The sequence below is a fragment of the Streptomyces sp. NPDC002867 genome (assembly GCF_053591895.1).
The window spans coordinates 57,672-114,790 of record NZ_JBSFUR010000022.1 but is presented as its reverse complement, the minus strand read 5'-3'; the positions used below and the strand labels follow the sequence as shown (position 1 = coordinate 114,790).

Below are 57,119 nucleotides of genomic sequence, written 5' to 3'. Positions count from 1 at the left end.
CTTCCCGGCCACGGTGGAACTCAGCATCGCCGCGATCCTCATCGCGGTCGCCGTCGGCATCCCGCTCGGCTACCTGGCCGCCAAGCGCCGCGGAGGCTGGCTCGACGTCGCCTCGGTGTCGGGATCGCTGATCGGCATCTGTATCCCGGTGTTCTTCCTCGCCCTGCTCCTCAAGGGCATTTTCGCCGTCGAGCTGGGCATCTTCCCGAGCTACGGGCGGCTGTCGACCGGTCTGAACGCCACGGACGTCACCGGATTCGCGGTGCTGGACGGTCTGCTGACCGGCGAACTCGACGCCAGCTGGGACGCGATCATGCACCTGGTGCTCCCCGCCGTCGCGCTCGCCTCCATCCCGCTCGCGGTCATCGTGCGCATGACCCGTGCCAGCGTTCTCGAGGTCCTCGGCGAGGACTACATCCGCACCGCCGAGTCCAAGGGTCTGGACAAGCGCGTCGTGCGAGGCCGGCACGTCCTGCGCAACGCGATGCTGCCGGTGGTCACCGCCGTCGGTCTGCTGACCGGCAGCCTGCTGTCGGGTGCGGTGCTGACCGAGTCGGTGTTCTCCTTCGGCGGCATCGGCTCCTTCATCCGCACCTCGATCGACGCCCGGGACTACCCGGTGCTCGTCGGGTTCATCCTCTTCATCGCGATGGTGTACGTCCTGATCAACCTGCTGGTCGACCTCGCGTACAGCATCATCGACCCGAGAGTGCGGGTGCACTGACGTGACGACCATGACCAAGAAAGCCGACAGGATCGACCGGCTCGCCGAGTTGATGCAGCAGACCGAGGTGACCTCGGGCGCCAGTCTGTGGCGCGAGGCGATGCGGCGCCTGAAGTCCAGCAAGATGGCCGTCATCGGCGTGGTCATCATCGCCGCGTTCGTCGTCCTTGCGGTCATCGGCCCCTGGATCGCCCCGCACACCCCCACCGCACAGACCTGGCGCGACGAAGTCCTGGCCAACCAGGGCAAGTTCGTCGGCATGCGCGGCGAGAACTGGTTCGGCCTGGACCACCTCGGCCGTGACATGTTCTCCCGCATGCTCGTCGGAGCCCGGCAGACCCTGCTCGTCGGCGTCGTCTCGATGCTCATCGGCCTGGTCGTCGGCGCGGTCGTGGGTGTGGTGTCCGGCGCCGCCGCCACCCTCGGCGGCCGGCCCGGCCAGCGGGTCGACACGGTGATCATGCGGATCACCGACATCATGCTGTCGCTGCCGTCGCTGCTGCTCGCGGTCTCCATCGCCGCGGTGATGGGCCAGTCCCTGACGACCGTGATGATCGCCGTGGGTGTCGTCCAGATCCCCATCTTCGCCCGTCTGCTGCGCGGTTCGATGCTCGCCCAGGGCGGCGCCGACTACGTACTGGCGGCGAAGGCGCTCGGCGTACGCCGGAAGCGGATCGTTCTCACCCAGATCCTGCCGAACTCGCTGAGTCCGGTCATCGTCCAGGCGACGCTCAGCCTCGCCACCGCGATCATCGAGGCGGCCGCCCTGTCCTACCTGGGCCTCGGCAACCCCGACCCGGCGATCCCGGAGTGGGGCGTCATGCTCTCGCAGGCACAGCGGTTCTTCGACAACGAGCCGATGATGGCGGTCTATCCGGCGGTCGGCATCATCATCACCGCCCTTGGCTTCACCCTGCTCGGCGAGGCCATGCGCGAAGCCCTCGACCCGAAGCTGCGAGGCTGAAGTCCCATGGCACTGCTTACTGTTGACGAACTCAGCGTCACCTTCGGCGGCCGTGGCCGCAAGGAGTCCACGGCGGTCGACGGCGTCTCCTTCGACGTCGACCAGGGCCAGGTGGTGGGACTGGTCGGCGAGTCGGGCTGCGGCAAGTCCGTGACCTCGCTCGCGCTGATGGGCCTGCTGCCGGCCAAGGGCGTGAAGATCGGCGGACGTGCCGACTTCGACGGTCGGAACCTCCTCACCATGAGCCCGCGCAAGCTGCGGGACATGCGCGGCAGCCAGCTGGCGATGATCTTCCAGGACCCGTTGTCCTCGCTGAACCCGGTGGTGCCCATCGGCGTCCAGGTCACCGAGATCCTCCAGCGCCACCGCGGACTGAAGGGGGAGGCCGCCCGCAAGGAGGCCGCTCACCTGCTGGACAGGGTCGGCATCCCCGACCCGAACCGGCGGCTGAAGGAGTACCCGCACCAGCTCTCCGGAGGCATGCGCCAGCGCGCGCTCATCGCCATGGCGGTGGCCTGCGCGCCTCGGCTGCTCATCGCCGACGAGCCGACGACCGCGCTGGACGTGACCATCCAGGCGCAGATCCTCGAACTGCTCAAGGAACTGGTCGACCAGGAGGGCACCGCCCTGCTGATGATCACTCACGACCTGGGTGTCGTCGCCGGCCTGTGCGACCAGGTCAACGTGCTGTACGCGGGCCGGGCGGTGGAGTCGGCGGGCCGCCGCGAGCTGTTCGCGCACCCCACCCACCCGTACGCGCACGGTCTGCTCGGCTCCATCCCGCGGCTCGACGCGCCGCGCGGCGAGCCGCTCAACCCGATCCGCGGATCCATCAACGACAAGATCGCCTGGGCCGACGGCTGCGCCTTCGCGCCCCGTTGCGACTTCTACACGATGGAGTGCCTGACCGGCACACCCGAACTGACCGAACCACGCGCGGCCGGCCACCAGGTGCGCTGCGTCAACCCGGTCCTTCCCAAGCCCAAGGCGGAGGTCTCGGCATGAGCTTGCTCGAACTCGACGATGTGAAGGTCCATTTCCCGGTCAGGAAGGGCATCTTCTTCGACCGCACCGTGGGCCACGTCTACGCCGTCGACGGTGTCTCGCTCAAGGTCGAGGCGGGGCAGACGTACGGTCTGGTGGGCGAGTCGGGCTGCGGCAAGACGACTCTGGGCAGGGCGGTCCTGCGGCTGGTGGACATCACCGGCGGCGAGGTCGTCTTCGACGGCACGGACCTGGCGAAGCTGCCGAACGAGGAGATGCGCGGCTTCCGCCGCCGGCTGCAGATGGTCTTCCAGGACCCGCTGGGCAGCCTCAACCCGCGGCAGAACATCGAGTCGATCCTCAGCGAGGGCATGGCCGCGCACGGGATCGGCAAGGACCAGAAGGAACGCCGCGAGAAGATCAAGGAGATCCTGGCCAAGGTCGGCCTCCCGGCGAACGCGCTGTCCCGTTACCCGCACGAGTTCTCGGGCGGGCAGCGCCAGCGCATCGGCATCGCGCGTGCGCTGGTCCTCGAACCGGACCTGATCATCTGCGACGAGCCGGTGTCGGCGCTGGACGTCTCCATCCAGGCGCAGGTCATCAACCTCCTGGAGGAACTGCAGGAGTCCCTCGGGCTGACGTACCTCGTCATCGCCCACGACCTCGCCGTCGTCCGGCACATCTCCGACGTCATCGGGGTGATGTATCTGGGCGGCCTGGTGGAGGAGGCGCCGAGCGACGCCCTCTACGCGGGGCCCAAGCACCCGTACACCAAGGCGCTGATGTCCGCGGTGCCGGTACCGGACCCGGAGGTCGAGGACCGGCGGGAGCGGATCCTGCTCCACGGCGACCTGCCCTCGCCCGCCAACCCGCCGGCCGGCTGCCGCTTCCACACGCGGTGCCCCTGGGCGCAGGACACGCTGTGCGCCACGGACCGGCCGAAGCTGACGGACCTGGGCGACGGGCACAAGGTGGCCTGCCACTTCGCGAAGGAGATCGAGGAGGGAACGGTCGCGCAGACCCGGGCGACCGGGATCGAGGCGGTCGTGGGCACGGAGTCGGTCGCCGCCGAGGGCCCCGACGCGGTGGCCTCCGAGGAGGACGGTGTGCCGGAGCCGGCGGAGGCGGAGAAGCCGGTGACGACGTCGGGTGCCGTTGCCGTTGCCGTTGCCGTTGCCGTTGCCGGTACCGAGCCGGTGGCCGAGGAGCCGAGCGACGAGCCGGACGCCACGGACGCTGCCACGGACGGCGCAGAGGCAGAGGACTCCGCACAGGAGGCGCCCGCGGACACGGCGGCGGTTCCGGAACAGCCCGGGGCAGACGATGCGGCCGCGCCCGCCGAGACCGCAGCCAAGGGGGCCACCGCGTCCGACTGACGGGCGGGACCACCGGACACGGCACAATCGTCCGGTGTTCCAAGAACTGTTCACGCCCTCCGTCCAGCATGCGCTCGACCTCGTCGGGATCTTCGTCTTCGCGATCTCCGGGGCGCTGCTCGCCGTACGCAAGAACTTCGACGTGTTCGGCATCGCCGTGCTCGCCGAGGTCACGGCGCTGGGCGGAGGGCTGCTGCGTGACCTGATCATCGGGGCCGTGCCGCCCGCGGCCTTCACCGATCTCGGGTACTTCCTGATGCCTCTGGTGGCCACGGTCATCGTCTTCTTCCTGCATCCGCACGTGGAGCGCATCCAGGCCGGCGTCAACGTCTTCGACGCGGCGGGTCTCGGGCTGTTCTGCGTGACCGGCACGACCAAGGCGTACGAGTACGGTCTCGGCCTCACGTTCTCGGCGGCGCTCGGACTGGCCACGGCGGTCGGCGGCGGTGTGCTGCGCGACGTGCTGGCCAACGAGGTTCCGTCGCTGCTGCGCTGGGACCGTGACCTGTATGCCGTGCCCGCGATGGTGGGCGCGACGATGGTCGTCCTGTGCATTCGTTTCGACGCCCTGAACGCGGTGACGAGCGGACTGGCGGTGGTGACCGCATTCGTGCTGCGGCTGCTGGCGATGCGCTATCACTGGCGCGCGCCGCGCGCCTGGAACCGGCGGTCGGAGGCGACCGAGGAGAAAGCTACCGCTCAGTAATTGTTTGTTGTACGGTACCGGCATGGCTGAGGCAGCACAGACGGCGCGCGCGACCGTCGGGGACAGTGAGTTCGACCGCGACACCGCGGTTACCCTGCGCGAGACCGGTGTCTACGACGCCGAGCTCTCGGCGGGCTGGACGATCATCCACGCGGTGAACGGCGGCTACCTGCTCGCGATGCTGGGCCGGGCGCTCGGGGACGCGCTGCCGCACCCGGACCCGTTCACGGTCTCCGCGCACTACCTCACGGCGTCCCAGCCGGGCCCGGCGGTGATCCGTACCGAGGTGATCCGCACCGGCCGCACGCTCTCCACCGGTCAGGCGTCGCTCCTCCAGTTCGCGGACGACGGCACGGAGGTGGAGCGCATCCGGGTGCTCGCCTCGTACGGCGACCTGGACGCACTCCCGGACGATGTGCGCACCTCGGCGAAGCCGCCGGCGATCCCGCCGGTGGAGCACTGCCTCGGCCCCTCGGACGGTCCGGCGCCCATCCCCGGCAGCTCGGCGATCACCGAGCGCCTGGACATCAAGCTGGACCCGGCGACGGTCGGCTGGGCGATCGGCGCGCCCTCGGGCGAGGGCGAGATGCGGGGCTGGTTCGCGCTGGCGGACGGGCGTGACGCGGATCCTCTGTCGCTGCTGCTGACGGTGGATGCGCTGCCGCCGACGTCGTTCGAGCTGGGCCTGAAGGGCTGGACGCCGACCGTGGAACTGACGACGCACGTGCGCTGCCGCCCGGCACCGGGCCCGCTGCGTGTCTCGATCACGACGCGCAACCTGGCGGGCGGGTTCCTGGAGGAGGACGCGGAGGTCTGGGACTCGGCGGACCGCCTGGTGGCCCAGTCCCGCCAGCTCGCCAAGGCGCCCCGCGGCTGACGCCCCGGGGCGCTGCCCCTTGCCGTGATGCGCCCGCGCGCATCCCTCGCCCGCGCCCGTGAGGCTGTCCTCGCGGGCGCTGCGCCGTTCACGGGCGCTCCCCGGAGGGCCGCCCCCCGTCCAGCCAGTGTTCCCGCCCCAGGTTCACCAGCCTCAACCGCCTCCGCGCCAGCCCGCTCACCCGTTCCTCGCCCTCAGGCCCCGCCTCCAGGAACGACGACGCCGTCATCATCATGTGGTCGACGTACATCCCCGCCAGCATGTGCAGATCGTCCTCGCTCCATCCCTCCGCCCCCGCGTCGTGCGCGAACACCGCCGCCACTTCGTCGGTGAACCGCCGCAGCTGCTCGGCTATCGCTTCCCGTACCGGCGCCACACCGCCATGGCGTTCGCGCGCGACGAAGCGCACATGTGCCGGAGAGGTCCGCACCAGGTCGGCGACCAGCGCCACCGTGCGGTCGATGCGCGCCGAGTCCGCAGGCTCGGTCAGGGCCTCCGCGATCGTCGCGTGGAGGCTGCCGAGCGTCTCCTCGACGAGCGCGACGCCGAGGTCGGCCATGTCCCGGAAGTGCCGGTAGAACGCGGTCGGCGCGACACCCACGGCCCGGGTCACCTCCCGCAGGCCCAGGCTGTTCAGGCTCTGCTCCTCCAGCAGCCGCAGCGCCGCGTCGAGGAGCGCCTGACGGGTCTTCTGCTTCTGTGCCTGCCGGATACCGACGGTGTGACTCATGACATTCAGTAAACAACCGTTCTCGGGGAAGCCGAACAATAGACTGGTTAGTCAGTGAACACTCGTACTCTGAAAGTTCGCGAAAGGACGACCGTGTTACCCCTCGTCGCAGCACTCCTCCTCATGGGCGTGATGCTGGGCGCCGTGGTCCAACTCCCCGCCCCCGTCTCCCTCGTGGCCGCCGCCGTCATCGGCTGCTGGCTGCTCGTCTTCGCGGTGCGCGAGCGCCGCGGCCGCCGCAACTGACCCCACGAGCGCACCGGAAGGAGAAGAACGTCGTGCAACTCGCCAGGCCCCGACGCACGGACGAGCGGCGCAGGGACGCCGACGGCATGGCCGTCGCCGCCTTCGTGCTCGGTCTCGTCGGGCTCCTCGTGATGAACATCGTGCTCGGCCCCACGGCCTTCGTTCTCGCCGCGCTGGCCCTGCGGCGCGGCACCGGACGCCGCGGTCGCGCCCTCCTCGGGCTCGCCCTCGGCATCGCCGACCTCGTGGTCCTCGCCGTCCTCGTGACGGTGAACGGCTCGGTCGTCTGGGGCTTCGGCGCCTGAGCCGCCACCGGGCGCCGTCACCGGGCCGCACCGGGGGAGAGCCGCCCCCGCCCCGCCAGGGACGCACAGGACGACCGTGCACCCCTGCGCCGCAGTCGCGCCCCCGCAGGGCCTCGTAGAATCGAGGCCACCATGGCATACCTCGACCACGCCGCGACCACTCCGATGCTTCCGGAGGCGGTCGAGGCGATGACCGCCCACCTCGCCGTCACCGGCAACGCCTCCGCGCTGCACGCCGCCGGGCGACGCGCTCGCCGTACCGTCGAGGAGGCCCGCGAGACGCTCGCCGAAGCCCTCGGCGCACGGCCCAGCGAAGTCGTCTTCACCTCCGGCGGCACCGAGGCCGACAACCTCGCCGTCAAGGGCCTGTACTGGTCGAGGCGCGACACCGACCCGGCGCGGACCCGCGTCCTGGCCAGCCCCGTCGAGCACCACGCCGTCCTCGACGCCGTCGACTGGCTCGCCGAGCACGAGGGCGCGTCCGTCGAGTACCTGCCGGTCGACACGTACGGCAGGGTCCACCCCGACGCGCTGCGCGAGGCGATCGCGCGCAACCCCGACGACGTCGCGCTGGCCACCGTGATGTGGGCCAACAACGAGATCGGCACGGTCTTCCCCGTCGCCGAACTGGCCGAGGTCGCCCGGGAGTTCGGCATTCCGCTGCACGCCGACGCCGTACAGGCCGTCGGTCAGCTCGACGTCGACTTCGCCGCCTCGGGGCTCGCCGCGATGACCGTCTCCGCCCACAAGATCGGCGGCCCGTACGGCATAGGCGCGCTGCTGCTCGGCCGCGAGTACAGCCCCGTTCCCGTCCTGCACGGCGGCGGCCAGGAGCGGCACGTGCGCTCCGGCACGCTCGACGCCCCCGCCATCGCGTCCTTCGCCGTCGCCGGGCGGCTGGCCGCCGAACGCCGCGAGGACTTCGCCCGGGACATCGGTGCGCTGCGCGACGAGCTCGTCCGCGTGGTGCGCGCGGCCGCGCCGGACGCGATCCTCGGCGGCGACCCGGTCGACCGGCTGCCCGCCAACGCCCACTTCACCTTCCCCGGCTGCGAGGGCGACTCCCTGCTCCTGCTGCTGGACGCGCAGGGCATCGCATGCTCCACGGGCTCCGCCTGCACGGCGGGGGTCGCCCAGCCCAGCCACGTACTGCTCGCCACCGGCACCGATCCGGACCTGGCCCGCGGGACGCTGCGCTTCAGCCTCGGCCACACCTCGACGAAGGCCGACGTGGACGCGGTGGCCCAGGCCATCGGACCCGCGGTCGAACGGGCCCGTACCGCGGGACTCAGCTAGCGGGCCTCCGCGGGGGCATGTCCTCGGGCCGTGCCCTGCTCGGCCGCCGCCTCCCGCACCAGCTTCATGTAGCGCTTCCAGTCCCAGTGCGGTCCCGGGTCCGTGTGGTCGGTCCCCGGGACCTCGATGTGGCCGATGATGTGCTCGCGGTCGACGGGTATCCCGTACCGCGCGCAGATGCCCGCCGTCAGCTTCGCGGAGGCGCGGTACATCGCGTCCGTGAAGTCCTGCGGGCGGTCCACGAACCCCTCGTGCTCGATGCCGATGCTGCGTTCGTTGAACGAGCGGTTGCCCGCGTGGTAGGCGACGTCCAGCTCCCGGATCATCTGCGCCACATGACCGTCCTTGCGGACCACGTAGTGCGTCGCCGCCCCGTGGAGCGGATCCTTGAAGACCTTCAGCGCCGTCGGATAGCTGCCCTGGACGACGTGGATGATCACGCGGTCGATCGTGTAGTCGTCGGGGCGGTCGGCCAGCCGCCAGTTCGCGGCGTTCGCCGCGATCCACTGCGCCCCGGCATGGTCGATCTCGCCCGGCTTGCGCGGCGTGCGCACCCACGGCATACCGCGCCAGATACGGCGTATCTCCTCGCCGGCCACCACGCCGCCGCCGACGACCACGGCCCCGCCCCCGATCAGCACGGCCCGCCGGCTCGCGCCACTCCTGCGCTTGCCGTGCTTCTTGTCGCTCCCCATGACGACCACAACGCATACTCAGCAGTCATCGGTTCCCGGGGCCCGTACCCTGGTAGGGCTATGACTGAGACTTCCCCGCGGACCGAGACCTTCCCGCGCCCCCTCCGTGTGCTCGCCGCCATGTCCGGCGGCGTGGACTCCGCTGTCGCCGCCGCCCGCGCCGCCGAGGCCGGGCACGACGTCACCGGGGTCCACCTGGCGCTCTCCGCGAACCCGCAGTCGTTCCGTACGGGCGCCCGCGGCTGCTGCACCATCGAGGACTCGCGCGACGCCCGCCGCGCCGCGGACGTGATCGGCATCCCCTTCTACGTGTGGGACCTCGCCGAGCGCTTCCGTGAGGACGTGGTCGAGGACTTCATCGCCGAGTACGAGGCGGGCCGGACGCCCAACCCGTGCCTGCGGTGCAACGAGAAGATCAAGTTCGCCGCGCTGCTCGACAAGGCGCTCGCGCTCGGCTTCGACGCCGTGTGCACCGGGCACTACGCGACCGTGGTCCTCAAGGAGGACGGCACGCGCGAGCTGCACCGCGCCAGCGACATGGCCAAGGACCAGTCGTACGTGCTCGGCGTCCTCGACGAGAAGCAGCTCGCCCACGCGATGTTCCCCCTCGGCGACACGCTCACCACCAAGGACGAGATCCGGGCCGAGGCCGAGCGGCGCGGGCTCGCGGTCGCGAAGAAGCCCGACAGCCACGACATCTGCTTCATCGCCGACGGCGACACCCAGGGCTTCCTGGCGAACCGCCTCGGCAAGGCGGAGGGCGACATCGTCGACGAGGCGGGCAACAGGGTGGGCAGCCACGACGGCGCGTTCGGCTTCACGATCGGCCAGCGCAAGGGCCTGCGCATCGGCCACCCCGCCCCGGACGGCAAGCCGCGCTACGTGCTCGACATCTCCCCGGTGAACAACACGGTGACGGTCGGTCCGGCCGAGGCCCTGGACGTCACCGCCCTCACGGCGATCAAGCCCCGCTGGTGCGGCGCGGCCCCCGAGGGCCCGGCGACGTACACCGCGCAGCTGCGCGCCCACGGCGGCGAGACGGAGGCGACGGCGGAGCTGGTGGACGGAGAGCTGCACGTCACCTTCACCGAGCCGGTCCGCGCGGTGGCCCCCGGCCAGGCGATCGTGCTCTACGACGGGACGCGTGTGGTCGGCTCGGCGACGATCGCGACGACGCGGCGGGTGACGGCGGTGGCCTGAGGCCGCTGCCGGCCGCTGAGTATCCGGGCCATTGCGGCTGAGTACCCGGACTCGTGTGCCCGGCCGGGCGGCGGTGTGGGATCAAGGGCATGAACCCGACTGATTCCCTGCCACTGCCCGATGCCACGAAAGCCACGGACCGCACCCGCTTCTGGTCCGTACTGGCCGCTGTTGTCTTCGTGCCGGCGGCGTTGGCGGTCGGCGTACTGACCCTCGCATCCGAAGGGGCGTCTCGCTGCCTGACGTACGGCGAGCAGTGCGGCACGCCGCTGCCGGGCTGGCTCTTCGGCTGGGGCGTCGGCCTGGCGTTTGCGGCGTGGGTCGTCGCGCTGGCGGCACCTGCGGTGCGGGTGCGGCGGATGGCGTTTCGCCGTGCAGCTCCTGGCGGAGTGCGCGCCGCTGGCGGTGATCCTCAGCCACGCGTGACGCGCGGGGGTCGCGAGGTCGAAGCGCCCCGTGACCCGGCGGCCCGGCTGGGCACTGGCGTCAGACGCCGGAGCGCGCTGGGCCGTCGCTGCGCCCCGCGCTCGCGACGAAGGCCGCGAAGGCACGGCGGTCGACGGTGAACGTGAGGTGCGGGAACACGCTGTCCCGGATGGCGATGTCGGTGTCGGTGTCGGAGGCGGCGACCTCGACGCAGGCGTTGCCGGAAGCCTCGGAGAACGAGGACTTGAACCACTTCAACTCGGACAAGTCTGGTACCTCTTACAGATCACCGGCGATTTCGAGGATGAGGTTCCTCGACTCATTCGGATTCAACGCCACCTGTTCGACCAAGTCCAGCCGCCGACGAAAGTTGGCCAGCTGCGTGGGTGAATCGAAGAAGACCGCGCCGATCGGTGAGTCCACTTCCACGGTGTCCAGGTGCGGATCGGCGGCCGAGGCGTACATCACCGTGTCACCGGCCATGGGGAATCCGCCGACTGCGAAAGGGATCACGAGCAGGCGCACGTTGGGGCGCTCACTCTCCTCGAGAAGCCGGCTCAGCTGTGCTTTTGCGGTTCGGCGGCCACCGATGCGCATCCTGAGCGCCGCCTCGTGGATGAGGCCCACGTACGGCACGCCGGGCTCGCCCGCAACCACGCTGTGCCGAGCCAGACGGTGAGCGACACGCATCTCGACCTCCAGCCGGGGTAGTGCCGGCACGAACAGATCGAAGAGAGCACGAGCGTGATCCTCGGTCTGGAAGATGCCTGGAATATGGGCCGTCTGGAGCGTTCTCAGGCCTGCGGCATGGTGCTCCAGCTCGGCCACATCGAGAAAGTCCGGTGGGATCTTGCCCCGGTACTCGTCCCACCAGCCCTTTGCGCGCCCGCCGGTCATCCGGGCCAAGGCGGAGATGAGTTCGGGGTTGTCGCATTCGTAGATGCTGGCGAGGCGACGCAACCGCTCTTCGCTGATACCGAAACGTCCCGACTCGATGTTGGAGATCATCGTCCGGTCCGCGCCCAGGCGCTCCGCAGCCGCCGGCGCCGACATGCCGGCGGCGTCCCGCAGTCGACGCAGCTCGGTGCCGAATCGTCGTTGGCGGATGGTCGGACGGTTCCTCGGTGCCATGGGTCAACTCCTCGTTCGCGCGCACAGTTTGCCGAGCTGCGCGGATGGCCGTCCACTGAAACCACAAGTATGACCCGTTTTAGTGAAGCGGGTAGCACGTGTTTTAGCGCTCCCATAGCGTGTGGCCTGAGTCACTCACCGACCGGTCCCGTTCCCGTGCGGGAAGCGCGCCTTCGCCCAACAGCCCACCCGCTACGGGCGAACGGCAGGCCACCCGCAACGGAACGGCTCGACCCGGCGTATGTCGCCACGACGCTGACCAACCACGCCGCACAAGGAGGCGCTCGCGTGAAGCCCGAACCACCCGCACCCGCACAGGACGCGCAGAGCAGGCCCGTCCCGGCTCCGATCCCCTTCACCGACCCCTGGGAGTACGAACTCCGCTTCCCCCGCGACCCCCGCGGGCCCGGGATTGCCCGGACCACCCTGCGTACAATTCTCACCGCGCACGGACTTGCCGAACTCACCGACCGAGCCGAGCTGTTGGCCTGTGAGCTGGCGACCAACTCCGTCCGCTACACACCCGGCCCCGCGTCCGTCCGGCTGCGGTGGGCGCACCCCGTGCTACGGGTGAGCGTCATGGATCCCAGCCCTGTCTTCCCCGTCCAGCTGGTGCCGCCAGGGCCCGAGGACGACGGCGGGCGGGGGCTCCTGATCCTCGACATGGTCGCCGACCACTGGGGTGGCTGCTGCGTGGACGAGACGCTGTTCGAGGAGGGTGGCAAGGTCATCTGGTTCGAGCTGTGTCTGGGGGCAGGCCCGCCGACGCCGACCACGGCCACGCTGGTGGCCTGAGTCCCCGCCTCCCCCGTGCACGGCGGCGATGTTCGCCCCTTCTCTGCCCAGGCGGGGAGGGGAGACCGGCTGCCGGACTCTGCCAGGCAATGTGGCTGAATGCACGTGGACTTTGGCGTCGTTGCTGCTGTGAACCCTCATCGGCTGTCGGCTTAGAATGGCCGTTGGTGTTTTGGCTGTACGGGGAGGGCGCTGTGGCGCACGGGGGAGACGGGGCGGCGTCGCCTGACACGGGGAAGTCGTTCGACAGTCTGTACGCGGTGAATCCGCAGCAGGCGTTGGCGATCGAAGCCCAGAAGATGAAGACCTTCAAGAAGAGGGTCGACGACCTGCTGATCGCGCTCGATGGCTCGGAGGCCGCCCCGACGCGGATGGGCAACGACCGTATGACGCGAGGGCAGTTGGGATCGGCCGACTTCGGTGAGGCGCAGTTCCTGTACGACTCGTACACCATCGTTCATGACGAGCTGGAGAAGCTGTCTAAGGCGCTGGGAGCCCAGATCGAGGGCATGGGTCTGGCGGTGCACTCGTCCCAGGTGGGCTACGAGAACATCGACCAGGACATCCGTGACCGTATGAAGGCCGTCAACGCCGAGGTGGAGTCGTACTACGACCGGGAGCGCGATCCGTTCGTCGAGGACGCGCCGAAGGAGAAGAAGGCGGACAAGGAGGCGGGCTTCTGATGGGCGGGAAGAAGCCGCAGCTTCGGCACACGGACTTCGAGTCGATGTCGCATCAGCAGCTCGTTGCGCTGATCGCGTCGGCCAGCCCGGTCGGCGCGTGGAACCTGTCGACGAAGCTGGCCCAGGCCTCCTCGGCGATCACGAAGATCGGCGAGGACCTGAAGGAGTATGTGGCGGGTCTGCCCTGGCACGGCGAGGGCGGCGACGCGTTCCGCGACTGGGGCGGCCAGACGGCGAGCGCGACGCTGCGCCTGGGCGAGTACAGCAAGGGCGCGTCGCGCTGGATGGAGCTGGTCGCGGAGGCGATCACCGAGGCGAAGGCGGCGATGCCCCCGGTGTCGGAGACGATGCGGGCGCAGGCGGACCTGCGCAAGGCGGAGTCGGCGTACGGGGTCGCCAGGGACCCGGCCAACCGCAACGACCCGGACGCCCGCGGCGCGGCGCAGTCGGCGCAGTCCGACGCGACGGCGGCCCAGGCCCGCATGGACGCGGCGCGGTTCGAGGCGGCGCAGCGGCTGCGGAAGCTGGCGCAGACGTACGAGTTCACGGCACAGCAGGTGAACGCGGCGACGCCACCGACGTTTCCGCCGCCGGCGAGCTTCCTGCCAGAGGAGGAATGGCGCAAGACTGAAAAAAGTCGTGCTCTTCCAGGTCAGGACGGCTCCGCGACAGCTAAGGCAGGGATGGATGGCGGCATCTCTTCGGGCGCGGCTCGTACATCCCTACGCGCTGAGGCTGCCGCATCATTGCAGCCCGACGGAATCACACCGTCGGCAAGTGCTCCACTGGTGGAGCCTCCAACCCGGATGGAGATCGACGGCCTTACGACGTTGCCGCCTAGCACGCCGTCGTCTCCGGCCGCGCCCCCGGTCAGCCCGCCGTTGGGCGGCACCCTGGATCCCCGGAGCACGCCGCCTGCGCTGATCCCTCCTGCGTTCGGCACGGGTGAGGTCAAGCCTTCCCTGCCGTCTGTGCCTCCTGTGACGGGGCGTCCGGGCCACGGTGGCGTGCGGCCACCGGTCCTGCCCAGCCAGGCGCTGCCGGGGTCGGGTGGTCCCGGGCGTCTGCCGCGTGACAGCGGCATCATCGGCGGACGACCGGTCCCGCCGAGCACGATGGGCCCGGCGCGTGGGATCCCGCGTGGTCTGGTCGTCGGCGGGGAGGGAACGCCGACCGCCCGGGGCCCGATGGGCCATCAGCCTGCGATGGGGACAGGGAACGGCACCTCACGACCGGGTGCACCTGCTGCTCGCCGTTACGCCACCGAGGCGGGCGGAATCGTCGGGGGCAATCCCCAGCAGGCCGGCCGGCCGGGTGCCCGCCCGATCGCACCGGGCGGCTCCGGCCCCGTACCAGGCTCCTCATCGCGGCCCAGTGCGCCGGGCGCCGCTGCGAGTCGGGGAGGAGCGGCCACCAAGCCCCCGGGCTCGAACCCGTCGGCAGGCCGCCGTGACGGGCAGGGTGGCGGCCGGCCCGACTGCCTCACCGAGGATGAGGAGACCTGGAGACAGAATGGCCGCCGTATCGTCCCGCCGGTCGTCGAGTGACCATGCACCGAATCTGTAAGAGGTAAAAGATGCGCACCAGCAGGCAGCCCGCCAGGCTCCGCCATGCCCTGTCGGCGGCCATGGGCCTGGTGCTGGCGGGCGTCGCGACGGTCCCCGCACACGCCGAAACGGTCCGGGATCAGCAATGGCATCTGGACGCCATGCACGCCGAGGAGATGTGGAAGACGAGCACGGGGCGAGGCATCACGGTGGCCGTGATCGACTCCGGCGTCGACAAGAACATTGCGGACCTGCGCGGCCAGGTCCTGGACGGCGTCGACTACTCCGGTAAGGAGGGCGACGAGCACACGGACCACGAGGGCCACGGCACCAGCATGGCGGCGTTGATCGCAGCAACAGGAGCGCGGGGCAAAGTAAACGGGTCATATGGCCTGGCTCCCGGCACCAAGATCCTTCCCATCAGGATGCCGTACGGAACCGAGGACTACGGCAAGGTGAATGCCAAGGCCAGGTACTCCAAGTACATGGCCCAGGCCATCAGGTTCGCGGCCGACTCCGAGGCGCGAGTCATCAACGTTTCTATGGGGAACGCGAATACACCGGGAGCCAAGGACGTCGACACGCCAGAGCTGACCGACGCTGTGAGGTATGCGCTCGGCAAGGACAAGCTGATTTTTGCCGCAGTCGGCAACAAGGGTGACACCACGAACTTTGTCGAGTACCCCGCCGCGACCCCCGGCGTCGTGGGCGTGGCGGGAGTGGACGAGAAGGCCGAGCCCGTCAAGAGCTCCCAGTGGGGCCCCCAAGTCGACCTCGCCGCGCCGGCCAAGGATGTTGTCGGCGCGTGCACGGGAGGGACGCAGCTGTGCGGCGGCACCGGTACGAGCAATGCCACCGCCCTCGCCTCCGCCTCCGCCGCCCTCCTCTGGTCCCAGCACCCGGACTGGACCAACAACCAGGTCCTGCGCGTCCTGATGCAGACCGCCAGCGGCAACGAGAAGGGCCTCAGCCGGGACGACGTGGTCGGCTACGGCGTCGTCCGCCCCAGGATCGCCCTGAAGAATCCGGGCAACCCGGGCCCCGCGGCCAAGTACCCGCTCCCCGACTTCACCTACGAGGACGCCAAGTCCCCGTCCCCGGAGTCCCCCAAGGCCTCGGACGCCCACGCCCGGCCGTCGACCGCGCCGCTCGCCTCGGACGACGACAGCAGCGCGACTCCGCTCTGGATCGCCGCCGGCATTGGTGCGGCTGTCGTCCTCGGCGCGACGGTCGCGGTCCCGGTGATCCGCAACCGCCGCCGCACAGCACCACCGACACCGGCCGCCGCCGCGCTGCACCCGTACGGAGTCGGGCAGCCCTACTACGTGCAGCCGCCACTCCCGCCGAACACCGCACCAAACAACCAGAATAGGTCGAACGGGGGCACATGATGGCTTGGGACGAGTGGGAACAGATCAAGACCGGGGCTACTGAGCGGCAGCCGGCACAGATGCAACTGAATCGAGTTGATCAAGGCCGTGGAGCCTCCGGCGGTGCTGCTGATCTAGTGGTGAACAAAGACGACCTCGGAGTAGTCGGGCACGAAGCATACGTGCTCTACGGTCGGCTCTCTCGGGACGGTGATCACGCCCGTCCTTCAACCTTCAATGCAGCGATCGCCCTGACGAACGGCGGCTTCACCAGCGGGTCGGAGCTGCTGAAGGTGCACGATCGCTGGAATAAGCAGCTGCGGACGCTCCTGGACGCCTGCGCTCGGATCTCGAACCACCTCGACTACACCAAGTCTACCCACGCCAAGAACGATGCAGACATCGCCGGCAATCTGCTTTCTGTGTCCAAGATCAATGAATACTTCAAGTAGTCCGGGGGGAAAGCCATGCTGACGTTCGACGAAGTCGTCAACGCGCCTGTCGGCAAGCTGAAGGAAGCTGCGGACGACTGGTCGGAAATGGTGACCAAGTTGGAGAAGCTCGCCGACGACGCCCGGCAGAGCATGAAGGCGAAATCCGACAAGGCCCAATGGCAGGGCGCCAACTCCGACGTCACCAGGCCCTTCATCGCCAAGACAGCCAAGGAGTTCGACGACGCCGCCGCACAGGCCAAGGGCATCAAACTGCTGCTCGATGACGCGCACACCTCGTTCAAGACGGCCAAGGACGCATTGGTCAGGATCAGGGACGAGGAGGGTCCAGCCGCGGGCATCCGTGTGGACGCCAACGGCAAGGTCACACCTCGGCACGATGTGGAGAAGGACGAGGCGGCTCGCCACGACACGGATCGCGCCCTGTACCAGGAAGCCGTGCGAAAGCAGAAGGAAGCCGTCGCCTCCTGGCAGAAGAAGATTGATCAGATCGTCGATGACTGTTCCGACGCCGACGAGTCGCTGAAGCGCGCCCTCGCGGCAAACGTGACGGACGACCACAACTTCACCGCACCCAAGTACAAGAGCCTCGACCAGGAAGAGGCCGCCCATGCCGCCGCTCTTGCGGCCAAGGGGCGTGATATCACGCACACCGAGCTCCAGGCGCTCAATGAACTGCTGCACGACAACAGTAAGTCGCCGGAGTTCTCGAAGAACTTCTACGAGAAGCTGGGACCTGAGAAGTCGCTGGCCTTCTTCGGGCAGCTCTCCACGGACACCTACGAATACGGAAAGCTCGACAAGGAGCGCCTGAAGGACGTCCAGGCACTGCAGAAGAATCTCGGCCTCACTCTCGCCGCCGCCTCCCACGACAAGACCTTCACCGCCGAGTGGGGTCCGGAACTGCGCAAGCTCGGCACCGAGCGCATCCCGCTGGCCAAGCACGACTACAACAGCCCCTTCGGCTACCAGCTGCTTGGCGGCATCATGCGGTACGGAAACTACGACGCGAAGTTCCTCAACCCGATCGCCGAGCATGTTGCGCAGTTGCACGCCAAGGATCCGTACATGTTCGCCGATAACAAGATGGTGAACAGCCCCTTCAAGAACCCCTTCAACCCCTCGGGTGTCAACGGCTCCGGGTACGATCCGACCGTCGCGATGCTGGAGGCTCTTGGGCACAGCCCGGACGCGGCCAAGCGCTTCTTCACGGATCCGCCGACGGCCTACAACGAGGACGGGACGGTCAACAGGGGTGCTACTGCCGAACTAGGGAAGGATAAGAACGGGAATACGTTCACGAATTATCTCGACTTCTTCACGGACAAGGACTGGAAGTCCTTCGGCGACGTTGACACTCTTGCCCCGGACGAGCTAAAGGGTTCCGTCAATGACCTGCCGGACGCCCTCGGACATGCCCTTGAGGCAGGCGCCCTCGGATATGCCTGGGACGACCCGAACCCAACGCCGGTCCGTGACGCAGACACCGCTGAGCTCATGAACAAGGTGGTCGAGAAGTACGCACCCGACGGCGCCCTGCTGAAGCAGCACGAGGCCCTCGCGGACAGCGTTGGCAACATGACTGCTGGTTACATCGACGACATCAACTGGGCTCTTCAAGAAGGCCGCAGAGAAAGCGTCTTCGCGCCGAACAGGAACGAAGAGAGTCATCTCAAGCTAGACAGGGACACGGCCCGCTTCCTTCTCAGTGTGCTCGGCCAGCACCCCGACGCGTACGCCACGGTCTCCAAAGCCAATGAGATCTATACGACCAGCGTGCTCGAGGCGCAGGTCGACGAGCACGGGAAGATCGACACCGGCGGGGCCCGCTCCGCGGTGGGCACCGGAGCCGAGGTGCAGGGAATGCTCGACCAGTCGCGCGCCGATCAGGTCGAGGCAACCAATCTGAAGACCCACGAGGAGTACCAGAAGGAAGTGCAGAAGCGTGCCGGCTGGGTCCAGTTTGGTGCCACGACCGCCCTTGCCGCAGGTGTCGCCTTCCTCCCGGTGACCGCCGCCGTCGGTGCCGCGGCGGTGCTCATCCCGCTGGCTACGGACACGGCGAGCGGTGCAGTCGGGCAGGTCCTCGGTCAGGTTATCGGAGACGTCTCGGACAAGTCGATCGACGAAAACAAGCAGAAGTTCGAGGATCTCACCCGAGAAGAGAAGACCAAGGTGTTCTCGGGGGGAGAGGTCATGGCTGAGGCTCCGTGGAAGAAGTTCATGCAGTACCACGGCATCGAATTCAACAGTAATTTTGGCCAGGACCTGAGGGAGTCCATGATCATCGGATATGGCAAGGGAAATGCTCGTGAGAACCAACAGGGCGCGGACCCCGTAACCGGCTGAGAACGTCGCGGGCAGAGAGGGAGAAGGCACGTGGGATCCGTATGGATGAGAAGGAGTTGGGCCCCCGTTCTCGGCGCGGTGCTGCTGTTGGGGGCGGGGACCATGGCCTGTGGCGGTGAGGAGTCCCAGGAGCCGCCTCGCTATGTGGGTGCGTCCGAGGTGTGCGACGGCGTGTTCAGGGGGAGAGCCACAGACGCATTTGAGCGCGTCATGGGCGTCGGGCCGTACGGAAACACTGGCCGCGGCGCCCTCGAGCGTGTGGCTGATGCTGTTCAGAGTGGATACGAATCCGGCCGTTCCTGGAGCTATGCGGATGAGCTGTGCTCGGTAAGTCCGAAGGGCTCAGGGATCTCCGGTCAAGCGTCACTCAGATTCTCGATCTACGCGCCGGATGACATCGGCACGGGCCGGCGTGCCGAGGGTGAGCGGGCCTACGCCATGGGCATGGAGGCCGAGGCGGGACCGCGAGGAGCCCGGCTCTACTTCGAGTGTGTCAGCCCTCGGTTGAAGGGCTCGCGCGAGCGCCCTGCGCGAGTGCTCGGCGCGTTCCGCCTCCATTCCGCCCTCAAGAACGACTCCAAGGAGCACCGTGAGGCCGGCCTGACCGTTGTCCATGCCGCGTCCCTTGCCGTGGCCGAGGAGCTTAAGTGTGAGGACAACGGAGGGCTGCCTCAGAAGCCGGTGCTGACCGAAGCTCCGTAATCGCACTCATGCCGACGAGCGGTCCCGCCGAAGGCGGACCATGGCCCGTCCGTCGTGTACGCCACTCCGGCGTACGTCCGTGGTCCTGCGAGGCAGGTGATGGCCCCCCCGCGTCACCCCGCGAAGAAGTCGATCAGCGTCGGCGCCAGCACGTGCGGCGCCGCCTCGTGCGTCTGGCCCGTCAGGGTCCGGTGCCGGCCGCGGGGGAGCGCCGCCGCGACCGCGCGTGCCGCCTCCCGCATCCCGGCAGGGCTTGCGCCGCCGTCGACGACCAGCACGCGCTCGGTCACCGCCGCCAGCCTCGCCGCCGGAACGCTGCCGTCGCCCATCACCTCGTGGTCGTACGCGAGCGTGTGCGCCAGCGCCTCCATGTCCGCCCAGACCGGCAGCTGCCGCAGGCCCGACAACGCCTCGGGCGGCATCCCCACGGCGCCCAGGAACTCCGCCAGCGCATCGCCCCGGCGGCCTCCGCCAGCAGGGCGCGCATCCGGGCCTCGTAGCCCCGGCCCGCCTCCCGCCGCCCGGGGTCCGTCTCGAACGGCGGCTCGTAGACCGACAGCATGGTGATCGGCAGCCCGTCGGACGCCGCCCGCAGCGCCAGTGCGGCGCCCGAGGACATGCCGTGGACCAGGGCGCTCCCGCCCGCCCGCGCGATCACGGCGGCGAGGTCCTCGACCTCCCGCTCCACCGCGTACGGAGCGGTGTCACCGCTGCTTCCCCGGCCGCGCCGGTCGTAGGTGAACACGGTGAAGTGTTCCGCGAGCAGCTCCGCGAGCGGCGCGTCCGACGCGGCGGTGCACAGCGCCCCGCCGACCAGGACCAACGCCGTTCCGTCGCCGCGCTGTTCGTAGACGATGCGCGTACCGTCCGCCGATTCGGTCCTGTTGAGCGTCCTGCTCGAGTTCTCCATGAGAGGGCAGACGGGGCCGCCGGGTGCATCTCATCGGTGGCGGCGAAGGAATTTCCGGAGACCCTCCGGGCCCGTACGGTGGGCGCATGAACATCTGCGTCTTCCTCTCCGCCGCCGAGCTCGACGAGCGCTACACCCGCCCCGCGCGCGAGTTCGCCGAACTCATCGGCAAGGGCGGCCACACCCTGGTGTGGGGCGGCTCCGACGTCGGGCTGATGAAGGTCGTCGCGGACGGGGTCGAGGAGGCGGGCGGCCGGCTGGTCGGCGTGTCGGTGGAGTTCCTGCAGGCCAAGGCGCGGGCCACCGCCGACGAGATGGTCATCGCCAAGGACCTCGCCGAACGCAAGGCGCTGCTTCTGGCCAAGTCCGACGCGGTCGTCATCATGGTCGGCGGCACGGGGACGCTGGATGAGGCCACCGAGATCCTGGAGCTCAAGAAGCACGGCCACCACACGAAGCCCGTGGTCCTGCTGAACGCGGCCGGTTTCTACGACGGGCTGAAGGAGCAGTTCCAGCGGATGGATGACGAGGGCTTCCTGCCGCTTCCCCTGCCCGACCTGGTGTTCTTCGCCGAGGACGGAGTGGCCGCCATGGCTTACCTGGAGGAGAGCCTCGGCGTCCGCTAGTGCGAGCATGGCGGGCATGGCTACACATCTGATCACCGGCGCGGGATCCGGCATCGGCGCGGCGGTCGCCCGCAGGCTGCACGAGCGGGGCGACGAACTCGTCCTCGTGGCACGGGACGCGGGCCGCGCCAAGGAGTTCGCGGCGCGGTTCCCCGGCGCCCGCACCCTCGTCGCCGACCTGGACGACCCCGACCGCATCTCCTGGGCGCTCGGCCACCAGACCCTGCCCGACCGCATCGACTCGCTTCTGCACAGCGCCGGCATCGTCGACCTCGGCCCGGTCGGCGAGCTGACCCCCAAGACGTGGCGCCACCAGCTGAACGTCAACCTGATCGCGCCCGCCGAGCTGACCCGCCTCTTCCTGCCCCAGTTGCGTGTGGCCCGGGGCCACGTCGTCTTCGTCAACTCCGGCGCCGGACTGAACGCCCACGCCGAATGGGGCGCCTACGCGGCCTCCAAGCACGGCCTCAAGGCGCTGGCCGACTCGCTGCGGCACGAGGAGCACGCGGCCGGGGTGCGGGTGACCTCGGTGTACCCGGGCCGCACCGCGAGCCCGATGCAGGCCAAGGTCCATGCCCAGGAGGGCAAGGAGTACGATCCGGAGCGCTGGATCGACCCCGAGTCGGTCGCCACGACGATCCTCACGGCCCTCGACCTGCCGCGCGACGCCGAGATCAACGACCTGACCGTGCGGCCGGGCCGCTGAGGGGACCGGGCCCGCGCCGGAGCCGCACGGGCCACGTACGCTTCCCGAGTGAGCGAGAAACAGGACTTCACCTGGGGAGCGGCGACCGGCATCGGGTCCATGCCCGGCTCGGACGCCCGCGAGAGCGCGCGGACCGTCACCGGGTCCTGCGAGGACTTCCCGTACCTCGCCGAGCTGCCCGCCCGCGGGCCCGGCGCCGACATGATCGGGCGGACCATCGGGCTGCTCGTCGAGATGTACGCCCATGTCGAGCCCAGCGGCTGGCGGGTCAGCGACCGGCCCGGCCGCGACACCCGCCGCGCGCACTCCTGGCTGGGTGAGGACCTGGACGCGCTGGAGGAGTTCACGCAGGGGTACGAAGGCCCGCTCAAGGTGCAGGCGGTCGGCCCCTGGACGCTCGCCGCGTCCCTCGAACTGCGCGGCGGCGAGGCCGCGCTGGGCGACCCCGGCGCCTGCCGGGACCTCGTCGCATCGCTCGCCGAGGGACTGCGCGGCCACCTGGCCGACGTCCGCCGCAGGGTGCCCGGCGCGCAGGTCGTGCTCCAGCTCGACGAGCCGTCCCTGACCGCCGTGCTGCGCGGGCAGATCCGCACGGCGAGCGGCTACCGCACCCACCGCGCCGTGGACCGCCAGATCGTCGAGAGCGCGCTGCGCGACGTCGTCGCGGTCACGGACGGTCCGGTGGTCGTGCACTCGTGTGCCCCCGAGGTGCCGTTCGCGCTGCTGCGCCGCGCCGGGGCGCACGGGATCTCGTTCGATTTCGGCCTGCTCACCGAGCGTGAGGAGGAGGCGATCGGCGAGGCCGTCGAAGGCGGTACCAAGCTCTTCGCGGGCGTCGTCCCCTCCACCGACACCGCATCGGCCGGATTGTCGGTGGGCGCCGATATCGTCAAGGGTGTACGGACACTGTGGCGCAGGCTGGGGCTGAATCCGGGGAGTCTCTCCGAGTCGGTCGTGATCACCCCCTCCTGCGGCCTCGCAGGCGCGTCCCCCGCGTACGCACGCGCGGCGCTCGCCCACTGCGTCCGGGCCGCGAGATCACTCGCGGACAACCCTGAGTAACGGGTGCACGGCAGACGGAAGGACGAAACGGTGGCTGGCGAACAGCAGACGGCACTGCCCGCCGATGTGCGGGAGCAGCATGCCCAACTCGCCGAGCAGGTCGAGGAGCACCGCTTCCGGTACTACGTGAAGGACGCCCCGATCGTCTCCGACGCCGAGTTCGACCGGCTCATGCGCGCGCTGGAGGCGATCGAGGAGGAGTACCCGGCACTGCGCACCCCCGACTCGCCGACCCAGAAGGTCTCCGGGGACTACGAGACCGAGCTCACCAAGGTCGAGCACCGCGAGCGCATGCTCTCCCTGGACAACGCCTTCGACGACGCCGGGCTGGCCGCCTGGGCCGAGCGCGTCGCCCGCGACGTCGGCGCGCCCGGCTACCACTTCCTGTGCGAGCTCAAGGTCGACGGCCTCGCGGTCAACCTCACGTACGAGAAGGGCCGCCTCACCCGCGCGGCGACCCGGGGCGACGGCCGCATCGGCGAGGACATCACACCGAACGTGCGCACCATCGCCGAGATCCCGGAGCGGCTGCGCGGCGACCGCATCCCCGACCTCGTGGAGATCCGCGGCGAGGTCTACTTCCCGATGGAGAAGTTCCAGGAGCTCAACGAGCGCCGTGTGGCGGCGGGCGAGCAGCCGTACGCCAACCCGCGCAACTCCGCCTCGGGTTCGCTGCGCCAGAAGGACCCCAGGGTCACCGCCAAGCTGCCGCTCCACATGGTGGTGCACGGCATCGGGGCCCGCGAGGGCTTCGACATCGACCGGCTGTCCGAGGCGTACGGCCTGCTGCGCGAATGGGGACTGCCCGTCGCCCGGCACAACAAGGTCGTGGGCTCACTCGACGAGGTGCGGGAGTTCATCGCCTACTTCGGCGAGCACCGCCACTCCGTGGAGCACGAGATCGACGGCGTCGTGGTCAAGCTCGACGAGATCCGGCTCCAGGGCAGGCTGGGCTCGACCGCACGCGCCCCGCGCTGGGCCATCGCCTGGAAGTACGCGCCGGAGGAGGTCAACACCAAGCTGGTCAACATCCGCGTGGGCGTGGGCCGCACCGGCCGGGTCACGCCGTACGCGCAGGTGGAGCCGGTCACGGTGGCCGGCTCCGAGGTCGAGTTCGCGACCCTGCACAACCAGGACGTGGTCAAGGCCAAGGGCGTCCTCATCGGCGACACCGTGGTGCTGCGCAAGGCGGGCGATGTCATCCCGGAGATCCTCGGGCCCGTCGTGGACCTGCGGGACGGCACCGAGCGCGAGTTCGTCATGCCGGCCGAGTGCCCCGAGTGCGGGACGCCGCTGCGGGCGATGAAGGAGGGCGACGTCGACATCCGCTGTCCCAACGCCCGTTCCTGCCCTGCCCAGTTGCGCGAGCGCCTCTTCTACCTCGCCGGCCGCGAGTGCCTGGACATCGAGGCCTTCGGCAAGGTGGCCGCCGCCGCGCTGACGCGTCCGCTGGAGCCTGCCGACCCGCCGCTGAAGGACGAGGGCGACCTGTTCGACCTCACGGTGGAGCAATTGCTGCCCATCAAGGCGTACGTCCTCGACCAGGACAGCGGACTGCCCAAGCGCGATCCGAAGACCGGAGAGGACAAGGTCGTCACCGTCTTCGCGAACAAGGAGGGCGGCCCGAGGAAGAACGCCCTCGCGATGCTGGAGAACATCGAGGCCGCCAAGCGGCGCCCGTTCGCCCGCTTCCTCAACGGGCTGTCCATCCGCCATGTCGGTCCGGTCGCCGCCGCCGCCCTGGCCCGCGAGTTCCCGTCCATCGAGCGGATCGAGCAGGCCACCGAGGCCGAGCTCGCCGCGACCGAGGGCGTGGGACCGATCATCGCCGCCTCCCTCAAGGAGTGGTTCGCGGAGGACTGGCACCGCGAGATCCTGCGCAAGTGGCGTGCGGCGGGCGTCCCGCTGGAGGCGGAGACGACCGGCGAGGACGAAGGCCCGCGCCCGCTGGAGGGGTTGACGGTCGTCGTCACCGGCACTCTGGAGCACCACACGAGGGATGGCGCAAAAGAGGCGCTCCAGAGCCTCGGTGCGAAAGTGGCCGGTTCCGTTTCCAAGAAGACCAGCTTCGTGGTGGTCGGTGACAACCCCGGGTCGAAGTACGACAAGGCCGTGCAGCTGAAGGTGCCCGTGCTGGACGAAGCGGGCTTCGCGGTCCTGCTGGAGCAGGGCCCGGATGCGGCCCGTGAGGCCGCTGTGACCGAAGAGGCATGACACGCAGGGAAATGGGTGGTTCATCCCGGGGCGCACGGGGGAGCCCGGAAGGGGCGCGCAGGGCCGGAAAGCGACGCGTGGAGCGCCGGTGGAACGGCCAGTACAGGTCACCCGTTCAGCGCATACCAGATGGATAAGGGTGGTCGGGTCGCATTCGGGCAAGAGCTGTAGAGCGCTGCCCGTCCGAGCCTCCTGCGGCCTACTGTTGAGATGTGCGCCTGTCGTGCACGGCTGCGTGGTGGGATTTCAGTCGTGGTGGCATGACAACGGGAGCCATCGCCCGGCCCCGTCCTGTTCGATCAGGCCCGGCAGGATCGACGGGGCAGGACCGCATCGGCACCGCCGGCTGTGAGAGGGACGGGAATGAAACCGACCGAGAGCGCCGCCCCGGCCCCACGGCCGCGTGCATTCGCGGCCCTGGTGGGCCGGACCCCCGGGCTGCCCGCGGCCGTCGTCGCGGCCGCCGCACTCGTGCTCGTGACCGGAGTCGTCACCACCGTACGCGAAGGACACGCCCTGTTCCCCGGTTCCACCGAGGGCTGGTCCCTCGCGCTGCTCACCGGGATCATCGTCGGCCATCTCGTGGCACTCGGCCGCGACCGCTGGTGGGGCGGGACCGGCTCGGGGGCCGCGCTCACCCTGGCCGTCCTGCTGCTGTTCGGCTGGGTGCCCGCCGGGCTCGTCAGTCTCTCGGTCGTCGCCCTCGTCGGCGCCGCGTGCCGGGGCAGATGGCGCCAGGGCCTGTTGCACGGCGCCGTCGACATCCTGGGGATCGGCGCCGCGGCGCTCGCGCTCGCCGCCTTCGGAGTCGTCCCCAGTGTCGAGGAGCCATGGGATCCGCTGGGCTGGGAAGTCGAGGCGGCGCCCGAGGTCATGCTCGTCGCCACCGCCTACCTCGCCGTCACCCGGCTCCTGTTGTGGTACGTCCTCGCCCCGCAGGGCGGCGGACTGCCCACCGTCGCCCGCACCGCCCTCCTTCGGCAGGGCCTGGTCGCCCTCGCCCTCGTCGGCATCGCCCCGCTCATCAGCGTCGTCACCGTGGCCATGCCCGTGCTCCTGCCGCTGTTCGCCGTACCGCTGATCGCGCTCGACTCCACCCTGTGGATCGCCAGGGCCCGGGCCGAGGAGCAACTGCGCGACCCGCTCACCGGGCTGCCCAACCGTCAGTGGCTGCTGGAGCGCACCTGGTCCGCGCTGGAGGACGCCGAGAGCTCCGGCGCGCGCTCCGCACTCGTCCTCATCGACCTCGACCGCTTCCGGGCGGTCAACGACACCCTCGGCCATCTCGCGGGCGACAGGCTGTTGCTCCAGATCGCCGAGAGGCTGCGGCTCGCGCTGCCGCGCGGGGCCGAGGCGGCACGGCTCGGCGGCGACGAGTTCGCCGTCCTGCTGCCCACGGCCGACTCCACGACCAGCGCGCAGCGCGTCGCCCGTCATCTCGTCGCCGAACTGTCCTCGCCGCTCGACCTGGACGGGCTCACCCTCGTGCTGGAGGCGAGCGCCGGACTCGCCGTCTTCCCCGACCACGCCCTCGACGCCGAGGGACTGCTGCGCCGCGCGGACGTCGCGATGTACCAGGCGAAGCGGGACCGCACGGGCGTCGAGGTGTACGAGTCGAAGCGGGACAGCAACACTCCCGACCGGCTCGGCCTCCTCGGCGATCTGCGCCGCGCGCTGGACGCGGGCGATGTCGAGCTGCACTACCAGCCCAAGGTCCGCTTCGACGGGCACGTCTCGGGGCTGGAGGCACTGGTGCGCTGGGTGCACCCGGAGCGGGGGCGGGTCCCGCCGGACGAGTTCATCGCCATCGCCGAGTCCTCGGGCCTGATGCCCCACCTGACGGAGTACGTCCTGGAGACGGCTCTCGCGCAGGTCGCGCAGTGGCGGGCCCAGGGGCTCACGGTCCCTGTCGCCGTCAACGTCTCCCCCCGCGACGTCCACACCCCCGGCTTCGCCGGCGCGGTCGCCGCGCGGCTCGCGCGGCACGGGGTCCCGCCGGGGGCGCTCCAGCTGGAGATAACGGAGCACGTGCTCCTGGAGGATCCGCAGAGGGCCGCCGACACGCTGGCCGGGCTCGCCGACCACGGCGTGAAGATGTCCCTCGACGACTTCGGCACGGGCTACTCCTCGCTGGTGCACCTGCGCCGGCTCCCGGTCAGCGAGCTGAAGATCGACCGGTCCTTCGTGGCGCGGCTCGCCGTGGACACCGAGGACGCGGAGATCGTCCGGTGCACCGTGGACCTCGCCCACTCGCTCGGCCTGCTCGTCGTCGCGGAGGGCGTCGAGGACGACGAGACGTGGGAGCGGCTGCGGGACCTGGGCTGCGACGCGGTGCAGGGGTGGCTGGTGGCGGCGGCGATGCCGCCCCAGGAGACGACGGCGTGGCTGCTGGCCCGGGGGGAGCGGGGCTGGCACCGCCCGGCGCTCCCGGCGGGCGAACGTCCTCCGTCGCCGAACGGCGCGAACCGCACACCGGGCCACGCGGTCCCGTAGGCCGGGGCCGCACGACGTGGCGGTCTCGCGTCGCCGGAGGCCGGTCCGGAGGGGTGCTGCTCGCGGGCGCGGGGCAGGGGCAACGGGGCCGGGTGCGCGGCGTGGCCCGGCCGGCCGGCCGGCCCTGTCCCGCACCCCGGGCCAGGCGTCGGCGGCGGCGTGATGCGGACCCGGGAGCCGGGGGCCGGGCGTCCCGGAGGCAAACCGTTTCACGGTCACCCCGCCCCGCCCCATAGGATTGGGCCAAAACCATCACACTCACCCCTGAGGATCGCTGCATGCCTGGCATCACGCGCGAGGAGGTCGCCCACCTCGCCCGGCTGGCGCGTCTCGAGTTGAAGGACGAAGAGCTCGACCACTTCGCCGGACAGCTCGACGACATCATCGGCGCGGTCGCCCGCGTCTCCGAGGTCGCCGACCAAGACGTACCCCCGACCTCCCACCCGCTGCCGCTGACCAACGTCATGCGCGCGGACGAGGTCCGTCCGTCGCTCACCCCCGAGCAGGCGCTCTCCGGCGCCCCGGCCCAGGAGCAGCAGCGTTTCAAGGTGCCGCAGATCCTGGGGGAGGACTAATCACATGACGGCCAAGAACACAATCGAGAGCTGCATCAGGCTCACCGCCGCCGAGACCGCCGAGAAGATCGCCGCGGGCGAGCTCACGGCCGTCGAGGTCACCGAGGCCCACCTGGCCCGTATCGACGCCGTCGACGAGAAGGTCAACGCCTTCCTCTACGTCGACCGCGAGGGCGCCCTAGCGCAGGCCCGCGCCGTCGACGAGAAGCGGGCCAAGGGCGAGAAGCTCGGCCCGCTCGCCGGCGTGCCGCTCGCGCTCAAGGACATCTTCACCACCGAGGGCATCCCGACCACCGTCGGGTCCAAGATCCTCGAGGGCTGGATCCCGCCGTACGACGCGACCCTGACCAAGAAGCTCAAGGCCGCCGACGTCGTCATCCTCGGCAAGACCAACATGGACGAATTCGCCATGGGGTCCTCGACCGAGAACAGCGCGTACGGCCCGACGGGCAACCCCTGGGACCTGACCCGTATCCCGGGCGGCTCCGGCGGCGGTTCGGCCGCCGCGCTGGCCGCCTTCCAGGCCCCGCTCGCCATCGGTACGGACACCGGCGGATCGATCCGTCAGCCCGCCGCCGTCACCGCGACCGTCGGCGTCAAGCCGACCTACGGCGGCGTGTCCCGCTACGGGATGGTGGCCTTCTCCTCGTCCCTCGACCAGGGCGGCCCCTGTGCCCGTACGGTCCTGGACGCGGCCCTGCTGCACGAGGTCATCGCCGGTCACGACCCGCTCGACTCGACGTCCATCGACGCCCCGGTCCCGCCGGTCGTCGAGGCTGCCCGCAACGGCTCCGTCCAGGGCATGCGCGTCGGCATCGTCAAGCAGTTCCGCGGCGAGGGCTACCAAGCCGGTGTCCTGCAGCGCTTCGACGAGTCCGTCGAGCTGCTGAAGGAGCTCGGGGCCGAGATCGTCGAGCTGGACTGCCCGTCCTTCGACCTGGCACTCGCCGCGTACTACCTGATCGCGCCGTCCGAGTGCTCCTCGAACCTCGCCCGCTTCGACGCGATGCGCTACGGCCTGCGCGTCGGCGACGACGGCACGAAGTCCGCGGAGGACGTCACCGCGCTCACCCGCGAGGCCGGCTTCGGCCCCGAGGTCAAGCGCCGCATCATGCTCGGCACGTACGCGCTCAGCTCCGGCTACTACGACGCGTACTACGGCTCCGCGCAGAAGGTCCGCACGCTCATCACGCGCGACTTCGAGAAGGCGTTCGAGAGCGTCGACGTCATCGTCTCCCCGACGACGCCGACCACGGCCTTCCCGATCGGCGAGCGGGCCGACGACCCGATGGCGATGTACCTCGCGGACCTGTGCACCATCCCGACCAACCTGGCCGGCAACGCGGCCATGTCGCTGCCCTGCGGTCTCGCACCGGAGGACGGCCTGCCCGTCGGCCTGCAGATCATCGCCCCGGCCATGAAGGACGACCGGCTGTACAAGGTCGGTGCCGCCGTCGAGGCGGCGTTCGTGGAACGCTGGGGGCACCCGCTGCTTGAGGAGGCTCCGTCGCTGTGAGTGCCATGGCAAAGAAGGCCAAGAACTTCAAGAAGTCCAAGACCGGGCTGTACGTGTCGCTGGGCACCACCGCCTTCGGGGCGATCAGCGTCGCCAAGCAGGCCAAGCTGGCCCGCGAGGACGGTGACCTCCTGCGGCTCGTCGACGCCGCCGTGTCCGCCGCCGCCATCGTCACCGGTCTGGCCATCCTCTACCGCGAGCTGAAGCGGCTCGGCGACGACGACGTTCTGCTGGGCTGAGAGGGAAAGTTTCATCGTGACCGTCACTGAACTGGTGTCGTACGAGGACGCCCTCGCGTCCTACGACCCCGTCATGGGCCTGGAGGTCCATGTCGAGCTCGGCACCAAGACCAAGATGTTCTGCGGGTGCTCCACGGAGCTGGGCGCCGAGCCCAACTCGCAGACCTGTCCCACCTGCCTCGGCATGCCCGGCTCCCTCCCGGTCGTCAACGCGACCGCCGTCGAGTCGGCCGTCAAGATCGGCCTCGCGCTGCACTGCGAGATTGCCGAGTGGTGCCGCTTCGCCCGGAAGAACTACTTCTATCCGGACATGCCGAAGAACTTCCAGACCTCCCAGTACGACGAGCCGATCGCCTTCAACGGCTATCTGGACGTCCAGCTGGAGGACGGCGAGGTCTTCCGCGTCGAAATCGAGCGCGCGCACATGGAGGAGGACACCGGCAAGTCGACGCACGTCGGCGGTGCCACGGGCCGTATCCACGGCGCGTCCCACTCCCTGCTCGACTACAACCGCGCCGGCATTCCGCTGATCGAGATCGTCACCAAGCCGATCGTCGGCGCGGGTGAGCGCGCCCCCGAGGTCGCCAAGGCGTACGTGGCCGAGCTGCGTGAGCTCATCAGGGCGCTGGACGTCTCCGAGGCGCGCATGGAGATGGGCCAGATGCGGTGCGACGTGAACCTCTCGCTGATGCCGAAGGGTTCGTCCGCGTTCGGTACGCGCTCCGAGACGAAGAACGTCAACTCGCTGCGCAGCGTCGAGCGTGCGGCCCGGTACGAGATCCAGCGGCACGCCGCGGTGCTCTCGTCCGGCGGCACGATCGTCCAGGAGACCCGCCACTTCCACGAGGACGACGGCTCCACCACGTCGGGCCGTGTGAAGGAGGAGGCGGAGGACTACCGCTACTTCCCCGAGCCGGACCTCGTGCCGGTTGCCCCGGCCCGCGAGTGGGTCGAGGAACTGCGTGCCGGGCTCCCCGAGCTGCCGCGCGTGCGCCGCAACCGGCTGCGCGAGGAGTGGGGCATCTCCGAGCACGACATGCAGTCCATCCTCAACGCGGGCGCGGTCGACCTGATCGTCGCCACGACCGACGCGGGCGCCGACGCGGCCGCGGCGCGCAAGTGGTGGATGGGCGAACTGGCGCGCAACGCCAACGAGCAGGGTGTGGACCTGTCCTCGCTCCCCATCACGCCGGCGCAGGTCGCCCGCGTGACGGCGCTGGTCGCGGCCGGTGACCTCAACGACAAGCTGGCCCGCCAGGTCATCGAGGGCGTCCTCGCCGGCGAGGGCGACCCGGACCAGGTCGTCGAGAAGCGCGGTCTGAAGGTCGTCTCGGACGAGGGCGCGCTCGGCGCGGCCGTCGACGAGGCGATCGCGGGCAACGCGGCGATCGCGGACAAGATCCGCGGCGGCAAGGTCGCGGCGGTGGGCGCGCTCGTGGGCGCGGTCATGAAGACGACCCGCGGCCAGGCGGACGCGGCGCGCGTCAAGGAGCTGATCCTGGAGAAGCTGGGCGTCGAGGGCTGACGCCCCTGTCCGGTCGGAGGGCGGCACGCACGACGTGCCGCCCTCCCCGCACGTCCGGAGCCAACCCGCGGCGCGGGCCCGGCCGTGGGCCGGGTCCGGCGGCGAGCCACCTGTGCCCCGGTGGCCGTGGCACCGCCCTGGGGCCCCGTGGGAGCCGTGCCGCACGGGTGAGCGGCCGGGCCGGGCCGTGACCCATGATTGCGCGCCGCGTTGCTCACGGCATGACAACCGCACACCGCGTACTCGCCGCCCTCGCCCTCGCCACCGGCGCCTCCGCGCTCGCCGCACCCGCCGCGAGCGCCGCTCCCCTCGACGGCCCGACGTCCCTCTCGGTGACGGACGAACTCGACGCCCTCTCCACCGAATCGGTCGCACCCGAGCACCGCGAGGACCTGCCCGCGCCCTCCGAGCAGCTCACGGGGCTCAACCGCCTCGCCGGCGTGCCGAACGACCTCCAGCCGCTGACGGGCCGGCTCGACCCGGCCACCGGACTTCTCGGCGCCTGAGGGCAGCGGGGAGCGTCAGTGACGTATGCCGAGGCCGGGCAGCCACATCTCGCCGCGGTCCTTGCAGCTGACGTCCCGGGCCCGCAGCTCCTCCGGCTCCGTCGTGCCGCGGGCCCGCAGCTCGGCCACCACCAAGTGGGCGAGCGCGGCCGCGTGTTCCCGCTCCGGCTCGGTGAACTCCGTCTGCCACCAGCCCCGGTCGCGTGACTGCCAGCCGCGGGCCAGCATCAGGTGGGCCCGCTCCTCGCCGTCCTCCCCGTCGCGGTCGTCGACCGACGCGTACAGCCCGTCCTCGATGCTGTACGACACGAGGATCCGGCGGCCGCGGTCGGCGGAGCTGGTCACGCAGAAGCTGGCCCAGTCGGTGCCCACCTGCACGGGCAGCTGCTCCACCCATGCCGCGAGGAGCAGTTCGAGCCCGGTCCGGAAGTGCTCCAGGGTCGGGGCGAGCCGGCCGCCGGGCCGCGCGAGGGGGCGCTCGCCCGGGCCGCTGCGGTCCAACTGCCATACGTACGGCAGGAGGTCGGGCCCGTGCGGCTCGTCGCCCGTCCAGGCCCCGCCCCACTCGAACGCGCGGTGCTCCTCGTCCTCCAGGGCCTCCGTCTCGTGGACCGACAGCCCCACCTGCCGGTGGTCACCCGCCAGGAGCACCAGCCGGTGCCCGTCCCGCCAGCGGACGCTGGGCCCCTGTGACGAACCGCCGTAGAGCGTCGGCTGGCCTATCCGGGCCGTGATCGTCTCGTACACCCCGCGGAACGCCTCGCGGCGCTCGGCGAGCAGGGCGCCTGGGCCGTGCACGAGCACCGGGACGGGGGCGCGGCCCAGATGAGGGCCGGGCGCGTCGTGGAGCATGCGGGCGAACTCCGCCGCGTCCGCGGGCGTCAGTGCCGTCTGATCGATCCCCCTGTAGTCCATGTCGGCCATGGTGCCAGGGCCCACCGACAATTCCGGCGGTCTTGCCGACCGAGGCCGATTTTTGCCGCAGGCCGGTCTCCGGGCGCCTGGGCGGTTCTTCTCGGACCGGGTTCCGCTGGCCGGATCTCGCTTGGACTCCCGGCGCGGCTTCTTGGACGTTCACCACGGAGTCGTCACCAGGCCTTCTCCTCGACATCCCCTCTCACTACCGTCCCGGCCGTAACCATTCAATGGATCGCAGCAGAACCATTGGTCGTCGACGAAGAGGTCGGGCATGTCACCGGAAATCTCACGCAGAAGGATGCTCGCACTCGGGGGAGGAGCCGTCGGCGCCGCCGCCGTCGGCTCGTTGCTGCCGCCGTCCCTCCAGGCCGCACTGGCCGCCGAACCGCCCACGGGCGGCCTGCGCGCTGTGAAGCACGTGGTGATCCTGATGCAGGAGAACCGTTCCTTCGACCACTACTTCGGCACCCTGCGCGGCGTTCGCGGCTTCGGTGACCGCAACGCCGTCCAACTGCCCTCCGGCAAGCCGGTCTTCGAGCAGCCGGGACCGAAGGGCACGGTTCTGCCCTTCCCCGTCCGCGACGCGGCCGAGGCCCAGAAGAAGGACCTCCAGTACATCGGCGACCTCGACCACTCGTGGACCGGTGGCGCGAAGGCCTGGCGGAGCGGCTGGATGGACGGCTGGATCACGGCCAAGACCGCGGCCACCATGGCGTACTACGACCGCCGCGACCTGCCGCTGCACTACGAACTCGCGGACACGTTCACCATCTGCGACGCCTACCACTCCTCCACCCACACCTCGACGAGCCCCAACCGCAACCACCTGTGGAGCGGCTGGACCGGTTACGAGGCCGACGGCCGCCGCGCCGTGACGAACGCCGCGTACGCCGAGGGCACCCACCCCGGCTACCCGTGGCCGACGTACGCGGAACGGCTGGAGAAGGCGGGCCGCACCTGGAAGACGTACACGGAGTGGGAGAACTTCACCGACAACAACATCGAGTTCTTCACCACGTTCAAGAAGATCGCGCGCAAGGCGCTGGCGAAGGCCGGTGACTTCACGTACATGGAGGCCTTCTACGCGAAGGTGCGCGGGACCGCGGACGCCGCCGAGCGCGACCGGCTGCTCGCCGCGCTCGAGGAGGGCGTGAGGACCCTCACCGACGCCGAGCGCTCCCTCTTCGAGCGCGGCCTGCGCCGGGTGGAGACGGGCCGGCTCGCCGACGCCTTCCGGGCCGACGTCGCCGCGGGCACGCTGCCCGAGGTCTCCTACCTCGTGCCGTCCGCCGTCGACTCCGAGCACCCCGGCTCGTCCTCGCCGATCGCCTCCGCGTCGCTCGTCTACAAGGTGCTCGACGCGCTCGCCTCGCACCCCGAGGTGTGGCGGCACACCGTCCTCCTGATCAACTACGACGAGAACGACGGCTTCTTCGACCATGTCCCGCCGCCCGTGCCGCCGGCCGACACCACCGAGGAGCGCTGGCAGGGGCTGCCCACGGGTCTCGGCATCCGGGTGCCGATGCTCGTCGTCTCGCCCTGGTCGGTCGGCGGCTACGTCTGCTCCGAGGTCTTCGACCACACGTCGGTGATCAGGCTGCTGGAGAAGTGGACCGGCATCGAGGAGCCCAACATCACGCCCTGGCGGCGCACGGTCACCGGCGACCTCACCTCGGCGTTCGACTTCGGGCGCGGCAGGCCGCAGCCGGAGGTCGAGCAGCCGGGACCGGTCCCCCCCTTCACGGGGCGCTGGCGTCCGGTGCCGCCGGCGGAACAGCACATGCCGGTCCAGGAGCCCGGCACCCGCCCGGCGCGCCCGCTGCCCTACCAGCCCGACGCGCACGGGACGACGGACGGTGAGACGGTCACGGTGGCGCTGCGCAACACCGGGCGCGCGAGCGCGCACTTCGCGCTCTACCCGTACGCAGGCGAGTTCGACATACCGCAGCACACGGACGTGAAGGGGGAGGCGCAGTGGAGCGTGCCCCTCACCGGTGACCACTACCGCTTCACCGTCACCGGCCCCAACGGCTTCCGTCGGGAGTTCGCCGGGCGGGCCCGGGGAGCCGCCGAGGTCACCTCGCACATCGACCACCACGACCGCGATGTGCACCTCACGCTCCGCAACCACGGCAGCGAGCCCGTCACCTTCACCGTCCGCCCGCTCGGCTACGTCGACGAGGCCGACCTGCGCACGTGGACCCGCAGCGTCACGGTCAAGGCGGGCCGCAGCCGCACGGTGGTGCACTCCGCCGCCGACGCGCACGGCTGGTACGACATCGAGGTGACCGCCGACGGCGACGAGGGCTTCCGCCGCAGGCTGATGGGCCACATCGAGAACGGGCGCGCCAGCGTCTCCGGCTGACCCACGCGGCCTCGGGCCGCCCATCGCGCGGTACGCGCACGCGGTGCTCGGAGGCGGGAAGGGAAGATCATCCCGCTTCCGCGCACCTGTGTGAGCAACGACACGAAACGGGCAAAGGATCACGATTGCCTGCGAGAGTATTCCTCGCAGATCATGAGTTCTTTGCGGGCTGTTCCCGGTCAAAGATCCACGAACCACTCAGGGAGCAGGTCGGTGTCAGCTATCGCCCGGTGGTGCGTCGGGCACCGACTCGTCGTCGTCCTGCTCTGGCTCCTCGCCCTCGGGGGCACCGCAACGGGCGCGAGCATCGCGGGGTCCGCGTACTCCAACGACTACGACGTCCCGGGCACGGAGTCCGGCCGCGCCACCGACCTGCTGGAGGAGGGCTTCCACGGCCGCGTCGGTGACACCGACACCGTCGTGTGGCACACCGAGGAAGGCAGCGTCCGCTCCCCGGCCGTCGAGCAGCGCGTGTCCGCGATGCTCGACCGCGTCGCCGGCCTCGACGGCATAGCCTCCGTCACCGGCCCCTACGGCAGCCAGGGCGTGGCACAGATCAGCGCCGACGGGCGCACCGCGTACGCCGTCGTCACCTTCGACGCACACGCCGACGACATCCCCGAGTCCCAGGCGCGCGCACTCGTCGACACCGCGAAGGCGGCGGAGGAGGGCGACCTGCGGGTGGAGCTCGGCGGCGGCGCCGTCGCCCTGACCGAGGCGCCCGGCGGCCACACGGCCGAGATCGTCGGCGTGGCCGTCGCCGCCGTGGTCCTCCTGCTCGCGTTCGGCTCACTCGCCGCCAGCCTGCTGCCCATCGCCACCGCGCTCGTCTCGGTCGGGACCGCGTACGCGGGCATCGTGCTCCTCGGCCACGTGATGCCGGTGGCCGACTTCGCGCCCATGCTCGGCCTGCTCATCGGCCTCGGCGTCGGCATCGACTACGCGCTGTTCATCGTCACCAGACACCGCAAGGGCCTCAAACGAGGGCTCCCGGTCGCCGAGGCGGCGCGCGAGGCCGTGGCCACCACCGGCCGTGCCGTCGTCTTCGCCGGAGCCACCGTCTGCATCGCCCTCCTCGGCATGCTGACACTGCGCCTGGGCTTCCTCAACGGGGTCGCGATCGCCGCGTCCCTGACCGTCGTCCTCACGGTCGCCGCGTCCGTGACCCTGCTGCCCGCCCTGCTCTCGTTCATCGGAACGCGCGCCCTGAGCGGCCGCGAGCGCCGCCGGCTCGCCAGGCGCGGCCCCCGGCCCGAACTGCCCACCGGCCTCGCCTCCCGCTGGTCCGCGTTCGTCGAACGCCACCCCAAGCCGCTGGGCGCCGTCGCCGCCGTCGTGATGCTCGTGCTCGCCCTGCCGACCCTCTCGCTCCGCCTCGGCACCTCGGACCAGGGCAACGGTCCTGCGACGGCCACCACACGCCAGGCGTACGACCTGCTCGCCGACGGCTTCGGGCCGGGCGTCAACGGGCCCCTCACCGTCGTCGCCTCCCTCGACGGCGCCGACGACGAACTCGCCATGGACCGGCTGGCCCAGACCCTGCGCGCCACCGACGGCATCGCGTCCGCCGGCCCCGTCGCGTACAACGGCAGCGGCGACACCGCGCTCCTCACCGTCGTGCCGGACACCTCGCCGCAGTCCCGGGAGACCAGCGAACTCGTCGACCGGCTGCGCGACGACATCCTCCCGGCCGCCGAACAGGGCAGCTCCCTGACGGCCCACGTCGGCGGAGTGACCGCGAGCTACGACGACTTCGCGGAGATCATCGTCGGCAAGCTGCCCCTGTTCGTCGGCGTCGTCATCGCACTCGGCTGCCTGCTCCTGCTGCTCGCCTTCCGCTCCCTCGGCATCCCGCTCAAGGCCGCCGCGATGAACGTCGCCGCCGTCGCCTCCGCCTTCGGCGTCGTCGTCGCGATCTTCCAATGGGGCTGGGGCAGCGAACTGCTCGGCCTCGGCAGCGCCGGCCCCATCGAGCCGTTCCTGCCCGTGATCATGGTGTCGGTGCTCTTCGGGCTCTCCATGGACTACCAGGTGTTCCTGGTCAGCCGGATGTACGAGGAGTGGCTGGAGACCGGGGACAACCGGCGCGCCGTACGGGTCGGCCTCGCCGAGACCAGCCGCGTCATCAACTCCGCTGCCGTGATCATGATCTCGGTCTTCCTCGCCTTCGTCCTCAGCGGCGACCGCGTCATCGCGATGTTCGGCATCGGCCTCGCCGCCGCCGTCGCCCTGGACGCCTTCGTCCTGCGCACCCTGCTCGTCCCCGCCCTCATGCACATGCTCGGCGGGGCGAACTGGTGGCTGCCCCGCTGGATGGACCGCCGGCTGCCGCGCATCAGCATCGAAAAGCCGGAGTGCCGCGACGCCGCGCGTGCGAAGATCCCCGTGCAGCGCACGGGCGATCAAGGCGAACTCGTGCCCTGATCCCCGAGGAGCACAGTGTTCGCGGTAAGCCTGGGCGATGACGGAGCCGAACTGCGCCCCCTGGAGCCGTGGCAGGCCGAGGAGTTCTTCGCGCACATAGAACGGGGCCGCGAGTTCATCGGCCGGTACGTCGGACTGCCCGACGCCGCCGCGGACCTGGCATCCGCCCGCGCGTTCCTCCAGTCCTACGCGGACAAGGCGGCGGCCGACACCGGGCGCGTCTACGGCATCTGGCTGGACGGCACCCTGGTCGGCGGCGTGCTCTTCCGCACCTTCGACCTGGCCATGGGCAGTTGCGAGGCCGGCTGCTGGCTGGAGCCGTCGGCGGCGGGCCGCGGGCTCGTCACCCGCGCGGTGCGGGTGATCATCGACTGGGCGGTCGGGCAGCGCGGCATGCACCGCGTCGAATGGCAGGTCTCCTCCGCCAACAAGCCCAGCATCGCCGTCGCCCAGCGGCTGGGGATGACGTACGAGGGTGTGCTGCGCGAGAGTTACGCCTACCGCGGCGCCCGGCACGACATGGAGACCTGGTCGATCCTGGCGCCGGAATGGCGTGAGCGGCGGGCCTCCGCCGCGTAGCGGCCGAGCGACCTTCCGGCGGGCCTCGTGAGGGCGGCCCGCCCCGTCCCGCGCCACGGCCCCCGCCCCGCCTTGCGTCACGCCCGTGACCCCAACCCGCCCTGCCTCGCGCCACGCCGTGTGACCCCGCCCCGCCCCGTCCCGCGCCACGCCGTGCGATGCCGAGCCCCGTGTCGCCGGAAAAGCGCTGGCCGCCGCGGGCGGCCGACTGCTCCAATGCGCGCATGGATCACACAGCCGTGCTCGCGCTCTTCGACCGCCAGATACGCCGCCGTACCACCACACCCGGTGCCACCGGGCCCCTGACCGAACGCTCCGGCCGCGTCGTCCGGCAGGTCGGGGCCGGCGGCGACTGGAGCGGCGTCCTCTGGTCGGACCTGACGGCGGACACGGCGGACGCCGAGATCGCGGAACAGGTGCGGTACTTCGCCGAGCGCCGCCTCGCCTTCGAATGGAAGCTCTACAGCCACGACGCACCGCGGGACCTCGCCGGCCGGCTCCTCGCGGCCGGCTTCAGGCCCGAGCCCGAGGAGACCCTGCTCGTCGCCGAGACGTCCGGGCTGCCCGCTGTCCCCGAACTGCCGGACGGCGTACGGCTGGAGGCGGTCACCGGCCCGGCGGGCGTCGAGCTGACGATGTGGGTCCACGACAGGGCGTTCGGCACGGACGGCACCCGGCTGAGGCAGCAGCTCCTCGCCCAGCTCGCCCAGACGCCGGACACGGTCCTCATGACCGTCGCGATGGCGGGCGACCTGCCGGTCTGCGCGGCCCGGATCGAGTTCACGCCCGGCACCGACTTCGCCGGTCTGTGGGGCGGCGGGACCCACCCCGAGTGGCGCGGCCGCGGCATCTACCGCGCCCTGGTCGCCCACCGGGCCGCGGCCGCGGCGCGCCGGGGCGTCCGGTACCTGCAGGTCGACGCGTCCGACGACAGCGGCCCCATCCTCGAACGCCTCGGCTTCGCCGCCCTGGCGACGACGACGCCGTACGTGTACGAGCCGTAGGCCCGGCTGTTGCGGGGTGCTCGGCAGCCGGTCCCGGGGGTACCTCAGACACGCCCGCCGCGCCGCCGCTCACGTCGAGGGCAACGGCAGAAGCCGTGAACCACCCACTCCGGCCGGGGGTGAAGCAGCGGCCATGCCGCACCGCCTGCGGCGGGTCACGGGTCCGGGTCTTCCGGGCGGGACGGAGCCTCGTCCGCAGGGGACGGCGGTCCCTGCGGAACCCGGATCGTGACGCGCCCCGACGCCAGGTCTATGGGGCCGCTGCCCGGGTCGCCGTCCCCGACGTCGGCCCGGGTCAGCGCCAGGCGCTGCCGCTCCTCGTCGGTATGTCTGCGGCCCGGGGCGAAGAACTCGTCGAAGGTGTGGAACACGGACCGGCCGCCTCCTATCCCACCTCCAGCCGGAGGATCCTGTCGTCACCGGGCTCGGGCGTGCCCCGGTTGTCCGTCTCGCTGGTGACCAGCCAGACCTGGTTCCCGCCCGCCGACAGCACGGTGCGCAGACGGCCGTACTCCTCCTCGAGGAACGGCTGGGGCTCGGCGGAAGGTTCCGCGCCGGACAGGGGGATCCGCCACAGCCGCTCGCCCCGCAGACCGGCCATCCAGATCGACCCCTCGGCATAGGCGATACCGCTCGGCGAGGCGTCCGCCGTCCGCCACTGCGCCACCGGGTCGACGAAGCCCGCCTTGCCCGCCTTGCCCTCCGCCGCGGGCCAGCCGTAGTTCTTCCCCGGCTCGACCAGATTGAGCTCGTCCCAGGTGTTCTGCCCGAACTCGGCCGCCCACAGCCGCTTCTCGGAGTCCCAGGCGAGGCCCTGCACATTGCGGTGCCCGTACGAATAGACCACCGAGTCGGCCTCCGGATTGCCGTGGACCGGCTGACCGTCCGGGGTCATCCGCAGGATCTTGCCGCCCAGCGACTCCTTGTCCTGCGCGAGACCCGTCTCACCCGTCTCGCCCGTGCCCGCGTAGAGCATCTTGTCCGGGCCGAAGGCGATCCGCCCGCCGTTGTGGATGACCCCCTTGGGGATGCCGCGGAGCACCGTGTCCGGCGCGCCCAGCTGCTGGCCGGGGGGCTTCCGCTCGTCGTACAGCATGCGGGCGATGCGGTTGTCGGACGCGGTGGTGAAGTACGCGTAGACCTGCTGGTCCGAGGCGAACGAGGGGGAGACCGCGAGGCCCAGCAGACCGCCCTCCCCGCCGGGGGCGACGCCCGGCACGGAGCCGATCTCGGTCTGCTTGCCCCCGTCCGCCGACACGCGGGTGATCGTGCCCTCGTCGCGCGAGGCCACCAGCAGATCCCCGCCGGGCAGGGCCGCCACGCCCCAAGGGGACTGCAGCCCTTCCGTCAGGGTCGAGACCACCTTCACCGAACCCTTCGCCGGAGGCCCGGAGGGGGCGGGGGAGGCGCTGGGCGAGCCGCCGGTGGGGGAGGCGGTCCGGTCCGACGACGGCCCGGCACTGCCCGCCGGATGCCTCCCGTCGCCGGAGGAGCACCCGGCCGTGAGAAAGAGCACGGCGGCGGCCACGACGGCCGTCAACGCAGGACGGTGCACGGTGGTGATCCCTTCGACGGCTGCTTGCGCTGCCCGGCGAGCCGGGTGAACTGCCTGACTACTGTTCTTACACCGCAGCCCGCCCGGAGGTTCCCGATCTTCCCCAGAACGTTCGCCAGAACGTTCGGCGGTACGTTCGCGCGACCCGCCACGGAAGCGGCGGTGCATTCCCGGACGCCGCCGCCCCGCTCGGGCCGGCCGCGCCGCCTCCCGCATCCCGTCCTCAGTCCCAGGAACCCTGCGCCGACGGGAGCGACGCGATCTCGGTGAGGTCCCGCGGCGTCAGCTCCAGATCCGCGGCGCCCGCGTTCTCCACCGCCCACTCGGGCCGCTTCGTCCCCGGCAGCGGCACCACGTGCCGCCCCTGCCCGAGCACCCATGCCAGCGCCACCCGCGCCGGCGTCGTCCCCGGCCCGTGCCGCTCCGCGATCCGCCGCAGCCCCGCCACCGCCGGCTGGTTGGCGGCCATCATCTCCGCCGTGAACCGCGGATGGCGCGCCCGCACGTCGTCCGCCTCGAAGCCCTGCCCGGGCGTCAGCGTCCCCGTGAGGAACCCGTTCCCCAGCGGCATCGCCGCCAGGAACCCGATCCCGCGCGCCTCGCACCACGGCAGCAGCCGCTCCAGCGCCTCCGGCGACCACACCGAGAGCTCCGCCTCCACCGCACTCACCGGGAACACCTGCTGGACCCGCTCCAGCTGCCGGATCGTTTGCGCGTGCACGTCCGCGCCGGAGCGCCGTCCGGCGCGCGCTCCGACGGCACACAGCCCGAGCGCCCGCACCTTGCCCGCCGACACCAGCTCGGCCATCGCGCCCCAGGTCTCCTCGACGGGCACCTCGGGGTCGGCACGGTGCAGCTGGTAGAGGTCGATCACATCGGTCTGCAGGCGGCGCAGCGACGCGTCGCAGGCGCGTTTCACGTACCCGGGGCGGCCGTTGGCGACGATGTGCTGGTCCCCGACGAGGAGCCCCGCCTTGGTCGACACGAAGGCCTCCGCGCGCCGCTCCTTCAGCGCCCTGCCGATCAGCAGTTCGTTGGTGAACGGGCCGTACATGTCGGCGGTGTCCAGCAGGGTCGAACCGGCGTCCAGCGCGGCGTGGACGGCGCGCAGCGAGCGCTCCCCGCGTTGCTCGGAGCTCGTGTAGGCCCAGCTCATCGGCATGCAGCCGAGCCCGACGGCGCCCACTTCGAGGGCCGCCGCACCGATTGTCCTGCGCTCCAACTCCCCGTACCTTCCCGTCGGGCCCCCTGGCCGTCGTCAAAACTAACCAATGGCCCGCCGAGCCCTTCGCATAGCCTCCTGACCATGACTGCTGATGTGTGGCTGCCCATCCCCGCCGACGAGATCGACGGCCTGCCCGCGCCCGCCGAGTCGGGCCTCACGTACCGGTTCTGGGACGGCGGACCGGACTTCCCGGCCGACCCCGCCGACTGCGTGTGCTACGTCGTCCCGTACATGAAGGGCATGGAGGTCGCCATACGGCCCCTGCCCGCGATGCGGTCCGTGCGCGTCGTGCAGACCCTCTCCGCCGGTATCGACCATGTGGAGCCGGGCCTTCCGTTGCTGCCCGAGGGTGTACGCCTGTGCAACGCCCGGGGCGTTCACGAGGCGTCGACCGCCGAGCTGACGCTCGCGCTGATCCTCGCCTCGCTCCGCGGCATCCCCGGCTTCGTGCGCGGGCAGGATGCCGAGGAGTGGCGGGCCGGCTTCTATCCGGCCCTCGCCGACAAGTCGGTGCTCATCGTCGGTTACGGCTCCATCGGCGCGGCCATCGAGGACCGGCTCGCGCCCTTCGAGTGCGCGCGGGTGGCGCGCGTCGCGCGCTCCGCCCGGGCAACGGAGCGCGGCGAAGTGCGCGCACTCGCCGATCTGCCGGAACTACTGCCCGACGCGGACGTCGTGATCGTCTCCACGCCGCTCACGGAGCAGACGAAGGGCCTGGTGGGGGCCGACTTCCTGGCCCGGATGAAGGACGGCGCGCTGCTGGTGAACGTCGCGCGCGGCACCGTCGTCGACACAAAGGCCCTGCTCGCGGAGGTGGAGAGCGGGCGGCTCACCGCGGCACTCGATGTCACCGACCCCGAGCCGCTGCCCGCGGGCCATCCGCTGTGGCACGCGCCGGGCGTACTGATCAGCCCCCATGTCGGGGGCTCGACCTCGGCGTTCATGCCCCGCGCCAAGAGGCTGCTCGCCGATCAGCTGACCCGGTTCGCCTCCGGGGAGCCTCTGCGCAACGTGGTGACGACCACCGGCGCCTGAAGGTTGCCAGTCGGGCCCATAATCACGCTTTGAAGTCACTCGAATGCGTGGCGTGCCCTCATCCTCGCAGGTCGTCACGGAGAGTAGAGGAACTATGTCCCTGAGTGACGATATTGGTGTATCGTCCCGACCTGGGGGCTGCACCGGACGCGGGGAGCGGTGCTGTGGCGCGAGCTGACTGCCGATCAGACCTGAGGGGGGCGACGGGCGATGCAGGGCCGATGGACCGACCATCCGACGCGGCAGGGCCGCCGACGGCGACTGCTGTGCACTGCGGCGCGCAGGACCGACCGGGCGCCGCGCCTGCCGATGTGCCGGCCGCGGTCGGCACATCCACCGCTCACCCACCCGGCGCGGCCCCAGCCGCCGACCACGTACCCGAGGGTGGTCCGGTGAGCGCCCCCGGGGCGATGATGGCCCGGGGCCCCGTCCCGGCCGGCGCTGCCGCGCTGCTTCCGCAACTGACCCTGGCCGCCGTCTGCGCCGCCTACGGCGTCGGCGCGGCCCTGGGCTGGGGATCGCGCCACGTCGCGTTGATCATGGGCGACTTCGGCCTCAGCGCCGCCGCGCTCGTCGCCGCCGTCTCGTGCCTGGTCTACGCGCGCACACCCGAGTGCCGCTTCCGGCCCGCCTGGCTGCTCTTCTCGATCTCGTCGCTCATGGCGTCGGCGGGGAACGGCGTATGGGGCTGGTACGAGGTGGTGCTCGGGCGCGAGGTGCCGAGCCCCTCCCTCGCCGACCTGTTCTTCCTGTGCTTCGCGCCCCCGGCAATCGTCGGACTCCTGGTGCTCGCCAAGCGCCCGGCGACCAGGGCCGGCTGGGTGTGCCTCGCACTCGACGCGTGGCTGATCGGCGGCTCGCTGCTCACCCTGTCGTGGAGCCTCGCCCTCGCCCACACCGCGCACGCCCAGGGCGAGAGCGTGGCCCCGGCCGCACTGGCCCTCGCGTACCCGCTGCTGGACATCGTGCTGGTCAGCATGGTGCTCGCGCTCCATTTCCGGCGTTCGCCGACCAGCCGGTCCGCCGTCAACACGGCGATCGCCGGCCTCGCGCTGACCGTGCTGTGCGACGCCCTGTTCACCTCGCCGCTGCTGCGGGAGAGCTACCGTTCGGGCCAACTGCTCGACGCGGGCTGGTTCGCCGGCTCGCTCCTGCTGGCGTACGCGCCCTGGGGCGCACGCCGCTCCGCCGAGACCGGGGGACCGCCGCGCGGACCCCGGCAGACCGGCAGGCCCCTCGCGAGTTCGCTGACCGCCCTCACGCCGTACCTCGCCGCGGCGGTGTGCACGCTCGGGATCCTGTACAGCGTCACCGAGGACCGCCGGGTCGACCGGGTCGTCGTGATCACCGGCTGCACCGTCGTGCTCGCTCTCGTCGTGCGCCAGGGGATCATGCTCCTGGACAACATCGCGCTCACCCACGAACTGGCCCAGAAGGAGAACCACTTCCGCTCCCTGGTCCAGGGCTCCAGCGACGTCATCATGATCGCCGCTCCCACCGGCGTCCTGCGCTACGTCTCGCCCGCGGCCACCAAGGTCTACGGGCGCGACGCCGAGGAGCTCGTCGGCTCCGAGCTGGCCTCGCTGATCCACCCCGACGACCTCGGCCGCGTGGTCCACGAGCTGCGCCGGTTCCTCGCCGCGGCGCCCGCCGACGAGCCGACGACCCGCATCGAGTGCCGCTTCCGCTCGGGCGCGGGCGACTGGCTCAACGTGGAGTCCACGGTCAGCCGCCACCAGGGCGGCCTGATCCTCAACAGCCGTGACGTCACCGAGCGGGTGCGCCTGCAGGCCCAGCTCCAGCACAACGCCGAACACGACCCGCTGACCGATCTGCCCAACCGCGCCCTGTTCACCGAGCGGGTCCGCCGCGCCCTCAGCGGGCGCAGGGCGGGCGATCCGGGTACCGCCGTGCTCTTCATCGACCTCGACGGTTTCAAGGGCGTCAACGACCGTCTCGGCCACCAGGCGGGCGACGAGCTGCTGATCCAGGCGGCCCGGAGGCTGGCCGATTCCGTACGGGCGGGTGACACGGCCGCCCGGCTCGGCGGCGACGAGTTCGCGGCCCTCATCATCGGCGACGGCACCCACGACGGGACCGCGCGCGAGCTCCAGGTCCACGAGATCGCCGACCGGCTGCGGCTCATGCTCTCCCAGCCGTACCGCGTCGACGGCACCGAGGTGCGGGTGGCCGCCTCCATCGGGGTGGCCTTCGCCGAGCCGGCCATGAGCCCCACCGACCTCATGCGCAACGCCGACCTCGCCATGTACCGGGCCAAGGCCGCCGGGAAGAACCGCGTCGAGCTGTACGCGCCCCAGATGCAGGCCGACGTGGTGCGCCGGACCGAGCTGGCCGCCCGTCTGCACAGCGCCCTGCGCGACGGGGAGTTCGCCCTCCTGCACCAGCCCGTGGTGAGCCTGACCACCGGCCGGATCGCCGCCGTGTCGGCGCAGGCCCGATGGCGGTCCGCGCAGGGCATCCTGTTCACCCCGGCCGAATTCCTGCGGGTCGCCGACGACGGCCACCGCAGCGCCGAGCTCGGCCGCTGGCTCCTCGAAGAGGCCGTGGAGCAGGCCGCCGAGCGGGGCAGGCTGGGGCATCCGACCCCGGTCTCCGTACGGCTGTCGGCCCGGCTCCTGCTGGACAGGTCCCTGCCGCTCGGCTCGATCGAGGCGCTGCTCACCCGCCACCAGCTGCCGTCCGGAGCGTTGATCATCGAGCTCGCCGACAGCGACCCGCGGATCTCGTTCGACGAGCTGGAGCAGCGGCTGGTCGCCCTGCGCAGACTCGGCGTACGGATCGCCCTGGACGGATTCGGCAGCGGCTACGCGGCCATCAACGCGCTGCGCCGGCTCCCTGTCGACGTGCTCAAGCTCGACCGGGGCCTGGTCGAGGGCGTCGTCGAGTCCGCGCGGCTGCACAAGATCACCAGCGGGCTGCTCCGCATCGCCCGCGATCTCGGCATGCAGTCCGTGGCGGACGGCGTCGACGTCCCGGAGCAGGTTCTCGCGCTGCGGGCCATGGGCTGCACGCACGGCCAGGGAATGGCCTTCTCGGGACCGCTGGACGAGTACCGGCTGCGCCGTGCCCTGGTCAGGGAGGAGTACCCGGTCCCGGCGGGGATGGCTCTGCCGGTGCTGACCGGTGGAATTCCGCCGGCGCGAAATGGCTCAAATACTGAGACGCGCGTCCCACCCACTTGACAGTGATGGCGCGGCGGGGAGAGGGTCAGTGCCATGCGCACCCGAATTCTCGTACTTGGAAAGCGCGTCGGCTGAGCAGAGCCGCACCGATCAGGCTCTGCGGACACCTCCCGACGCGCTCCCCTCGCTTGCCTCACGGCACGAGGGGTTTTTTGTTGCACCGGCACGTACCAAACCCTCGCAAAAACCCTCAGCATCGAGAAGAGAAGCCGATGACCGAGCAGGCCACTGGGGCCCACCATCCTCAGCCGCGGGCCCGTAGCGGCGGACAGCCGTCCGCCACCGTCGAACACGTCACGGGTGCGCAGTCCCTCATCCGCTCTCTCGAGGAAGTAGGGGCCGAGACGGTCTTCGGCATTCCGGGCGGCGCCATCCTCCCGGCGTACGACCCGATGATGGACTCCTCCAAGGTCCGTCACGTCCTGGTCCGCCACGAGCAGGGCGCCGGCCACGCGGCCACCGGATACGCGCAGGCCACCGGCAAGGTCGGCGTCTGCATGGCCACCTCGGGTCCGGGCGCCACCAACCTGGTCACCCCGATCGCCGACGCGCACATGGACTCCGTGCCGCTCGTCGCGATCACCGGCCAGGTCTCCTCCAAGGCGATCGGCACGGACGCCTTCCAGGAGGCGGACATCTGCGGCATCACGATGCCGATCACCAAGCACAACTTCCTGGTGACCAAGGCCGAGGACATCCCGCGCACCATCGCCGAGGCGTTCCACATCGCCTCGACCGGCCGCCCGGGCCCCGTCCTCGTCGACATCGCCAAGGACGCCCTCCAGGCGCGGACCACCTTCAGCTGGCCGCCGCAGACCGACCTGCCCGGCTACCGACCGGTCACCAAGCCGCACGCCAAGCAGATCCGCGAGGCCGCCAAGCTCATCACCGCCGCCAAGCGCCCGGTGCTGTACGTCGGCGGCGGCGTCATCAAGGCCGGCGCGACCGCCGAGCTGAAGGTCCTCGCCGAGCTCACCGGAGCCCCCGTCACCACCACCCTGATGGCGCTGGGCGCGTTCCCCGACAGCCACCCCCTGCACGTGGGAATGCCGGGCATGCACGGTGCGGTCACCGCCGTCACCGCGCTGCAGAAGGCCGACCTGATCGTCGCCCTCGGAGCCCGCTTCGACGACCGGGTCACCGGCAAGCTGGACAGTTTCGCCCCGTACGCCAAGGTCGTCCACGCCGACATCGACCCGGCCGAGATCGGCAAGAACCGCACCGCCGACGTCCCGATCGTCGGCGACGCCCGCGAGGTCATCGCCGACCTGGTCCAGGCCGTCCAGGCCGAGCACAGCGAGGGCAACACCGGCGACTACACCGCCTGGTGGAAGGACCTCAACCGCTGGCGCGAGACCTACCCGCTGGGCTACGAGCAGCCCGACGACGGCAGCCTCGCCCCCCAGCAGGTCATCCAGCGCATCGGCGAACTCGCGCCCGAGGGCACGATCTTCGCCGCCGGCGTCGGACAGCACCAGATGTGGGCCGCCCACTTCATCGACTACGAGCGGCCCGCCACCTGGCTCAACTCGGGCGGCGCCGGGACGATGGGCTACGCGGTCCCGGCCGCGATGGGCGCCAAGGCCGGACAGCCGGACCGCACGGTCTGGGCGATCGACGGCGACGGCTGCTTCCAGATGACCAACCAGGAGCTCACCACCTGCGCCCTGAACAACATCCCGATCAAGGTCGCCATCATCAACAACGGTGCCCTCGGGATGGTCCGCCAGTGGCAGACCCTGTTCTACAACCAGCGCTACTCCAACACCGTGCTGCACTCGGGCCCCGAGGCCACCGGCACGGAGAAGAGCGCCGGCACCCGCGTCCCGGACTTCGTCAAGCTGTCCGAGGCCATGGGCTGCTACGCGATCCGCTGCGAGTCCCCGGAGGACCTGGACAAGGTCATCGCCGAGGCCAACGCGATCAACGACCGCCCGGTCGTCATCGACTTCATCGTCCACGAGGACGCCCAGGTGTGGCCGATGGTCGCCGCCGGCACCTCCAACGACGAGGTCATGGCCGCCCGTGGCGTCCGCCCCGACTTCGGCGACAACGAAGACGACTGAGAGCCGTAGGAAGAGGTACGACGCACATGTCCAAGCACACGCTCTCCGTCCTGGTGGAGAACACCCCCGGCATCCTGGCCAGGATCGCCGCCCTGTTCTCCCGCCGCGGCTTCAACATCGACTCGCTCGCCGTCGGTGTCACCGAGCACCCCGACATCTCCCGCATCACGATCGTGGTCAACGTCGAGGATCTGCCGCTGGAGCAGGTGACCAAGCAGCTCAACAAGCTCGTCAACGTCCTGAAGATCGTCGAGCTCGAGCCCGGCGGCGCCATCCAGCGGGAGCTCGTGCTCGTGAAGGTCCGCGCGGACAACGAGACCCGCTCGCAGATCGTCGAGATCGTCCAGCTGTTCCGCGCCAAGACCGTCGATGTCTCGCCCGAGGCCGTCACCATCGAGGCCACCGGTTCGAGTGACAAGCTGGAGGCGATGCTCAAGATGCTGGAGCAGTTCGGCATCAAGGAGCTCGTCCAGTCCGGCACGATCGCCATAGGGCGCGGTGCCCGGTCCATCACGGACCGCTCGCTGCGCGCCCTGGACCGTTCCGCCTGACGCACCTTCTCGCCTGGCGAGACCCGCAGACCTCCCCATCCCCTCCCGCCGTACGGTGGGACGCAACACCAGCACTCCAAGGAGAATCCCAGTGGCCGAGCTGTTCTACGACGACGACGCCGACCTGTCCATCATCCAGAACCGCAAGGTCGCCGTGATCGGCTACGGCAGCCAGGGCCACGCCCACGCGCTGTCGCTGCGTGACTCGGGTGTCGACGTCCGCGTCGGTCTGCACGAGGGCTCCAAGTCCAAGGCGAAGGCCGAGGAGCAGGGCCTGCGCGTGGTGACGCCCGCCGAGGCCGCCGCCGAGGCCGACGTCATCATGATCCTCGTCCCGGACCCGATCCAGGCCCAGGTCTACGAGGAGTCCATCGCTCCGAACCTGAAGGACGGCGACGCCCTGTTCTTCGGCCACGGCCTCAACGTCCGCTACGGCTTCATCAAGCCGCCGGCCGGTGTCGACGTCGCCATGGTCGCCCCCAAGGGCCCGGGCCACCTGGTCCGCCGCCAGTACGAGGAGGGCCGCGGCGTTCCCTGCATCGCCGCCGTGGAGCAGGACGCCACCGGCAAGGCCTTCGACCTGGCGCTGTCGTACGCCAAGGGCATCGGCGGCACCCGCGCGGGCGTCATCAAGACGACCTTCAAGGAAGAGACCGAGACCGACCTGTTCGGCGAGCAGGCCGTCCTCTGCGGTGGCACCGCGGCGCTGGTCAAGGCGGGCTTCGAGACCCTGACCGAGGCCGGCTACCAGCCGGAGATCGCCTACTTCGAGTGCCTCCACGAGCTGAAGCTGATCGTGGACCTCATGTACGAGGGCGGCCTGGAGAAGATGCGCTGGTCGGTCTCCGAGACCGCCGAGTGGGGCGACTACGTCACCGGCCCGCGCATCATCACGGACGCCACCAAGGCCGAGATGAAGAAGGTCCTCGCCGAGATCCAGGACGGCACGTTCGCCAAGAACTGGATGGACGAGTACCACGGCGGTCTGAAGAAGTACAACGAGTACAAGACGCAGGACGAGAACCACCTGCTGGAGACCACGGGCAAGGAGCTGCGCAAGCTCATGAGCTGGGTCGACAACGACGAGGCGTGACCGGGTGGGCGAGGGGGCCGCACCCCGGCCCCCTCGCCCCCGCCACTTCGTCCAGCCACGGACGAGTGATCCTTCCACCGAGGCGCAAGACCCACCCTGGTGCACCACTACACTCATCACTACATACGCGTCAGGCCCACAGTGTCGTGCGTCTTCCACGCGGCTAGCCCCCTCCACCGCCTGCGGCCGTCGGGACGGCCGTCCGCACTGGACATGTGAGGACTCACGTGAGCTCGAAACCTGTCGTACTCATCGCTGAAGAGCTGTCGCCCGCGACCGTCGACGCGCTCGGTCCGGACTTCGAGATCCGGCACTGCAACGGCGCCGACCGTGCGGAGCTCATCCCCGCGATCGCCGATGTCGACGCCATCCTGGTCCGCTCGGCCACCAAGGTCGACGCCGAGGCCATCGCCGCCGCCAGGAAGCTGCGGGTCGTCGCCCGCGCCGGCGTCGGCCTGGACAACGTGGACGTCTCCGCCGCCACCAAGGCCGGCGTGATGGTCGTCAACGCCCCGACGTCCAACATCGTCACGGCCGCCGAGCTCGCCTGCGGTCTGATCGTCGCCACCGCGCGCAACATCCCCCAGGCCAACACCGCCCTGAAGAACGGCGAGTGGAAGCGCTCGAAGTACACGGGCGTCGAGCTCAGCGAGAAGACCCTCGGCGTCGTCGGCCTCGGCCGCATCGGCGTGCTGGTCGCGCAGCGGATGTCCGCCTTCGGCATGAAGATCGTCGCGTACGACCCCTACGTGCAGCCCGCGCGCGCCGCGCAGATGGGCGTCAAGCTCCTCACGCTCGACGAGCTGCTCGAGGTCTCCGACTTCATCACCGTCCACCTCCCCAAGACGCCCGAGACGCTCGGCCTGATCGGCAACGAGGCCCTGCACAAGGTCAAGCCGACGGTCCGGATCGTCAACGCGGCCCGTGGCGGCATCGTCGACGAGGAGGCGCTGTACTCGGCACTGAAGGAGGGCCGGGTCGCCGGCGCGGGCCTCGACGTGTACGCCAAGGAGCCGTGCACCGACTCCCCGCTGTTCGAGCTCGACGAGGTCGTCTGCACCCCGCACCTCGGCGCGTCCACGGACGAGGCGCAGGAGAAGGCCGGCATCGCCGTCGCCCGTTCCGTGCGCCTCGCGCTCGCCGGTGAGCTCGTGCCGGACGCGGTCAACGTGCAGGGCGGCGTCATCGCCGAGGACGTGCGTCCGGGCCTGCCGCTCGCCGAGAAGCTCGGCCGCATCTTCACCGCGCTCGCGGGCGAGGTCGCGGTCCGTCTCGACGTCGAGGTCTACGGCGAGATCACCCAGCACGACGTCAAGGTGCTCGAACTGTCCGCGCTCAAGGGCGTGTTCGAGGACGTCGTCGACGAGACCGTGTCGTACGTCAACGCCCCGCTGTTCGCGCAGGAGCGCGGTGTCGAGGTCCGCCTGACGACGGGCTCCGAGTCCCCGGACCACCGCAACGTCGTCACCGTGCGCGGCACGCTCTCCGACGGCGAGGAGGTCGCGGTCTCCGGCACGCTGGCCGGCCCCAAGCACCTCCAGAAGATCGTCGCCGTCGGCGACTACGACGTGGACCTCGCGCTCGCGGACCACATGGTCGTCCTGCGGTACGAGGACCGTCCGGGCGTCGTCGGCACGGTCGGCCGCATCCTCGGCGAGGGGGGTCTCAACATCGCGGGCATGCAGGTCTCCCGCGCGGAGGAGGGCGGCGAGGCGCTCGTCGTCCTGACCGTGGACGACACCGTGCCGCAGGCCGTCCTCTCGGAGATCGCGGAGGAGATCGGCGCGACGTCGGCCCGCTCCGTGAACCTCACGGACTGACGCGTCCGCGCGCAGGCGTACGAAAGGGCCCGGGGTTTCCCCGGGCCCTTTCGCGTACCCGCCGCTCCGGGACCTGGGGGCTCGGGCCCCCGGACCCTCCCCCTACGGCCTGGCGGGCGTGGGAGGGATCCCCGCCTGCGGCCTGGCGGGCGTGGGGAGGGACCCCCACCTACGCTCTGCGGGCGTGGGGCCCCAGCGCCTCAAGCGCCGACGGGGCTGGATTTCGCTGCGCGAAGTCAGCCCGTCCGGAGGCACCACCCACGGCCGCCAGGCCGTAGGGGGAGTTCGAGGGCACCGCTCGAAGCGCGGTACGGGGCCGGGGCTTGCCCCGGTTCGGGTAGGGGCGGGGTGGGGGACCAGCAGCCCGCGGGCTACCGCGTCAGTGCCTCCGCCCGCGCCGTCGGCCCGCCGGGCCGCACGCAGCAGACGCGCCTGCGCAGCAGCACGACGGCCACCACCGCCGCGGCGATCAACAGGGCGCCGCCCGCCACCGCCGCGACGTGCATCCCGTGCACGAACGCCTCCCGGGCCGCCTCCAGGAGCGACTGCCCGGGCCCGGCGGGCAGTCGGCCGGCCACCACGCTCGCGCCGCCGAGGGTCTCGCGGGCCGTGGCCAGCGCATCGCCCGTCAGCCCGGTCGGGGCCGTGTCGGCGAGGTCCCGGCGGTAGACCGCCGTTCCCACGCTGCCGAGGAACGCCATGCCCAGCGCCCCGCCGAACTCCTGCCCGGTCTCCAGCAACGACGCCGCCGAGCCCGCCTTCTCCGGCGGCGCCGCGCCCAGTGCCATGTCGGAGACCACCGCCATCACCGTGACGATGCCGCAGCCCATGACGGCCGCGGCGGTCAGCAGAACCGCCAGTGAGTCGGTGCCGGTGAGCAGAAGGACCGCGAAGCCGGCCGCGCCGGTCGAGAACCCGGCGACGACGACCGGGGCGCGCCCGGCACGCTGGGCGGCGGCGCCCGCGGCCGGTGCGGCGACGCCGACGGCGAGCGACGGCACGACGCTCCACAGCGCCGCCTCCATCGCGCCCATGCCGAGGACCGACTGCAGGTACTGGGTGGTGAAGAACGTCGCTCCCATCATGGCGAACATGGCGACGGTGTTGAGCACGATCCCCGACCCGAAGGCGCGCTCCCGGAACAGCACCCTGCTGATTACGGCGTCGTCCCGGCCGCGCTGACGCCGCACGAAGACGTATCCGACGGCGAGGCCGGCCGTGACGGACAGGGCCGTGAGGGGGCTGTAGCCCTCGGCGGCGATCTCCTTGAGCCCGTAGACCACGGGCAGGACCGCGCCCATCGAGAGCGGCACGCTCAGCAGGTCGAACCGGCCGGGTGCCGGGTCCCTGAACTCCGGTACCAGCACCGGCACCAGGATCAGCAGGAGCACCATCGCGGGCACGTTGACCAGGAACACCGAGCCCCACCAGAAGTGGTCCAGCAGCACGCCGCCGAGCACCGAGCCGAGCGCGATGCCGCCGGCCATGCCGCCGGACCAGATGCCGATCGCCTTCGTGCGCTGGCCGTCGTCGCGGAACATGTTGCGCACCAGCGCCATCGTGGAGGGCATCAGCGTCGCTCCGCCGATGCCGAGCAGTGCCCGTGCGGCGATGAGCATCTCGGCGCTGTGCGCGTACGCCGCGCCGATCGAGGCGACGCCGAACGCGCCGGCTCCTGTCAGCAGGAGCCGGCGCCGCCCGAGGCGGTCGCCGAGCGAGCCCATGGTGATCAGCAGGCCGGCGAGGGCGAAGGCGTAGATGTCGAAGATCCACAGCTGCTGGGTGCTGCTCGGGTCGAGCTCGCGACTGATCGCGGGGATGGCGAAGTAGAGGACGGAGACGTCCATCGAGACCAGGAGAAGCGGCAGCAGCAGGACGACGAAGGCCGTCCATTCGCGGCGTCCGGCGCGGGCCGGTGAGGCGGTGGGATGCGTCATGCCTGGCAATGTACGCACGTCTTAAACGATTGTATAGAACGACTGTTTAATACGTACGTACAGTACGTCTGTATGGGACGTTTGTATGGATCGGGCGGTAGGGTGCCGCTATGGGACATCGAGATGACCTGCTCGAAGGCGCCAAGCGCTGCCTGCTGGAAAAGGGCTTCGTGCGCACCACGGCGCGGGACATCGTCAAGGAGTCGGGGACCAACCTGGCGTCGATCGGGTACCACTACGGCTCGAAGGACGCCCTCCTCGCGCAGGCGTACGTCGCCCTGGTCGAAGGCGTCTCCGACGACTTCGACGCGGGGGAGCGAGCCACGACCGGGACGCGGCCGGGGTCGCTGGAGCGGTTCCAGGAGGTCTGGTCGAACGTGATCGGCACCATGCGGGGGCCGGACTCGCTGTGGCGGCTCAGCATGGAGATCGTGGTCATGGGCGACCAGCTGCCCGGGGTGCGCGACCACCTGGCCAGGGCCCAGCGCGAAGGCGCCCGCGGGATCATCCCGATGCTGATGGGCGGCGAGGAGTCCGATGTCGCCGAGGAAGACGTCGACACGCTCGGCAAGTTCTACATGACGCTCATGATGGGCCTCATCGCCCAGTGGACGTTCGACCCGCAGACGGCCACCCGCGCCGACGAACTCACCGAAGGGCTGCGGCGCGTGATGGACGCCGCCCGGAAGTCCTAGGCCCTGCCGCTCACAGCCGCACGCCCTTCAGCGCCATGTGCAGCAGCAGCCGGTGCTCGCCGTCGTCCAGGTCCAGGCCGGTCAGGGCCTCCACGCGCGACAGGCGGTAGTAGAGCGTCTGCCGGTGGATGCCGAGGGCCGCGGCCGTGCGGCCCGCCTGGCCCGCGCAGTCGAGGAACACCTCGGCGGTCCGGGCCAGTTCGGCGTGGGCGGGAGCGAGCAGTTCCCGGACGGCCGGGTCGTCCGCCGCTCCCTCGGGCAGGGCCGTCAGCATCCGGTACGGCCCGAGGTCCGACCACCGGGCGACCGGGCCGAGCCCGGGCTCGGCCAGCACCGCCCGGGCGGCGGACGCGGCCTCCCGCCACGCCCCGTCGAGCTCGCCGAGCCCGCGCCGCGCCGCAGCGACACCGGCCGCGACGCCGGTTCCCGCCTCCGCCCCCGCGGGACTGTGGCCGGAGGGCGGCCCCGCCGCCTCACGCAGCCGTGCGGCGACCGTCAGTGCGGCCGCGTTGTCCGCCGAACGCAGGCGCACCAGCGCGGCGACGGCCCGGACAGCCGCCGGCCTCTCGCTCTCGAGGGGAACCGCACCCGAGGCGGCACCCGCCCGCAGCGGCACCGTGCACAGGGCCGCCGCCCCGGGCAGTGCGCGGGCCGACGGCGCGTCGTCCGCGGGCCACGGCGTCACACACACCACGGCGTGCGTCCCGTCGGCGTCCGCGCCCAGCGCCGTACGCAGCGCGGCCACCGCCATGTCGTACTGCCAGCCGCGCTCGGCGGCCAGCACCGCCCGCAGCTCACGCGACAGGTCGGCGCCCGCGCGCTCCTCGTCGGCCATGAGCGTGCCGATCCGCTCGGTCACCTCCATGGCCGCGGCGAGCTGTTCCACGGTCGGGCCCGGGTCGGCGTCGAGCAGCCACACGTACCCGAGGACGACGCCCCGGTGCCGCACCGGCAGGCAGATGCGGTCACGGAAGACGCCCGCGTCCGGGGCGGCGGGGATGCGGACCGGTCCCGTCGCGCGGGCGATGCCGAAGCCCTCGAACCAGGCGCGTACCGCAGGCGTGGACTTCCTGGTCAGGATCGACCGGGTGCGCACCGGGTCGAGCGTGGTCTCGTCGAAGGCGCTGTCGCTGTCGTGGGCGCCGAAGGCGATCAGTCCGAAGTCCCGGTTCTCCAGCGTCGCCGGCATGGCGAGCAGCGCGGAGATCTCGTCGACCAGGTCCTGGTAATCGCCTTTCATTCCGCCATTCTCGCACCGCTTCAGACATATGTCTGAGATCCGGGACACGGATGCGTGACAGCTGTCGATGGTCCGCGAACAGAGCGATCCTTAAGTTTCACGGTGGTTCTTCGTGCCGTTCCCGACACGTCCGCCAAGCGGTCGGCCTCGGCCCCCTTCAACACCTGTTCCGTGGAGGTGCCCCGTGCTGGGTCCCGTGATCCTCGCCGCGTCGCGCAGCGACAAGATGCGCCGTTTCGTGTCGGCCGCCCCGGGGACGAAGCAGGTCGTCGCCCGGTTCATCGCCGGTGAGACCGTCGACCAGGTCATCCCGGTCGTCCAGGACGCCGCCGCCAAGGGCCTCGAGGTCACCCTCGACGTGGTCGGCGAGGACATCACCACCCCGGAGCAGGCGGCCGCCGCGCGCGACGCCTACCTGGAGCTCGTCGAGCACCTCGAGCCGCTGGACCTCGGCCCCCGTGCCGAGATGTCCGTCAAGCTGTCGATGTTCGGCCAGTCCCTGGAGGGCGGTCACGAGCTGGCCCTCGCCAACGTCCGTCCGGTCGTCGAGGCCGCGGCCGCGATCGGCACCACGGTCACGCTCGACGCGGAGGACCACACCACCCTCGACTCGATGTTCGCCATCCACGAGGAGCTGCGGAAGGACTTCCCGCAGACCGGCTGCGTGATCCAGGCGTACCTCTTCCGCACCGAGGAGGACGCCCGGCGCCTGGCCGCGAACGGCAGCCGTGTCCGTCTGGTGAAGGGCGCGTACAAGGAGCCCGCCTCCGTCGCGATCCAGGACAAGGCCGGGATCGACAAGGCGTACGTCCGCATCCTCAGGATCCTGATGGAGGGCGACGGCTATCCGATGATCGGGTCGCACGACCCGCGCCTGATCGCGATCGGTCAGGAGCTCGCGCGCAGCGCCGGGCGCAAACTGGACGAGTACGAGTTCCAGATGCTGTACGGGATCCGCACCGACGAGCACGTCCGCCTTGCCGCCGAAGGACACCGGATGCGCGTCTACACCGCATACGGCACCGACTGGTACGGCTACTTCATGCGCCGCCTCGCGGAGAAGCCCGCCAACCTCCTGTTCTTCGTGCGCTCGATGATCACCAAGAACTGAACCAGGCACAGACCCCAGAACCGATTCCAGGGCCGAGCCCCTCCCCACCCTCGCAAAGGAGTCACGGAACTCATGGACGCTGTCACCCAGGTCCCCGCACCGGTCAACGAGCCGGTGAACGGCTACGCCCCCGGTTCCGCCGAGCGCGCCCGCCTCGAGGCCAAGCTCAAGGAGCTGGCCGAGAACCCGATCGAGCTGCCGATGACCATCGGCGGCGTCAAGCGGATGGGCGGCGGCGAGCGGGTCGACGTCGTGCAGCCGCACAACCACAAGGCCGTCATCGGCACCTTCGCCGGTGCCACCCAGCAGGACGCGCAGGACGCGATCGACGCCGCGCTCGCCGCCGCCCCGGCCTGGCGCGCGATGTC

51 protein-coding genes (2 of these 51 cut by a window edge) are annotated in these 57,119 nt (G+C 70.8%); 39 read left to right on the top strand and 12 right to left on the bottom strand.

Annotation, left to right across the window (positions count from 1 at the left end; translation table 11 throughout):
* The 6 genes in view from ACWD0A_RS21720 to ACWD0A_RS21695 are tightly spaced (at most 34 nt apart) and all read left to right on the top strand, a layout consistent with a single transcriptional unit that may run on beyond the window.
* A protein-coding gene (locus ACWD0A_RS21720) for an ABC transporter permease (protein ID WP_177147691.1) crosses the window boundary here: on the top strand, positions 1-724 show its 3' portion. Its footprint begins 281 nt before the window's first position; only the last 724 of its 1,005 coding nucleotides appear in the window; the start codon falls outside the window, past its left edge; its stop codon occupies positions 722-724.
* Between the two features lie 10 nt (positions 725-734).
* Entirely contained in the window at positions 735-1,688 is a 954-nt protein-coding gene (locus ACWD0A_RS21715; protein WP_451300432.1) for an ABC transporter permease, read from the top strand.
* Between the two features lie 6 nt (positions 1,689-1,694).
* Entirely contained in the window at positions 1,695-2,693 is a 999-nt protein-coding gene (locus ACWD0A_RS21710; protein WP_307713323.1) for an ABC transporter ATP-binding protein, read from the top strand.
* Entirely contained in the window at positions 2,690-4,048 is a 1,359-nt protein-coding gene (locus ACWD0A_RS21705; protein ID WP_451300430.1) for an oligopeptide/dipeptide ABC transporter ATP-binding protein, read from the top strand. Before ACWD0A_RS21710 ends, ACWD0A_RS21705 begins: the two co-directional genes overlap by 4 nt.
* 34 nt (positions 4,049-4,082) lie before the next feature.
* Entirely contained in the window at positions 4,083-4,754 is a 672-nt protein-coding gene (locus ACWD0A_RS21700) for a trimeric intracellular cation channel family protein (RefSeq protein WP_451300428.1), read from the top strand.
* A gap of 22 nt (positions 4,755-4,776) precedes the next feature.
* Complete coding sequence (locus ACWD0A_RS21695) at positions 4,777-5,631, top strand: thioesterase family protein (RefSeq protein ID WP_451300426.1); 855 nt, start codon at positions 4,777-4,779, stop codon at positions 5,629-5,631.
* Between the two features lie 88 nt (positions 5,632-5,719).
* Here ACWD0A_RS21695 and ACWD0A_RS21690 read toward each other — a convergent pair whose 3' ends face one another.
* Positions 5,720-6,361 carry a TetR family transcriptional regulator gene (locus ACWD0A_RS21690; protein WP_451300424.1) on the bottom strand — a complete coding sequence of 214 codons (642 nt, stop codon included), beginning with the start codon at positions 6,359-6,361 and terminating at the stop codon, positions 5,720-5,722.
* Between the two features lie 93 nt (positions 6,362-6,454).
* Between ACWD0A_RS21690 and ACWD0A_RS21685 the strand changes: the two genes are divergently transcribed.
* The 3 genes from ACWD0A_RS21685 (at position 6,455) to ACWD0A_RS21675 (ending at position 8,208) form a co-directional block, all read left to right on the top strand.
* On the top strand, positions 6,455-6,607 hold the full coding sequence (locus ACWD0A_RS21685) for a hypothetical protein (RefSeq protein WP_451300422.1): 153 nt from the start codon (positions 6,455-6,457) through the stop codon (positions 6,605-6,607).
* Between the two features lie 32 nt (positions 6,608-6,639).
* On the top strand, positions 6,640-6,912 hold the full coding sequence (locus tag ACWD0A_RS21680) for a DUF4190 domain-containing protein (RefSeq protein WP_451300420.1): 273 nt from the start codon (positions 6,640-6,642) through the stop codon (positions 6,910-6,912).
* 132 nt (positions 6,913-7,044) lie between these two features.
* Positions 7,045-8,208 (top strand): cysteine desulfurase family protein, encoded by a 1,164-nt coding sequence (locus tag ACWD0A_RS21675; protein WP_451300418.1) that lies wholly within the window; start codon positions 7,045-7,047, stop codon positions 8,206-8,208.
* Here the strand turns inward: ACWD0A_RS21675 and ACWD0A_RS21670 are convergent.
* On the bottom strand, positions 8,205-8,903 hold the full coding sequence (locus tag ACWD0A_RS21670; protein WP_451300416.1) for an N-acetylmuramoyl-L-alanine amidase: 699 nt from the start codon (positions 8,901-8,903) through the stop codon (positions 8,205-8,207). The two genes, ACWD0A_RS21675 and ACWD0A_RS21670, sit on opposite strands and share 4 nt — an antisense overlap.
* 60 nt (positions 8,904-8,963) lie before the next feature.
* On the opposite strand from ACWD0A_RS21670, the gene mnmA reads away from it, so the two are divergent.
* Positions 8,964-10,103, top strand: a complete 1,140-nt coding sequence (gene mnmA, locus ACWD0A_RS21665; RefSeq protein ID WP_451300414.1) for a tRNA 2-thiouridine(34) synthase MnmA — start codon at positions 8,964-8,966, stop codon at positions 10,101-10,103.
* 486 nt (positions 10,104-10,589) lie between these two features.
* Here the strand turns inward: mnmA and ACWD0A_RS21660 are convergent, their stop codons facing one another.
* Positions 10,590-10,796: a DUF397 domain-containing protein gene (locus ACWD0A_RS21660; RefSeq protein ID WP_451300412.1), complete on the bottom strand. Its 207-nt coding sequence runs from the start codon at positions 10,794-10,796 to the stop codon at positions 10,590-10,592.
* Between the two features lie 12 nt (positions 10,797-10,808).
* Entirely contained in the window at positions 10,809-11,660 is an 852-nt protein-coding gene (locus ACWD0A_RS21655) for a helix-turn-helix domain-containing protein (protein WP_451300410.1), read from the bottom strand.
* A 288-nt stretch (positions 11,661-11,948) separates the two neighbouring features.
* Here ACWD0A_RS21655 and ACWD0A_RS21650 point away from each other — a divergent pair, with 288 nt between their 5' ends.
* The 6 genes from ACWD0A_RS21650 (at position 11,949) to ACWD0A_RS21625 (ending at position 18,856) form a co-directional block, all read left to right on the top strand.
* Positions 11,949-12,455: an ATP-binding protein gene (locus ACWD0A_RS21650; protein WP_451300408.1), complete on the top strand. Its 507-nt coding sequence runs from the start codon at positions 11,949-11,951 to the stop codon at positions 12,453-12,455.
* Positions 12,456-12,649: 194 nt separating this feature from the next.
* Positions 12,650-13,138 (top strand): hypothetical protein, encoded by a 489-nt coding sequence (locus ACWD0A_RS21645; protein WP_451300406.1) that lies wholly within the window; start codon positions 12,650-12,652, stop codon positions 13,136-13,138.
* Positions 13,138-14,685, top strand: coding sequence for a hypothetical protein (locus ACWD0A_RS21640; RefSeq protein WP_451300404.1), 1,548 nt, complete (start codon positions 13,138-13,140; stop codon positions 14,683-14,685). The genes ACWD0A_RS21645 and ACWD0A_RS21640 overlap by 1 nt, the downstream gene beginning before the upstream one ends.
* Positions 14,686-14,714: 29 nt before the next feature.
* On the top strand, positions 14,715-16,076 hold the full coding sequence (mycP, locus tag ACWD0A_RS21635; RefSeq protein ID WP_451300402.1) for a type VII secretion-associated serine protease mycosin: 1,362 nt from the start codon (positions 14,715-14,717) through the stop codon (positions 16,074-16,076).
* On the top strand, positions 16,076-16,507 hold the full coding sequence (locus ACWD0A_RS21630) for a hypothetical protein (RefSeq protein WP_451300451.1): 432 nt from the start codon (positions 16,076-16,078) through the stop codon (positions 16,505-16,507). The genes mycP and ACWD0A_RS21630 overlap by 1 nt, the downstream gene beginning before the upstream one ends.
* Before the next feature lie 15 nt (positions 16,508-16,522).
* Positions 16,523-18,856, top strand: a complete 2,334-nt coding sequence (locus ACWD0A_RS21625; protein ID WP_451300400.1) for a hypothetical protein — start codon at positions 16,523-16,525, stop codon at positions 18,854-18,856.
* An 815-nt stretch (positions 18,857-19,671) separates the two neighbouring features.
* Here ACWD0A_RS21625 and ACWD0A_RS21620 read toward each other — a convergent pair.
* A complete protein-coding gene (locus ACWD0A_RS21620) occupies positions 19,672-19,929 on the bottom strand; it encodes a hypothetical protein (RefSeq protein ID WP_451300398.1) in 258 nt (85 codons plus the stop codon).
* Positions 19,887-20,468, bottom strand: coding sequence for an alpha/beta fold hydrolase (locus ACWD0A_RS21615; RefSeq protein ID WP_451300396.1), 582 nt, complete (start codon positions 20,466-20,468; stop codon positions 19,887-19,889). Before ACWD0A_RS21615 ends, ACWD0A_RS21620 begins: the two co-directional genes overlap by 43 nt.
* Before the next feature lie 86 nt (positions 20,469-20,554).
* On the opposite strand from ACWD0A_RS21615, the gene ACWD0A_RS21610 reads away from it, so the two are divergent.
* The 10 genes from ACWD0A_RS21610 to ACWD0A_RS21565 all read left to right on the top strand — a co-directional run bounded on the left by ACWD0A_RS21610 (position 20,555) and on the right by ACWD0A_RS21565 (position 31,930).
* A complete protein-coding gene (locus ACWD0A_RS21610) occupies positions 20,555-21,094 on the top strand; it encodes an LOG family protein (protein ID WP_451300394.1) in 540 nt (179 codons plus the stop codon).
* 7 nt (positions 21,095-21,101) lie between these two features.
* Entirely contained in the window at positions 21,102-21,800 is a 699-nt protein-coding gene (locus ACWD0A_RS21605) for an SDR family oxidoreductase (protein WP_451300392.1), read from the top strand.
* 48 nt (positions 21,801-21,848) lie between these two features.
* Positions 21,849-22,862 (top strand): methionine synthase, encoded by a 1,014-nt coding sequence (locus ACWD0A_RS21600; protein ID WP_451300390.1) that lies wholly within the window; start codon positions 21,849-21,851, stop codon positions 22,860-22,862.
* A gap of 30 nt (positions 22,863-22,892) precedes the next feature.
* Complete coding sequence (gene ligA, locus ACWD0A_RS21595; RefSeq protein WP_451300388.1) at positions 22,893-25,076, top strand: NAD-dependent DNA ligase LigA; 2,184 nt, start codon at positions 22,893-22,895, stop codon at positions 25,074-25,076.
* A gap of 363 nt (positions 25,077-25,439) precedes the next feature.
* Entirely contained in the window at positions 25,440-27,569 is a 2,130-nt protein-coding gene (locus ACWD0A_RS21590) for a putative bifunctional diguanylate cyclase/phosphodiesterase (RefSeq protein WP_451300386.1), read from the top strand.
* A gap of 278 nt (positions 27,570-27,847) precedes the next feature.
* Positions 27,848-28,144, top strand: a complete 297-nt coding sequence (gene gatC / locus ACWD0A_RS21585) for an Asp-tRNA(Asn)/Glu-tRNA(Gln) amidotransferase subunit GatC (protein ID WP_016642027.1) — start codon at positions 27,848-27,850, stop codon at positions 28,142-28,144.
* Positions 28,145-28,148: 4 nt separating this feature from the next.
* Positions 28,149-29,660, top strand: coding sequence for an Asp-tRNA(Asn)/Glu-tRNA(Gln) amidotransferase subunit GatA (gene gatA, locus ACWD0A_RS21580; protein ID WP_451300384.1), 1,512 nt, complete (start codon positions 28,149-28,151; stop codon positions 29,658-29,660).
* Between the two features lie 5 nt (positions 29,661-29,665).
* Positions 29,666-29,899: a hypothetical protein gene (locus tag ACWD0A_RS21575; RefSeq protein ID WP_215185071.1), complete on the top strand. Its 234-nt coding sequence runs from the start codon at positions 29,666-29,668 to the stop codon at positions 29,897-29,899.
* Between the two features lie 16 nt (positions 29,900-29,915).
* Positions 29,916-31,424: an Asp-tRNA(Asn)/Glu-tRNA(Gln) amidotransferase subunit GatB gene (gene gatB / locus ACWD0A_RS21570; RefSeq protein ID WP_451300382.1), complete on the top strand. Its 1,509-nt coding sequence runs from the start codon at positions 29,916-29,918 to the stop codon at positions 31,422-31,424.
* A 221-nt stretch (positions 31,425-31,645) separates the two neighbouring features.
* Complete coding sequence (locus ACWD0A_RS21565; protein ID WP_451300380.1) at positions 31,646-31,930, top strand: hypothetical protein; 285 nt, start codon at positions 31,646-31,648, stop codon at positions 31,928-31,930.
* Positions 31,931-31,945: 15 nt separating this feature from the next.
* Here the strand turns inward: ACWD0A_RS21565 and ACWD0A_RS21560 are convergent, their stop codons facing one another.
* Entirely contained in the window at positions 31,946-32,845 is a 900-nt protein-coding gene (locus tag ACWD0A_RS21560; RefSeq protein WP_451300378.1) for a TY-Chap domain-containing protein, read from the bottom strand.
* A gap of 274 nt (positions 32,846-33,119) precedes the next feature.
* Here ACWD0A_RS21560 and ACWD0A_RS21555 point away from each other — a divergent pair, with 274 nt between their 5' ends.
* The 4 genes from ACWD0A_RS21555 (at position 33,120) to ACWD0A_RS21540 (ending at position 39,220) form a co-directional block, all read left to right on the top strand.
* The gene (locus tag ACWD0A_RS21555) at positions 33,120-35,213 is read left to right on the top strand and encodes a phosphocholine-specific phospholipase C (protein WP_451300376.1); all 2,094 of its coding nucleotides are present in this window, start codon (positions 33,120-33,122) and stop codon (positions 35,211-35,213) included.
* 213 nt (positions 35,214-35,426) lie between these two features.
* Positions 35,427-37,637, top strand: a complete 2,211-nt coding sequence (locus ACWD0A_RS21550) for an MMPL family transporter (protein WP_451300374.1) — start codon at positions 35,427-35,429, stop codon at positions 37,635-37,637.
* Positions 37,638-37,652: 15 nt separating this feature from the next.
* Positions 37,653-38,216, top strand: coding sequence for a GNAT family N-acetyltransferase (locus tag ACWD0A_RS21545; RefSeq protein WP_451300372.1), 564 nt, complete (start codon positions 37,653-37,655; stop codon positions 38,214-38,216).
* Positions 38,217-38,440: 224 nt separating this feature from the next.
* Positions 38,441-39,220, top strand: a complete 780-nt coding sequence (locus tag ACWD0A_RS21540; RefSeq protein WP_451300370.1) for a GNAT family N-acetyltransferase — start codon at positions 38,441-38,443, stop codon at positions 39,218-39,220.
* A gap of 155 nt (positions 39,221-39,375) precedes the next feature.
* Here the strand turns inward: ACWD0A_RS21540 and ACWD0A_RS21535 are convergent, their stop codons facing one another.
* From ACWD0A_RS21535 to ACWD0A_RS21525, 3 genes are all read right to left on the bottom strand, one after another.
* Positions 39,376-39,591 (bottom strand): DUF6191 domain-containing protein, encoded by a 216-nt coding sequence (locus tag ACWD0A_RS21535; RefSeq protein WP_451300368.1) that lies wholly within the window; start codon positions 39,589-39,591, stop codon positions 39,376-39,378.
* A gap of 14 nt (positions 39,592-39,605) precedes the next feature.
* Positions 39,606-40,775, bottom strand: a complete 1,170-nt coding sequence (locus tag ACWD0A_RS21530; RefSeq protein ID WP_451300366.1) for a PQQ-dependent sugar dehydrogenase — start codon at positions 40,773-40,775, stop codon at positions 39,606-39,608.
* 223 nt (positions 40,776-40,998) lie between these two features.
* Positions 40,999-41,997, bottom strand: a complete 999-nt coding sequence (locus ACWD0A_RS21525) for an aldo/keto reductase (RefSeq protein WP_451300364.1) — start codon at positions 41,995-41,997, stop codon at positions 40,999-41,001.
* A gap of 84 nt (positions 41,998-42,081) precedes the next feature.
* Between ACWD0A_RS21525 and ACWD0A_RS21520 the strand changes: the two genes are divergently transcribed.
* From ACWD0A_RS21520 to serA, 6 genes are all read left to right on the top strand, one after another.
* On the top strand, positions 42,082-43,035 hold the full coding sequence (locus ACWD0A_RS21520) for a 2-hydroxyacid dehydrogenase (protein WP_451300362.1): 954 nt from the start codon (positions 42,082-42,084) through the stop codon (positions 43,033-43,035).
* A 392-nt stretch (positions 43,036-43,427) separates the two neighbouring features.
* Complete coding sequence (locus ACWD0A_RS21515) at positions 43,428-46,238, top strand: putative bifunctional diguanylate cyclase/phosphodiesterase (RefSeq protein WP_451300360.1); 2,811 nt, start codon at positions 43,428-43,430, stop codon at positions 46,236-46,238.
* 212 nt (positions 46,239-46,450) lie between these two features.
* Entirely contained in the window at positions 46,451-48,304 is a 1,854-nt protein-coding gene (locus ACWD0A_RS21510; protein ID WP_451300358.1) for an acetolactate synthase large subunit, read from the top strand.
* Between the two features lie 26 nt (positions 48,305-48,330).
* Entirely contained in the window at positions 48,331-48,855 is a 525-nt protein-coding gene (gene ilvN, locus ACWD0A_RS21505; protein ID WP_005311534.1) for an acetolactate synthase small subunit, read from the top strand.
* Between the two features lie 91 nt (positions 48,856-48,946).
* Complete coding sequence (gene ilvC, locus ACWD0A_RS21500; RefSeq protein WP_307713286.1) at positions 48,947-49,948, top strand: ketol-acid reductoisomerase; 1,002 nt, start codon at positions 48,947-48,949, stop codon at positions 49,946-49,948.
* A gap of 227 nt (positions 49,949-50,175) precedes the next feature.
* Positions 50,176-51,768: a phosphoglycerate dehydrogenase gene (gene serA / locus ACWD0A_RS21495; RefSeq protein ID WP_451300356.1), complete on the top strand. Its 1,593-nt coding sequence runs from the start codon at positions 50,176-50,178 to the stop codon at positions 51,766-51,768.
* Between the two features lie 371 nt (positions 51,769-52,139).
* Here serA and ACWD0A_RS21490 read toward each other — a convergent pair whose 3' ends face one another.
* Positions 52,140-53,705: an MFS transporter gene (locus tag ACWD0A_RS21490; RefSeq protein ID WP_451300354.1), complete on the bottom strand. Its 1,566-nt coding sequence runs from the start codon at positions 53,703-53,705 to the stop codon at positions 52,140-52,142.
* 110 nt (positions 53,706-53,815) lie between these two features.
* Between ACWD0A_RS21490 and ACWD0A_RS21485 the strand changes: the two genes are divergently transcribed.
* Entirely contained in the window at positions 53,816-54,400 is a 585-nt protein-coding gene (locus ACWD0A_RS21485) for a TetR/AcrR family transcriptional regulator (protein WP_451300352.1), read from the top strand.
* 10 nt (positions 54,401-54,410) lie between these two features.
* On the opposite strand, the gene ACWD0A_RS21480 is transcribed toward ACWD0A_RS21485, so the two are convergent.
* Positions 54,411-55,640 carry a PucR family transcriptional regulator gene (locus ACWD0A_RS21480; RefSeq protein WP_451300350.1) on the bottom strand — a complete coding sequence of 410 codons (1,230 nt, stop codon included), beginning with the start codon at positions 55,638-55,640 and terminating at the stop codon, positions 54,411-54,413.
* 184 nt (positions 55,641-55,824) lie between these two features.
* Here ACWD0A_RS21480 and ACWD0A_RS21475 point away from each other — a divergent pair, with 184 nt between their 5' ends.
* Both ACWD0A_RS21475 and pruA read left to right on the top strand, forming a co-directional pair.
* Positions 55,825-56,751 (top strand): proline dehydrogenase family protein, encoded by a 927-nt coding sequence (locus ACWD0A_RS21475; RefSeq protein WP_451300348.1) that lies wholly within the window; start codon positions 55,825-55,827, stop codon positions 56,749-56,751.
* A 72-nt stretch (positions 56,752-56,823) separates the two neighbouring features.
* Positions 56,824-57,119, top strand: the start of a protein-coding gene (gene pruA / locus ACWD0A_RS21470; protein ID WP_451300346.1) for an L-glutamate gamma-semialdehyde dehydrogenase. 1,336 nt of this gene lie beyond the right edge of the window; the window shows 296 of its 1,632 coding nt (coding positions 1-296); the start codon lies at positions 56,824-56,826; its stop codon lies beyond the right edge, outside the window.

Bases quoted from the DNA above. Each gene is read 5' to 3' on its own strand.
- ACWD0A_RS21715 (WP_451300432.1), top strand. From the start codon at position 735: ATGACCAAGAAAGCCGACAGGATCGACCGGCTCGCCGAGTTGATGCAG.
- ACWD0A_RS21710 (WP_307713323.1), top strand. From the start codon at position 1,695: ATGGCACTGCTTACTGTTGACGAACTCAGCGTCACCTTCGGCGGCCGT.
- ACWD0A_RS21705 (WP_451300430.1), top strand. From the start codon at position 2,690: ATGAGCTTGCTCGAACTCGACGATGTGAAGGTCCATTTCCCGGTCAGG.
- ACWD0A_RS21695 (WP_451300426.1), top strand. From the start codon at position 4,777: ATGGCTGAGGCAGCACAGACGGCGCGCGCGACCGTCGGGGACAGTGAG.
- ACWD0A_RS21690 (WP_451300424.1), bottom strand. From the start codon at position 6,361: ATGAGTCACACCGTCGGTATCCGGCAGGCACAGAAGCAGAAGACCCGT.
- ACWD0A_RS21675 (WP_451300418.1), top strand. From the start codon at position 7,045: ATGGCATACCTCGACCACGCCGCGACCACTCCGATGCTTCCGGAGGCG.
- ACWD0A_RS21670 (WP_451300416.1), bottom strand. From the start codon at position 8,903: ATGGGGAGCGACAAGAAGCACGGCAAGCGCAGGAGTGGCGCGAGCCGG.
- mnmA (WP_451300414.1), top strand. From the start codon at position 8,964: ATGACTGAGACTTCCCCGCGGACCGAGACCTTCCCGCGCCCCCTCCGT.
- ACWD0A_RS21655 (WP_451300410.1), bottom strand. From the start codon at position 11,660: ATGGCACCGAGGAACCGTCCGACCATCCGCCAACGACGATTCGGCACC.
- ACWD0A_RS21640 (WP_451300404.1), top strand. From the start codon at position 13,138: ATGGGCGGGAAGAAGCCGCAGCTTCGGCACACGGACTTCGAGTCGATG.
- mycP (WP_451300402.1), top strand. From the start codon at position 14,715: ATGCGCACCAGCAGGCAGCCCGCCAGGCTCCGCCATGCCCTGTCGGCG.
- ACWD0A_RS21630 (WP_451300451.1), top strand. From the start codon at position 16,076: ATGGCTTGGGACGAGTGGGAACAGATCAAGACCGGGGCTACTGAGCGG.
- ACWD0A_RS21625 (WP_451300400.1), top strand. From the start codon at position 16,523: ATGCTGACGTTCGACGAAGTCGTCAACGCGCCTGTCGGCAAGCTGAAG.
- ACWD0A_RS21620 (WP_451300398.1), bottom strand. From the start codon at position 19,929: ATGGAGGCGCTGGCGCACACGCTCGCGTACGACCACGAGGTGATGGGC.
- ACWD0A_RS21615 (WP_451300396.1), bottom strand. From the start codon at position 20,468: ATGGAGAACTCGAGCAGGACGCTCAACAGGACCGAATCGGCGGACGGT.
- ACWD0A_RS21610 (WP_451300394.1), top strand. From the start codon at position 20,555: ATGAACATCTGCGTCTTCCTCTCCGCCGCCGAGCTCGACGAGCGCTAC.
- ACWD0A_RS21605 (WP_451300392.1), top strand. From the start codon at position 21,102: ATGGCGGGCATGGCTACACATCTGATCACCGGCGCGGGATCCGGCATC.
- ACWD0A_RS21590 (WP_451300386.1), top strand. From the start codon at position 25,440: ATGAAACCGACCGAGAGCGCCGCCCCGGCCCCACGGCCGCGTGCATTC.
- gatC (WP_016642027.1), top strand. From the start codon at position 27,848: ATGCCTGGCATCACGCGCGAGGAGGTCGCCCACCTCGCCCGGCTGGCG.
- gatA (WP_451300384.1), top strand. From the start codon at position 28,149: ATGACGGCCAAGAACACAATCGAGAGCTGCATCAGGCTCACCGCCGCC.
- ACWD0A_RS21575 (WP_215185071.1), top strand. From the start codon at position 29,666: ATGGCAAAGAAGGCCAAGAACTTCAAGAAGTCCAAGACCGGGCTGTAC.
- ACWD0A_RS21565 (WP_451300380.1), top strand. From the start codon at position 31,646: ATGACAACCGCACACCGCGTACTCGCCGCCCTCGCCCTCGCCACCGGC.
- ACWD0A_RS21560 (WP_451300378.1), bottom strand. From the start codon at position 32,845: ATGGACTACAGGGGGATCGATCAGACGGCACTGACGCCCGCGGACGCG.
- ACWD0A_RS21555 (WP_451300376.1), top strand. From the start codon at position 33,120: ATGTCACCGGAAATCTCACGCAGAAGGATGCTCGCACTCGGGGGAGGA.
- ACWD0A_RS21540 (WP_451300370.1), top strand. From the start codon at position 38,441: ATGGATCACACAGCCGTGCTCGCGCTCTTCGACCGCCAGATACGCCGC.
- ACWD0A_RS21520 (WP_451300362.1), top strand. From the start codon at position 42,082: ATGACTGCTGATGTGTGGCTGCCCATCCCCGCCGACGAGATCGACGGC.
- ACWD0A_RS21510 (WP_451300358.1), top strand. From the start codon at position 46,451: ATGACCGAGCAGGCCACTGGGGCCCACCATCCTCAGCCGCGGGCCCGT.
- ilvN (WP_005311534.1), top strand. From the start codon at position 48,331: ATGTCCAAGCACACGCTCTCCGTCCTGGTGGAGAACACCCCCGGCATC.
- ACWD0A_RS21490 (WP_451300354.1), bottom strand. From the start codon at position 53,705: ATGACGCATCCCACCGCCTCACCGGCCCGCGCCGGACGCCGCGAATGG.
- ACWD0A_RS21485 (WP_451300352.1), top strand. From the start codon at position 53,816: ATGGGACATCGAGATGACCTGCTCGAAGGCGCCAAGCGCTGCCTGCTG.
- ACWD0A_RS21480 (WP_451300350.1), bottom strand. From the start codon at position 55,640: ATGAAAGGCGATTACCAGGACCTGGTCGACGAGATCTCCGCGCTGCTC.